The organism is Pseudomonadales bacterium (assembly GCA_041395665.1).
Classification (GTDB): Bacteria; Pseudomonadota; Gammaproteobacteria; order Pseudomonadales; family UBA7239; genus UBA7239.
Genome location: JAWLAB010000007.1, coordinates 57,672 through 110,864, shown reverse-complemented (window position 1 = coordinate 110,864; position 53,193 = coordinate 57,672). Strand labels below are relative to the sequence as shown.

The 53,193-nt window shown below is 48.7% G+C and carries 56 protein-coding genes, 1 pseudogene and 1 CRISPR repeat array (1 of these 58 cut by a window edge); of the genes and pseudogenes, 15 read left to right on the top strand and 42 right to left on the bottom strand.

What is annotated here, in order from left to right; genetic code table 11:
• Window positions 1-419 precede the first annotated feature (419 nt).
• Together R3E63_09855 and R3E63_09850 are read left to right on the top strand one after the other, a co-directional pair.
• Window positions 420-653: an addiction module protein gene (locus tag R3E63_09855; GenBank protein MEZ5540226.1), complete on the top strand. Its 234-nt coding sequence runs from the start codon at window positions 420-422 to the stop codon at window positions 651-653.
• Window positions 650-943 carry a type II toxin-antitoxin system RelE/ParE family toxin gene (locus R3E63_09850; GenBank protein ID MEZ5540225.1) on the top strand — a complete coding sequence of 98 codons (294 nt, stop codon included), beginning with the start codon at window positions 650-652 and terminating at the stop codon, window positions 941-943. Before R3E63_09855 ends, R3E63_09850 begins: the two co-directional genes overlap by 4 nt.
• A gap of 16 nt (window positions 944-959) precedes the next feature.
• On the opposite strand, the gene R3E63_09845 is transcribed toward R3E63_09850, so the two are convergent.
• Genes R3E63_09845 through R3E63_09830 form a run of 4 tightly spaced genes read right to left on the bottom strand, consistent with a single transcriptional unit; the run spans window position 960 to window position 4,186 of the window.
• Entirely contained in the window at window positions 960-1,742 is a 783-nt protein-coding gene (locus R3E63_09845; protein MEZ5540224.1) for an exodeoxyribonuclease III, read from the bottom strand.
• A 14-nt stretch (window positions 1,743-1,756) separates the two neighbouring features.
• Entirely contained in the window at window positions 1,757-2,551 is a 795-nt protein-coding gene (gene trpC, locus R3E63_09840; GenBank protein MEZ5540223.1) for an indole-3-glycerol phosphate synthase TrpC, read from the bottom strand.
• Window positions 2,552-2,564: 13 nt separating this feature from the next.
• Window positions 2,565-3,605, bottom strand: coding sequence for an anthranilate phosphoribosyltransferase (gene trpD / locus R3E63_09835; protein MEZ5540222.1), 1,041 nt, complete (start codon window positions 3,603-3,605; stop codon window positions 2,565-2,567).
• 2 nt (window positions 3,606-3,607) lie between these two features.
• Window positions 3,608-4,186, bottom strand: a complete 579-nt coding sequence (locus tag R3E63_09830; GenBank protein MEZ5540221.1) for an aminodeoxychorismate/anthranilate synthase component II — start codon at window positions 4,184-4,186, stop codon at window positions 3,608-3,610.
• A gap of 207 nt (window positions 4,187-4,393) precedes the next feature.
• Between R3E63_09830 and R3E63_09825 the strand changes: the two genes are divergently transcribed.
• Complete coding sequence (locus tag R3E63_09825; GenBank protein MEZ5540220.1) at window positions 4,394-4,636, top strand: AbrB/MazE/SpoVT family DNA-binding domain-containing protein; 243 nt, start codon at window positions 4,394-4,396, stop codon at window positions 4,634-4,636.
• Window positions 4,633-5,028 carry a type II toxin-antitoxin system VapC family toxin gene (locus R3E63_09820; GenBank protein MEZ5540219.1) on the top strand — a complete coding sequence of 132 codons (396 nt, stop codon included), beginning with the start codon at window positions 4,633-4,635 and terminating at the stop codon, window positions 5,026-5,028. Before R3E63_09825 ends, R3E63_09820 begins: the two co-directional genes overlap by 4 nt.
• 59 nt (window positions 5,029-5,087) lie before the next feature.
• Here R3E63_09820 and R3E63_09815 read toward each other — a convergent pair whose 3' ends face one another.
• Genes R3E63_09815 through R3E63_09805 form a run of 3 tightly spaced genes read right to left on the bottom strand, consistent with a single transcriptional unit; the run spans window position 5,088 to window position 7,308 of the window.
• Complete coding sequence (locus R3E63_09815) at window positions 5,088-5,651, bottom strand: uracil-DNA glycosylase family protein (protein ID MEZ5540218.1); 564 nt, start codon at window positions 5,649-5,651, stop codon at window positions 5,088-5,090.
• Window positions 5,652-6,299, bottom strand: coding sequence for a replication protein P (locus R3E63_09810; protein ID MEZ5540217.1), 648 nt, complete (start codon window positions 6,297-6,299; stop codon window positions 5,652-5,654).
• Window positions 6,247-7,308, bottom strand: a complete 1,062-nt coding sequence (locus R3E63_09805; protein MEZ5540216.1) for a DnaT-like ssDNA-binding domain-containing protein — start codon at window positions 7,306-7,308, stop codon at window positions 6,247-6,249. The genes R3E63_09810 and R3E63_09805 overlap by 53 nt, the downstream gene beginning before the upstream one ends.
• Before the next feature lie 102 nt (window positions 7,309-7,410).
• Between R3E63_09805 and R3E63_09800 the strand changes: the two genes are divergently transcribed.
• Window positions 7,411-9,204, top strand: coding sequence for an acyl-CoA dehydrogenase C-terminal domain-containing protein (locus R3E63_09800; GenBank protein MEZ5540215.1), 1,794 nt, complete (start codon window positions 7,411-7,413; stop codon window positions 9,202-9,204).
• A 3-nt stretch (window positions 9,205-9,207) separates the two neighbouring features.
• On the opposite strand, the gene rsmB is transcribed toward R3E63_09800, so the two are convergent.
• From rsmB to def, 3 genes are read right to left on the bottom strand one after another with little or no spacing between them, the layout of a single operon-like run.
• Window positions 9,208-10,524, bottom strand: coding sequence for a 16S rRNA (cytosine(967)-C(5))-methyltransferase RsmB (gene rsmB / locus R3E63_09795; GenBank protein ID MEZ5540214.1), 1,317 nt, complete (start codon window positions 10,522-10,524; stop codon window positions 9,208-9,210).
• Window positions 10,521-11,459: a methionyl-tRNA formyltransferase gene (gene fmt / locus R3E63_09790; protein MEZ5540213.1), complete on the bottom strand. Its 939-nt coding sequence runs from the start codon at window positions 11,457-11,459 to the stop codon at window positions 10,521-10,523. The genes rsmB and fmt overlap by 4 nt, the downstream gene beginning before the upstream one ends.
• A 1-nt stretch (window position 11,460) precedes the next feature.
• Window positions 11,461-11,967 carry a peptide deformylase gene (gene def / locus R3E63_09785; protein ID MEZ5540212.1) on the bottom strand — a complete coding sequence of 169 codons (507 nt, stop codon included), beginning with the start codon at window positions 11,965-11,967 and terminating at the stop codon, window positions 11,461-11,463.
• A 198-nt stretch (window positions 11,968-12,165) separates the two neighbouring features.
• Between def and R3E63_09780 the strand changes: the two genes are divergently transcribed.
• Window positions 12,166-13,239, top strand: coding sequence for a LysM peptidoglycan-binding domain-containing protein (locus R3E63_09780; protein MEZ5540211.1), 1,074 nt, complete (start codon window positions 12,166-12,168; stop codon window positions 13,237-13,239).
• 58 nt (window positions 13,240-13,297) lie between these two features.
• On the opposite strand, the gene R3E63_09775 is transcribed toward R3E63_09780, so the two are convergent.
• The 24 genes and pseudogenes from R3E63_09775 to R3E63_09660 all read right to left on the bottom strand — a co-directional run bounded on the left by R3E63_09775 (window position 13,298) and on the right by R3E63_09660 (window position 36,737).
• Window positions 13,298-14,338, bottom strand: a complete 1,041-nt coding sequence (locus R3E63_09775) for a methyltransferase (protein MEZ5540210.1) — start codon at window positions 14,336-14,338, stop codon at window positions 13,298-13,300.
• Window positions 14,335-15,036, bottom strand: a complete 702-nt coding sequence (gene rsuA, locus R3E63_09770) for a 16S rRNA pseudouridine(516) synthase RsuA (protein MEZ5540209.1) — start codon at window positions 15,034-15,036, stop codon at window positions 14,335-14,337. Before rsuA ends, R3E63_09775 begins: the two co-directional genes overlap by 4 nt.
• The gene (locus tag R3E63_09765) at window positions 15,036-15,464 is read right to left on the bottom strand and encodes a hypothetical protein (protein MEZ5540208.1); all 429 of its coding nucleotides are present in this window, start codon (window positions 15,462-15,464) and stop codon (window positions 15,036-15,038) included. Before R3E63_09765 ends, rsuA begins: the two co-directional genes overlap by 1 nt.
• Before the next feature lie 97 nt (window positions 15,465-15,561).
• The gene (gene rfaP, locus R3E63_09760) at window positions 15,562-16,389 is read right to left on the bottom strand and encodes a lipopolysaccharide core heptose(I) kinase RfaP (GenBank protein MEZ5540207.1); all 828 of its coding nucleotides are present in this window, start codon (window positions 16,387-16,389) and stop codon (window positions 15,562-15,564) included.
• Complete coding sequence (locus tag R3E63_09755) at window positions 16,386-17,252, bottom strand: glycosyltransferase (protein MEZ5540206.1); 867 nt, start codon at window positions 17,250-17,252, stop codon at window positions 16,386-16,388. The genes rfaP and R3E63_09755 overlap by 4 nt, the downstream gene beginning before the upstream one ends.
• Window positions 17,253-17,289: 37 nt before the next feature.
• A complete protein-coding gene (locus R3E63_09750; protein MEZ5540205.1) occupies window positions 17,290-17,541 on the bottom strand; it encodes a hypothetical protein in 252 nt (83 codons plus the stop codon).
• Window positions 17,538-18,551 carry a lipopolysaccharide heptosyltransferase I gene (gene waaC, locus R3E63_09745; protein MEZ5540204.1) on the bottom strand — a complete coding sequence of 338 codons (1,014 nt, stop codon included), beginning with the start codon at window positions 18,549-18,551 and terminating at the stop codon, window positions 17,538-17,540. Before waaC ends, R3E63_09750 begins: the two co-directional genes overlap by 4 nt.
• Complete coding sequence (gene waaF / locus R3E63_09740) at window positions 18,548-19,621, bottom strand: lipopolysaccharide heptosyltransferase II (GenBank protein MEZ5540203.1); 1,074 nt, start codon at window positions 19,619-19,621, stop codon at window positions 18,548-18,550. The genes waaC and waaF overlap by 4 nt, the downstream gene beginning before the upstream one ends.
• Entirely contained in the window at window positions 19,614-20,039 is a 426-nt protein-coding gene (locus R3E63_09735; GenBank protein MEZ5540202.1) for a type II toxin-antitoxin system VapC family toxin, read from the bottom strand. The genes waaF and R3E63_09735 overlap by 8 nt, the downstream gene beginning before the upstream one ends.
• Window positions 20,040-20,123: 84 nt before the next feature.
• Window positions 20,124-21,050 carry a branched-chain amino acid transaminase gene (locus tag R3E63_09730; GenBank protein MEZ5540201.1) on the bottom strand — a complete coding sequence of 309 codons (927 nt, stop codon included), beginning with the start codon at window positions 21,048-21,050 and terminating at the stop codon, window positions 20,124-20,126.
• A 48-nt stretch (window positions 21,051-21,098) separates the two neighbouring features.
• Window positions 21,099-22,508: a bifunctional [glutamate--ammonia ligase]-adenylyl-L-tyrosine phosphorylase/[glutamate--ammonia-ligase] adenylyltransferase gene (glnE, locus tag R3E63_09725; protein MEZ5540200.1), complete on the bottom strand. Its 1,410-nt coding sequence runs from the start codon at window positions 22,506-22,508 to the stop codon at window positions 21,099-21,101.
• A 254-nt stretch (window positions 22,509-22,762) separates the two neighbouring features.
• A complete protein-coding gene (locus R3E63_09720; GenBank protein MEZ5540199.1) occupies window positions 22,763-23,128 on the bottom strand; it encodes a hypothetical protein in 366 nt (121 codons plus the stop codon).
• Window positions 23,129-23,323: 195 nt separating this feature from the next.
• Window positions 23,324-23,989 (bottom strand): hypothetical protein, encoded by a 666-nt coding sequence (locus R3E63_09715; GenBank protein ID MEZ5540198.1) that lies wholly within the window; start codon window positions 23,987-23,989, stop codon window positions 23,324-23,326.
• On the bottom strand, window positions 23,986-25,779 hold the full coding sequence (locus tag R3E63_09710) for a GspE/PulE family protein (protein ID MEZ5540197.1): 1,794 nt from the start codon (window positions 25,777-25,779) through the stop codon (window positions 23,986-23,988). Before R3E63_09710 ends, R3E63_09715 begins: the two co-directional genes overlap by 4 nt.
• 141 nt (window positions 25,780-25,920) lie before the next feature.
• Window positions 25,921-26,328, bottom strand: coding sequence for a c-type cytochrome (locus tag R3E63_09705; GenBank protein MEZ5540196.1), 408 nt, complete (start codon window positions 26,326-26,328; stop codon window positions 25,921-25,923).
• 84 nt (window positions 26,329-26,412) lie between these two features.
• A complete protein-coding gene (dnaJ, locus tag R3E63_09700; GenBank protein ID MEZ5540195.1) occupies window positions 26,413-27,540 on the bottom strand; it encodes a molecular chaperone DnaJ in 1,128 nt (375 codons plus the stop codon).
• 76 nt (window positions 27,541-27,616) lie between these two features.
• On the bottom strand, window positions 27,617-29,524 hold the full coding sequence (gene dnaK, locus R3E63_09695; protein MEZ5540194.1) for a molecular chaperone DnaK: 1,908 nt from the start codon (window positions 29,522-29,524) through the stop codon (window positions 27,617-27,619).
• Window positions 29,525-29,608: 84 nt separating this feature from the next.
• On the bottom strand, window positions 29,609-30,133 hold the full coding sequence (gene grpE / locus R3E63_09690; GenBank protein MEZ5540193.1) for a nucleotide exchange factor GrpE: 525 nt from the start codon (window positions 30,131-30,133) through the stop codon (window positions 29,609-29,611).
• Window positions 30,134-30,229: 96 nt separating this feature from the next.
• Window positions 30,230-31,234: a glyceraldehyde 3-phosphate dehydrogenase NAD-binding domain-containing protein gene (locus R3E63_09685; GenBank protein ID MEZ5540192.1), complete on the bottom strand. Its 1,005-nt coding sequence runs from the start codon at window positions 31,232-31,234 to the stop codon at window positions 30,230-30,232.
• Window positions 31,235-31,237: 3 nt separating this feature from the next.
• Window positions 31,238-33,257: pseudogene (gene tkt / locus R3E63_09680) on the bottom strand (transketolase).
• Between the two features lie 83 nt (window positions 33,258-33,340).
• The gene (gene accC, locus R3E63_09675) at window positions 33,341-34,687 is read right to left on the bottom strand and encodes an acetyl-CoA carboxylase biotin carboxylase subunit (GenBank protein MEZ5540191.1); all 1,347 of its coding nucleotides are present in this window, start codon (window positions 34,685-34,687) and stop codon (window positions 33,341-33,343) included.
• A 10-nt stretch (window positions 34,688-34,697) separates the two neighbouring features.
• Complete coding sequence (gene accB, locus R3E63_09670) at window positions 34,698-35,153, bottom strand: acetyl-CoA carboxylase biotin carboxyl carrier protein (protein ID MEZ5540190.1); 456 nt, start codon at window positions 35,151-35,153, stop codon at window positions 34,698-34,700.
• 33 nt (window positions 35,154-35,186) lie between these two features.
• Window positions 35,187-35,627, bottom strand: a complete 441-nt coding sequence (aroQ, locus tag R3E63_09665; GenBank protein MEZ5540189.1) for a type II 3-dehydroquinate dehydratase — start codon at window positions 35,625-35,627, stop codon at window positions 35,187-35,189.
• A gap of 156 nt (window positions 35,628-35,783) precedes the next feature.
• A complete protein-coding gene (locus R3E63_09660; protein MEZ5540188.1) occupies window positions 35,784-36,737 on the bottom strand; it encodes an NAD(P)-dependent oxidoreductase in 954 nt (317 codons plus the stop codon).
• A 123-nt stretch (window positions 36,738-36,860) separates the two neighbouring features.
• Here R3E63_09660 and R3E63_09655 point away from each other — a divergent pair, with 123 nt between their 5' ends.
• Window positions 36,861-37,055 (top strand): DUF465 domain-containing protein, encoded by a 195-nt coding sequence (locus tag R3E63_09655; GenBank protein MEZ5540187.1) that lies wholly within the window; start codon window positions 36,861-36,863, stop codon window positions 37,053-37,055.
• Here the strand turns inward: R3E63_09655 and R3E63_09650 are convergent.
• Together R3E63_09650 and coq7 are read right to left on the bottom strand one after the other, a co-directional pair.
• Window positions 37,052-38,194 (bottom strand): GGDEF domain-containing protein, encoded by a 1,143-nt coding sequence (locus R3E63_09650; protein ID MEZ5540186.1) that lies wholly within the window; start codon window positions 38,192-38,194, stop codon window positions 37,052-37,054. The two genes, R3E63_09655 and R3E63_09650, sit on opposite strands and share 4 nt — an antisense overlap.
• Window positions 38,195-38,217: 23 nt before the next feature.
• Window positions 38,218-38,874: a 2-polyprenyl-3-methyl-6-methoxy-1,4-benzoquinone monooxygenase gene (gene coq7, locus R3E63_09645; GenBank protein MEZ5540185.1), complete on the bottom strand. Its 657-nt coding sequence runs from the start codon at window positions 38,872-38,874 to the stop codon at window positions 38,218-38,220.
• Between the two features lie 124 nt (window positions 38,875-38,998).
• Here coq7 and R3E63_09640 point away from each other — a divergent pair, with 124 nt between their 5' ends.
• Window positions 38,999-39,862, top strand: coding sequence for a DMT family transporter (locus R3E63_09640; GenBank protein ID MEZ5540184.1), 864 nt, complete (start codon window positions 38,999-39,001; stop codon window positions 39,860-39,862).
• 126 nt (window positions 39,863-39,988) lie between these two features.
• The gene (locus tag R3E63_09635) at window positions 39,989-40,123 is read left to right on the top strand and encodes a hypothetical protein (GenBank protein MEZ5540183.1); all 135 of its coding nucleotides are present in this window, start codon (window positions 39,989-39,991) and stop codon (window positions 40,121-40,123) included.
• 87 nt (window positions 40,124-40,210) lie between these two features.
• On the opposite strand, the gene htpX is transcribed toward R3E63_09635, so the two are convergent.
• The 3 genes from htpX to R3E63_09620 form a co-directional block, all read right to left on the bottom strand.
• The gene (gene htpX / locus R3E63_09630; GenBank protein MEZ5540182.1) at window positions 40,211-41,068 is read right to left on the bottom strand and encodes a protease HtpX; all 858 of its coding nucleotides are present in this window, start codon (window positions 41,066-41,068) and stop codon (window positions 40,211-40,213) included.
• A 120-nt stretch (window positions 41,069-41,188) separates the two neighbouring features.
• Window positions 41,189-42,346, bottom strand: a complete 1,158-nt coding sequence (locus tag R3E63_09625; GenBank protein ID MEZ5540181.1) for a PilT/PilU family type 4a pilus ATPase — start codon at window positions 42,344-42,346, stop codon at window positions 41,189-41,191.
• A gap of 40 nt (window positions 42,347-42,386) precedes the next feature.
• On the bottom strand, window positions 42,387-43,421 hold the full coding sequence (locus tag R3E63_09620) for a type IV pilus twitching motility protein PilT (GenBank protein ID MEZ5540180.1): 1,035 nt from the start codon (window positions 43,419-43,421) through the stop codon (window positions 42,387-42,389).
• Window positions 43,422-43,479: 58 nt separating this feature from the next.
• On the opposite strand from R3E63_09620, the gene R3E63_09615 reads away from it, so the two are divergent.
• Genes R3E63_09615 through R3E63_09590 form a run of 6 tightly spaced genes read left to right on the top strand, consistent with a single transcriptional unit; the run spans window position 43,480 to window position 46,711 of the window.
• Window positions 43,480-44,169, top strand: a complete 690-nt coding sequence (locus tag R3E63_09615; protein ID MEZ5540179.1) for a YggS family pyridoxal phosphate-dependent enzyme — start codon at window positions 43,480-43,482, stop codon at window positions 44,167-44,169.
• A 25-nt stretch (window positions 44,170-44,194) separates the two neighbouring features.
• A complete protein-coding gene (gene proC, locus R3E63_09610) occupies window positions 44,195-45,013 on the top strand; it encodes a pyrroline-5-carboxylate reductase (GenBank protein MEZ5540178.1) in 819 nt (272 codons plus the stop codon).
• Window positions 45,014-45,036: 23 nt separating this feature from the next.
• Window positions 45,037-45,630, top strand: a complete 594-nt coding sequence (locus tag R3E63_09605) for a YggT family protein (protein ID MEZ5540177.1) — start codon at window positions 45,037-45,039, stop codon at window positions 45,628-45,630.
• A 22-nt stretch (window positions 45,631-45,652) separates the two neighbouring features.
• Window positions 45,653-46,306, top strand: coding sequence for an HAD family hydrolase (locus R3E63_09600; protein ID MEZ5540176.1), 654 nt, complete (start codon window positions 45,653-45,655; stop codon window positions 46,304-46,306).
• A 31-nt stretch (window positions 46,307-46,337) separates the two neighbouring features.
• Window positions 46,338-46,436, top strand: coding sequence for a GpE family phage tail protein (locus tag R3E63_09595; GenBank protein ID MEZ5540175.1), 99 nt, complete (start codon window positions 46,338-46,340; stop codon window positions 46,434-46,436).
• 11 nt (window positions 46,437-46,447) lie between these two features.
• A complete protein-coding gene (locus R3E63_09590) occupies window positions 46,448-46,711 on the top strand; it encodes a hypothetical protein (protein MEZ5540174.1) in 264 nt (87 codons plus the stop codon).
• 128 nt (window positions 46,712-46,839) lie between these two features.
• Window positions 46,840-48,266: a CRISPR direct-repeat array (repeat unit 36 nt; unit sequence ATCTACAACAGTAGAAATTTATATGCGGTCTTAGAC).
• Between the two features lie 416 nt (window positions 48,267-48,682).
• Here the strand turns inward: R3E63_09590 and cas1 are convergent.
• The 3 genes in view from cas1 to cas12a are tightly spaced (at most 7 nt apart) and all read right to left on the bottom strand, a layout consistent with a single transcriptional unit that may run on beyond the window.
• Window positions 48,683-49,654, bottom strand: a complete 972-nt coding sequence (cas1, locus tag R3E63_09585) for a type V CRISPR-associated endonuclease Cas1 (protein ID MEZ5540173.1) — start codon at window positions 49,652-49,654, stop codon at window positions 48,683-48,685.
• The gene (gene cas4 / locus R3E63_09580) at window positions 49,648-50,205 is read right to left on the bottom strand and encodes a type V CRISPR-associated protein Cas4 (protein ID MEZ5540172.1); all 558 of its coding nucleotides are present in this window, start codon (window positions 50,203-50,205) and stop codon (window positions 49,648-49,650) included. Before cas4 ends, cas1 begins: the two co-directional genes overlap by 7 nt.
• A 7-nt stretch (window positions 50,206-50,212) precedes the next feature.
• Window positions 50,213-53,193, bottom strand: partial view of a type V CRISPR-associated protein Cas12a/Cpf1 gene (gene cas12a / locus R3E63_09575; GenBank protein MEZ5540171.1) — the 3' portion only. Its footprint extends 898 nt past the window's final position; the window shows 2,981 of its 3,879 coding nt (coding positions 899-3,879); its start codon lies beyond the right edge, outside the window; the stop codon is at window positions 50,213-50,215.

Below are 53,193 nucleotides of genomic sequence, written 5' to 3'. Positions count from 1 at the left end.
GAACGGGGTTGAGGCCGCATTCCGGCCACCAATCAGTCCGAAAAACCTGCTTGATCGTCCGGTGCCGATGGGCGTACCGGCAGGCTTTTCGATCCGGTTCGCACGGGTTCGCAGCAGCCCGCAGCGCTTCGATTCCGTACTTTCAATAGTCGTTTGGTGCGGGGTACCATCCCACCACCAATTCACTATCCATAGCACTCCAGCAACCTCCATAAGCCCTTGATTTCACGGGCTTTTTCTTTATAATCACTCCATACGAATCCATGCTGCTCCAGCAGTTTCTAACTCTTTTGGGGGCATTTCTGGGGGCATCTCAAATTTTCAGTGGGGGCATAAATGGCAGTAACTTATCTGCCACAAAACATGCTCGCTGTATGTGAATAATTGAGTCGCTTTTCTTTTCAGAGTAACCTGCGGGCATGGCTATCCCTGTTGAAAAAATCACCGAAGTAGCACTTTCTCTTCCCAGTGAAGCGAGAGCGTTGTTGGCTGATCGATTAGTTGAAAGCCTTGATCCGATAACCGATCCAGAGATTCGCGATATCTGGGCGACGGAAGCACTGCGCAGATTAGAAGAAATTCGCTCAGACAAAGTTGAAAGCATCCCTGGCGATGTTGTGCTGGCTAGAGCGCGTAACCTCATCCAACAATGAATCTTCGCTTTCACCCTGATGCTCAAACGGAATTTGAGCAAGCCATCCTATATTACGAATCACAACAAGTAGGTTTAGGTGCTCGCTTCATCGACAGTGTTGAAAGTGCAATTGACAGCATTTTGTCTGCGCCAACTATGTGGCCTGAATTAGAAGCACCGGTTCGCCGGCGTCTTACTCGCGTATTTCCGTATGCGATTTTGTATGCCACTTTTCCAGACCATATTTTGATTCTTGCTGTGATGCATTGTCATCAGAAGCCAAGTTACTGGGCTTCACGCTTAACATAACACCCCTACTCACACCCTAAAAAACATAATCCATAATCAGCGGCGCGTGATCAGAAAACCGTTCCGCTTTGTAAATCTCCACGCGTTTGACTTTATCGCGCAATGCGGGCGTGACGATTTGGTAATCAATACGCCACCCGACATTTTTATCCCACGCTGCGCCGCGATTCGACCACCAAGTGTATTGATCGGCTTCGTTGTTGATAGCGCGAAAAGCATCTACCCAACCCAGCTCATCAAACAACACATCCAACCACGCGCGCTCTTCCGGCAAGAAGCCGGAATTTTTTTGATTAGATTTCCAGTTTTTCAAATCTATCGGTTTGTGCGCAATGTTCCAATCACCGCAGAGTATGTATTGACGGCCATCGCTGATTTGTTTTTTCAGCACCGGCAAATACAAATCGAGAAACTCAAACTTTTTTTGCTGCGCCTGTTCACTGCTGGAACCAGAAGGCAGATACAAAGACACAACGGACAAATCACCAAAATCAGCTTGCAGGTAGCGACCTTCGGTATCGGCTGATTGCCAACCCAAGCCGGTAATCACTTGATCCGGTTTTTGTTTCGAATATAAAGCCGTGCCGCTGTAGCCTTTTTTCTCGGCATCAAAATACTGGCAGTGATAACCCTGCGGATGAAACAGCGCGTCCTCAAGTTGCTCGCGCTGCGCCTTGGTTTCTTGTACGCACACCACATCCGCATCTTGCGTTTGCAGCCAATCAAAAAAACCTTTTTTAGCAGCGGAACGAATGCCATTGGTGTTGGCAGTGATCACACGAAAAGTTTTACCTGCCATGTTTTGCGCTCGCTTTAATTAAACATTTCCAACAACTGCATGCCAGGGTCTTCGGCGCGCATAAATGCCTCACCCACTAAAAAGGCATTCACGCCGTGACCGCGCATAGCTTTGACATCGTCGATGCTGTGTATACCGCTTTCAGTGACAACGATGCGATCCGATGGAATTTGCGCCAGCAATTCGTAAGTGGTGTTTAACGAAGTGTTGAAGCTGTGCAGGTCGCGGTTGTTAATGCCGATCAAACGATTATTCAGTTTTAACGCTTGCATTAACTCTTCTGCGTTGTGCACTTCCACCAACACATCCAAACCCGCTTCCTGCGCGCAAGTATTCAAACTTTGTAATTGCTGCTCATCCAACGCGGCGGCGATCAACAAAATGCAATCTGCGCCCAACGCGCGCGCTTCCCAAATTTGGTAAGCATCCACCGTGAAATCTTTACGCAACACCGGCAACTTAGTGGCACTGCGCGCCTGCTGCAAGTAATCGTCTGCACCTTGAAAAAAATCGACATCAGTCAGCACCGACAAACACGCCGCGCCGCCTTTTTCATACGAGCGCGCCAATTCTTCAGGATAAAAGCGTTCGCGAATCACACCTTTGCTCGGCGAGGCTTTTTTGATTTCCGCGATCACCGCAGCGTCACCCGCTTTGAGTTTGCGCTCGATGGCAGCGACAAAGCCGCGCGCGGGCGTTTGCGCTTTGGCTTGCTGCATCACTGCTGCCAATGGTTTCTTTTGTTGCCGCTCGGCAACTTCTTCGTGCTTGCGCGCAATAATTTTTTTCAAAATCGTTGGTGTATTCATCACTATTACTTCTTCAAACCACATACTGCGTGAAATCAACAAAATCCTGCATTTTTTCCCAAGCAATCCCTGTACCTAAAATATCGCGCGCTACATCAACGCCCTGCGTCAGCGAGCTGCATAAATTTGCCGCATAAATTGCAGCACCGGCATTGAGAGCGACGATATCTGCCGCAGCCGAGTGATTGTCTTTCAAAGCGGTTTCTATCAGTTGCAAGCTCTGTTGCGCGTTATCGACATACAGCTCGTCGATCGGCCGCGCTGCCAAACCTACATCTTCTGGCGTGATGGTGTATTCACGAATCTCACCGTCTTTTAATTCCACAATATCGGTCGGCGCACACAAACTGATTTCATCCAAACCATCATGAGAATGCACCACCAACACATGATTGCTGCCCAAGTTTTTCAGCACTTCAGCCACTGGGCGCAGCAACGCTTTATCGTAAACGCCGAGCATTTGATTGGGCGCACTCGCGGGGTTAGTCAACGGACCCAGCGTATTAAAAATAGTGCGCACCGCAATTTCACGGCGTGGACCAATCGCATGTTTCATCGCGCTGTGATGTTTTACCGCAAACATAAAACCCACACCGAGTTGATCCACGCACTTCGCCACTTGTTCCGGCGTGATCTCTAAATTCACACCTGCCGCTTCCAATAAATCGGCGCTGCCAGAAGTGGAAGTGACAGAGCGATTACCGTGTTTCGCAACAAAACCACCGGCGCAGGCAACAACAAATGCACTCGCGGTTGAAACATTAAACAAAGGAATGCCGGTGCCGCCAGTGCCGCAGGTATCCACCAAATGGCGCGGATTCACATTCACGATTACTTTGCTAGAAAGTTCACGCATCACTTGCGCAGCAGCCGTTAATTCATCCACCGATTCGCCTTTCATACGCAGCGCAATCAAAAACGCGCCGACTTGCGCAGGCGTGGCTTCGCCTGTCATCACCGCCATCATCGCGGCGTGCATCACATCGCGCGATAAATTGCGTTTCTCAACCAATTGCGCGAGTGCTTGCTGCACAACATTCAGTTTTGCACTCATGCTTACATATCCAAAAAGTTTTTTAGCAATTGATGACCATGTTCACTCAAAATCGATTCAGGATGAAATTGCACGCCTTCCACCAAAAAATCTTTGTGACGCACGCCCATGATTTCATCCACGCTGCCGTCGTCCAGTTGCGTCCACGCAGTGATTTCTAAACAATCGGGCAAGCTTTCCTTTTCAATTACCAATGAGTGATAACGCGTGGCATTAAACGGCGAAGGCAAGCCCGCAAACACACCTTCGTTTGCGTGATAAATCGGTGAAATTTTTCCGTGCATCACTTGGCGCGCGCGCACCACTTTGCCGCCCATTGCCTGACCAATACTTTGATGGCCGAGACAGACACCAAGAATAGGCAAAGATCCCGCCAACCGTGTAATCACTTCCAGCGACACACCCGCCTCGGTGGGCGTGCAAGGGCCTGGAGAAATGACAATGCGCTCCGGCTTCAGCGCGACGATTTCATCCACCGTCATTTCATCGTTGCGAATCACTTTCACATCCGCATTTAATTCACCGAGGTACTGCACCACATTCCAAGTAAAGGAATCGTAGTTGTCGATCATCAACATCATTTGCGCATTAACCTCGTGAGAAAAATGTGCGTCACTATAAAGGCACTCGAAAGTGATCGGTCATTTTCGCTGGAATCGCTATCGATGTGAACAGAAGACAATCTGCTTTGTATGTCTGTGACGACAACCATTTAGTAGACCGTGGGTTGACAGGGATACTCCTTACTATAAAGTAAGGAAAAATTAAAAATGAAAGGATTGCAAGCCATGGCAACCGCCACCCTCACCTCCAAAGGCCAGATCACTATCCCTTCGCCGGTCAGGGCCGCTTTGGGCATTGCAGCTGGAGATCGGGTTGATTTTATTGAAACCGAAAAAGGGCAGTACGCCATTGTCGCGGCAACTCAACCCGTGCGAGGTCTCAAAGGCCTGATTACCAAGCCAGCCAAAGCTGTCTCTATCGAAGACATGAACGAAGTTATTGCCGCGCGAGGAGCGTCGGCACGATGATTGGGTTGGATACCAATATTCTGGTTCGGTATCTCACCCAAGATGATGCTACGCAAGCCAAAAAAGCCAATACCTTAATTGAGTCCCTTTCCTCAGACTCTCCGGGCTTTATTGCCTTGGTATCAGTGGTTGAATTGGTATGGGTACTGGAAGGTTGTTATGACAGTGACAAAAAAGACATCGTGACCGTGCTCGATACTTTGCTGCGAACCAGAGGCTTGGTCATTGAACAGGCAGACTCTGTGTGGCAAGCGTTACGACGCTTTGCAGATACCAACAGCGATTTTGCGGATTGCCTTATCGAGCGTTGCCACCACGCAGCTGGCTGCAGTCATACCGCAACATTTGATCGCAAAGCCGCCAAGTCTGCCGGCATGCAACTCTTAAGTTGATCGGCAAAACACCACCTTTTACTGTACGGCACGGTTTTCTTCGTAGAATAATTTTTCGGTTAATTTAAAGCATCCGCCACCCGCAAACGCAACGCAGGCAACACCTCAGCAACAAACCACGGATTTTTTGCCAACCACAAATTATTCAGTGGGCTGGGGTGTGGCAATGGAATCACATCGCCATAAGCATCCCACCGACGCACGCGCTCGGTGAGTGAACCTTTTACCTGCGGCAGATGCCAAGCCTGTGCGTAGTTGCCAATCGCCAAGGTCAGCTTTAATTGCGTCAGTTCATCCAGCAAACGCTGTCGCCATTGCGGTGCGCATTCTTTGCGCGGCGGCGCATCGCCTGATTTTGCTTTGCCTGGATAACAAAATCCCATCGGCAAAATTGCTATCTTTTTTTCATCGTAAAAAATATCGCGTGAAATACCCAACCATTCACGCAAACGATCACCGCTGGCATCATCAAACGGAATACCGGATTCATGTACTTTGCGCCCCGGCGCTTGGCTAGCAATCAAAATTTTTGCACGCGAATGAAATTGCAAAACAGGGCGCGCGCCTAAAGGCAAATACGGTTCACATAAGGTGCAAGCGCGAACTTCTTGCAACAAACTCACTTACAAACCCACTTTCTCGCGCAACGCACGCACTGCAGCTTGGCGTTCTTCTTTTGTCATCGGCGGCGAAGTAGGCTCTGGTAGCGCAGGCACTTCTGGCATGGTTAATTGCTCACCTGCCGCCACGCGTTCACACAACGCGCGATAGTGTCTTTCAAAAATTGGGCGCGTGGTTTTTTCTGGTTGCGTTGCCAATAAATACCACTCGGTTGCGACACCGGCGTGATATACAGCAGGATGCGACCACTGATATGCAGCTTTGGGTGTAGGTGCGAGACAGGCTTCGCGGTAAGCGTCGTAAGCATCGGGCAAACCGCTGCTGCTTTCTAAATATTTCAGCACGCCGCGTACGGTCGGCAGGTATTCCGATTCGTGCGTTGCACGCCGCGCCGCTGCAAGAATTTGCTCTGGCGAATACGCGGCGAGGTGCGACAACCACAAGCGTTTTGCCAGCGATAATTTTTCTTTATCCGAAAACGCTTTTTGATATTGATTGTGATAAACGAGCGCAAACTCTGCGAACATTTGATTCACAGCGTCAATCACCGCTTCGCGCGGCGCAGCAGTCTGCGTGGATGCATTTTTGGTAGACACATCAGAGCCCATCTGCCCAACTCCTGTCGGTGTGTGTGGCGATAAATCCATCATTTTCCCCTTGCCATTGTTGTTCGTGGCGACGCGCCCAACGGTATTTCACATGATGCAAAAACTTGCTGTTCCAACTGCTGTGCACTTGTTTGCTATCCATCCAATACAACACAAATTCATTCACTTGCTGGCGCGCGAAATCCACATCAATCGCCGCCATTTGCAAAATATCGTACACATCATTGGAGGGCTGCCACTGCGCCGTAATTGCACGCGGCGTGGGATCGTTTTCCAACTTCGCAGTAAAAATCGCCCACTGCCTGCGCACATGCTGCAAAAATTTACTATCCCAAGTGGTTGATAGTTCACCGCGATCGCGCCAATACAAAACAAACTCTGGCACGCTGTCTTGAATAAATGCAGGTGTCACTTCTGCGCGCAATAAAATTTCAACCACATCGGCACTCGGCTGCCAATCACTCGTCATCGCTGTGTTGTTGCGTAACTTGGCGGCATGCAATTCATGATCGCGCCACAATCGTTGCACTTGTTTTTGAAAACGACTGCCCCAAGCGTGATGCGCTTCGCCGCGTTCGCGCCAGTAACGCACAAACTCTGGCACTTGTTGCGCGATAAAATCTTGCGCAACACCCAATTGCATCAACTGCTGTTGCGTATCACCATCCGGTTGCCATTGCGATGAAATCAAACTGGCGCGACCTGCTTCCGCCACCGATTTCAATTTGGTTTTCGGCAATATTTTTGCAGGTGGCACTTCTTCATCGCCGAGATGAAAATCCAACACGCCACTACTGAGGTAAGGCGCAGAGCGCAATTGCAACACGCCTTTATCGCGCAGACTGCTCGCCACGCGCTGCACATCTTGCGGCTGCCAAAACGGTAAAAATTCTGACAGCACCACCTCTTCTACTTTCAGCCAACCCTGCTGCGCACGATGCAAAAACAGCTCGTGCAACACCGACAGCAACACCGCTTCCTCCAAGCCCAGCGTAGCGGCAAGCGAGGGAGAGATGACCAGTGGTTTTTCGGGGAGCAGGGAGGAGACCATGCAATCACATTCGCGGAGGAAATTTTCAGGCTCTATTGTAAAGGCTTACAGCCTCTATAATGACCCGCTCTATTCCATGAACACTTAAAGCGAGAACACGGCATGCCTGCTTATCACCCTCCTTTGCGCGATATCCAGTTCGTCCTCAATGACCTGCTCGACATCACCCACTACCAGTGCCTCGACGGTTGCTCTGCGCTGGGCGAAGACGAAGTAGCGATGATTTTGGAAAACGCCGGCAAGTTCGCCGAAGAAGTGCTGGCACCGCTGAATAAAGTGGGCGACGAAGAAGGGTGCCACTTTGAAAACGGCAAAGTCACCGTGCCGCATGGCTTCGGTGAGGCCTATCACCAGTACTGCAACGATGGCTGGCAAGGCTTTAGCCTGCCCGCCGAGTTTGGCGGCCAAGGCCTGCCCAGCTCACTCGGCACCGCTATCGGCGAAATGATGGGCGCGGCCAACTGGGCATGGACCATGTACCCCGGCCTCGCGCACGCACCCACCACTTGCTTGCTACACGGCGGCACGCCAGAACAGCAGGCACTCTACATCCCTAAAATTATTGCTGGCCAATGGGCTGGCACCATGTGTTTGACGGAAGCGCACTGCGGCTCGGATGTCGGCTTGCTGCGCACCAAAGCCGTTAAACAGGCCGACGGCACTTACAAAATTTCCGGCACGAAAATTTTTATTTCTGCCGGCGAACACGATATGACTTCCAACATCATTCACGCGGTGTTGGCACGCATTGAAGGCGCACCGAAAGGCACCAAAGGAATTTCATTATTTATCGTGCCCAAAGTTTTGACGAATGCCGATGGCTCACTCGGTGCAGCCAACAGCGTGAGCTGCGGCTCCATCGAAAAGAAAATGGGTTTGAAAGGCTCAGCAACTTGTGTGATGAATTTTGATGGTGCGACCGGCTTCATCATCGGTGAAGAAAACAAAGGTTTGGAAATCATGTTCAACATGATGAACACCGCGCGCCTCGGCACGGCACAGCAGGGCTTGGCACTCGGTGAAGCATCTTTCCAAGGCGCACTGAAATACGCGCGTGAGCGTTTGCAGATGCGCTCACTTACCGGCAAGAAAAATCCAGACGGCGAAGCGGATCCAATCATCGTGCATCCCGATGTGCGCCGTATGTTGATGACGCAAAAAGCGATTGTCGAAGGTCAGCGCGCTTTCTTGTACTGGTGTGGGCAGTTAGTCGATCGCACACATTACGGCAGCGAAGAAAGTAAAAAAGAAGCGGACGATTTGCTCGGCTTGTTAACACCGATTGCGAAAGCGTTTTGTACAGAGTCAGCGATTGAAGTGTGCAACTTGGGCGTGCAAGTGTTCGGCGGTCACGGTTACATACACGAACACGGCATGGAACAAATCGTGCGCGATGTGCGCATCTCTACCATTTACGAAGGCACGACTGGCATACAAGCGCTGGATTTAATCGGTCGCAAAGTGATGGGTTCTGGCGGCGCACTGCTGCGCAATGTCACCAAACTCATTCACAAATTCTGCGAAGCCAATAAAGACAACACGGAGCTGGCAACACTGTGCACAGCGCTCGCCGCTGTGAACACACAGTGGGGAGAGATCACCATGAAAATTGGTGAGCGCGCGATGCAAAACGCCGAAGAAGTGGGCGCGGCCTCAGTCGATTTCACTATGTTCTCTGGCTACGCCGTGTTGGGCTTTATGTGGGCGCAGATGGCAAAAGTTGCGGCAGAAAAAATTGCAGCCGGTGCAGACAGCGATGGTTTCTACGCCAGCAAATTAACTACTGCGCGCTTTTACTTTGACCGCATCTTGCCGCGCACAGGCATGCACGCTGCCGCAGCACTCGCTGGCGCAGACAGCACCATGGCGATTGCCGAAGATAAGTTTGCGTTTTAAGGCTTAGCGCGTTTTCTTTAAGCGCGCAAAGAAAAAACCATCGCGATCAGCGGCCGGCAGTAATTGTCGGCCGCTTTTCGTTTCCACACCCCAATTAACACCCCAATCCACTTCAATTTTATCGACCACCGCATCGGCGTGTTGCGTCAAAAATTGTGCAATTATTTGCTCGTTTTCTTGCGGCAAGATGGAACAGGTGGTGTAAAGCAACACACCATCTTCCGCTAACAGTGTCCACATCGCTTCCAGCAATTCACTTTGTCGCGCAGCCAACGCAGCAATATCACTCTCGCGCCGTAGATGTTTAATGTCAGGATGACGACGAATCACACCCGTGCCGGAACACGGCGCGTCCAACAAAATGCGATCAAACTTTTTTCCGTCAAACCACTGCGCGATATTTTCCGCATCGGCGCAACGAACCGTCGCCTGCAAATGCAAGCGCGCTAAATTGTCATGCACCCGTTGCAATCTTTTTTCATCGCAATCTATCGCCACCAATTCTTGCAACTGCGGTTCGCATTCAAGAATGTGACCCGTTTTTCCACCAGGCGCAGCACAAGCATCCAACACGCGCTGCCCCGCTTGCAAGCGCAGTAGTGGCGCACACAACTGCGCAGCGACATCTTGCACCGAGCATGCACCCTCAAAAAAATCCGGCAATGCAGTAACACTTACCGCCTGCTGCAACAGCAATGCATACGGCGCATACGCACAGCGCCCACTAACTATATTTTTTTCCGCTAAAACCGTTTGATAGCTTTCACAAGTATTGCGCAAACGATTCACGCGCAAACTCATACCGCCGCGCGCATTATTGGCAAAGAAAATTTCAGTCGCCTGTGCTGGCCACGCCTGCTGAATAAAATTCGCCAGCCACGCAGGATGATTGTGATGTTGCGCAATCGCTTGATCAAAAGTTTCTCGCTGGCGCAGGTAATTGCGCAGCACGCCATTCAATAATTTCCCTGCCCATTCTTTTTTTAAGACACGGCAGGCTTCCACTGCCAAATTTACCGCTGCGTGTTCTTGCGTGCGCATATAACGCAACTGATAAAAACTGACGAGCAGTAGCGCCTGCACATCAAAGTCTTTATCGCGCAGCGGCTTTTGTAACAACTGCGCCGCTAAAGCATCCAATTCCCAATAAAAACGCAGCACGCCGTAGCACAGCTCCGCTAAGAGCGGGCGCTCTTTTTCATCCAAATGATTTTGCAGTGCAGGCAGCGCTTCTGATAAAGATCGCCCATCGCGCACAACATATTCTATAACTTGCGCAGCCACCACGCGCACATTGCGCAATGCCATTTTTTTATTCACGCGAGCTGATCGCCCACTTGCAATGCCAATAAATGACCGTTGACGATATCGCGCACCGCCATGCGATTGCGGTTAGGCAATTGCAACTCCGTCAGCAACAACACACCCTCATCACAGGCAATACGCAAACCGCTGGCATCAAAAGACAACACCGTTCCCGCCGTAGCTTTTGTTGTTGCTGATTCACACTGCGCGCACCACACGCGCAGTCGTTCGTCGTTGGGCAATACGCACCAACTCACAGGAAATGAATTAAACGCTCGAATTTGTTGTGATAAAGCTTCTGCGCTGCGCGAAAAATCGAGCTGCGCTTCTTCTTTTGTCAACTTGTGTGCGTATGTGGCTTTTGTGTCATCTTGTTTTTCTGCGCGCAGTGTTTGCGCGGCAATCGCATCCAACACAGAAACTAAAGTATCCGCACCGAGCACCGCCAAACGATCGTGCAGACTGCTGCCCGTATCATCCTGCGTAATTTTGCACACCGCGCGCGCCAACACTGGCCCTGTATCCAAACCCGCTTCCATTTGCATGATGCAAACGCCGGTTTCTGCATCGCCTGCTTCAATCGCTCGCTGTATCGGTGCAGCGCCGCGCCAACGCGGCAATAAAGAAGCATGCACATTGATGCAGCCCAAACGCGGAATATCCAACACTGCTTGCGGCAACAACAAACCGTAAGCGACAACAATCATCAAATCAGGTTGTAGTGCCGCCAAATTTTCACGATCTTGCGCGTCACGAAAATTCAGTGGTTGATAAACAGAAATACCGTTTTGCTCGGCTAATTGTTTGACGGGGCTGGCAGCCAATTTTTTTCCACGCCCTGAAGGTCGATCAGGCTGCGTATACACCGCCACGATTTCATGGTTTGTTTTTAAAAGCGCCGCCAAATGCGTTGCAGCGAAATCCGGTGTACCTGCAAAAACAATGCGCAACTTATTCACCGTCGCGGTGTTTCTTTTCCAGTTTTTTGCGAATGCGATCGCGTTTCAAACTGGAAATATGATCGACAAACAATTTGCCGTTCAAATGATCAATTTCATGTTGAATACACACAGCGAGCAAACCGCTCGGTTCGATTGCAAACGCTTTGCCGTCACGATCCAGAGCATTCACACGCACATGTTGCGGGCGCACTACGGTTTCGTAAAAACCGGGGACTGACAAGCAACCTTCGTCGTATTCACACTGCGCTTCGTCCAACACGGTGATTTCAGGATTGATAAACACCAGTGGTTGCGATTGATCTTCCGAGACATCAATCACCACCACGCGGCGATGCACATTAACCTGCGTCGCCGCCAAGCCCACACCAGGGGCGAGGTACATGGTTTCGAACATATCATCGACCAAGCGACGAATACCGTCGTCCACCACCGCAACGGGCTGTGCGCGCTGCCGCAAACGGGGGTCGGGGAACTCAAGAATTTCCAGTCGTGCCATAGATATCAGGGGCGAATCGCCAATAAGCAGTAGTTTTGTGACGAACTTCTAGTAATACGACAAGTTATGCCGCTAACATGATGATCTGCAAGATAATATTGATCTTGCGATATTGAGTTGCCACAATTCACGGCGTAGTATACACGAGGCTACATCACGGACGCCGGACGCGGCGCCCTCAATCATGGGATGACAACAATGCTAAAAACCAACTCGCTGAAGTGGAATGTTCTCGGCCTAATCGGCGCCCTGCTCCTGAGTTTTACCGCGACAGCGGAAGATGTGCAGCTCGCGCCCAACCACCCTAGCAGCTATACCGTAAAAAAAGGTGACACTCTCTGGTCTATCTCCGGTGTGTTCCTGCAACAGCCTTGGGAATGGCCAAAAATCTGGCATGTGAACCCTGAAATTTGCAACCCACACCTGATTTACCCTGGCGACACCGTCAACCTCAATATCGTTGATGGCAAGCCACAACTGGATGTCACACGCGCCAACCCTTGTGGCGGCACGGTGAAAATGTCACCCAGTACCGACAACAGCTTGAAGCCTCGTATTCGCGTGGAGCAACTTGAATCACCGATCCCCGCCATTCCGCTGGATATCATCAGCCCATTTCTGACGGGCAGCCGAGTGGTATCCCCTGGCACATTAGAAGCAGCACCTTATGTATTGGCCGGCGCCGAACGCCATGTGATTACCGGCGCAGGCGACTCCATCAACGCACGCGGTGAATTCGAAGCCAAAGTGCCTACCTACGGCGTCTATCGCAAAGGTAAAACCTATGCCGATGAAACAACAGGTGAAGTGCTTGGTGTCGCCGCAATAGACATTGGTACAGCAAAAATTACACAAATAGAGGGCGATATCGCCAAGCTGAGCGTGCTGCGCAGTACGCGTGAGTTGCTCGGCCAAGACCGCTTACTCCCCAGTGAAGAGCGCGCCGTCGACGCTATTTTTTACCCCACACCGCCGAAAAGTGACATTGTCGGAAAAATTATTGATGTAGATGGCGGCGTCAGCGAATACGGTGCCATGAATGTCGTGTTGATCGACAAAGGCAAGCGCGACGGCTTAGAAGCAGGCAATGTGTTGGCCATTTTTGCTCAAGGTGAAACGATGAAGGATCCTGTGACTGGCGAAACCGTCAAATTGATCAACGAGCGCGCTGGCTTACTCATGGTATTCAATGTGTTCGATAAAACCAGCTACGCATTAGTGCTTGAAACAAACCGCCCACTGACACTCGGCGCGGAAGTTAAAAATCCTTAATTTGGATTGCTAGCTCCACAAAAAGCCTCGCACTGCGGGGCTTTTTTATTTCTACCATTTATTTCTGTAATTTGAATACTTTGTAGGATCGATTGCTGGTCTGCAACTCAATTGACTTAAACCACTGCAATGCTTTTTGTTCCAATGGAATAAATGCATTCACCACAAACAGCGCTACACCTTTTGGCTGCAACAAACGCGCAGTCTGCTGCAAAAACAAATCGGTTAAATCTTGTGATACAGCAGTGCCGCGATGAAACGGTGGATTGCACAAGATCAAATCAAATGTGCCGCTCTGTAACGCATCACCTGCATTGCTCGCTACTACATCAACAGCCAGTGCGTAATGTTCTGCGTTGGCACGCATCCCCAATAGTGCAGCTGCACCATTATCCGTGGCTGTGCGTTTTTGCATAGGCCAATGGCGCGTCATCAGTGTGAGATAACCATAACCACAACCGAGATCCAACAGTGATCGCGGCGGGACCGGCAATGAAGAATACACAGCATCTGCTACGGAAATGAGCAGCACACTGCCCTCATCGATTTTGTTCCAACCAAATGCGCCTTGCTTGCTAAAAAATGCCAGCGAGTCTGTCTCCAGCCATTGCAGTGCATGGTATTCATCCATGCCTAATACTTTGGCGTTGTTTTTTGTGTGCGAGAAACAGCCCAAATATGCCAAGCCCATTTTCTTACTGCTACTCTCGACAAACACATCACCACACTGATCAAGAAAAGTTTTAATACCCTCTTGCTTTAAACCCGCTACAAAAAACTCACCCTCTGGCGCTAGCAAATGCGCAGCGCTGTTGATCACATGTTGCACCACCGCTTTTTCTTTGGAGATGCGATAAACAATGCGGGCGTAATGTTTATCTTGCAGATGAGTAAAATCAAAATCAGAGAACACGGCTTGGTGCCCCGCAGCATTCGCCGCCTGCACTACATCAAACCGATTGCTATAAATTGATAGCTGCGGCGATGCAGGCACAACACTGATCCAATCCAACGCTGTTTCATCTGCAATCCACAACATCTCTCCCTGCACAGCATGCAAAAAAGGTAACAGCACCTCAAATGCAATATCCTGTTTCACACGAAAACACTCGCAATTTCTTCTGAGGTTAATGCGCGATACTCACCTAATACCAACTTGGCATCCAAAACAATATCACCGATGGACTCACGATGTAGTGTGTGCACATGGTTACCCACCGCAGCAAACATGCGTTTGACTTGGTGGTATTTTCCTTCATGTATCGCCAAGCGAACTTGTGTTTTCTGTTCATTCAAAAAAGAAACCTGCGCAGGTTTTGTGCGTTTTTTTTCACCATCCAACTGTATGCCGTTACGCAATAAATCGGCGGCGGCGCCTGACAACGGTTGATCTAAAGTCGCGACATATATTTTCTGACAGTGCAACGAAGGCGAAGTAACGCGATGATTCCACTGCCCGTCATCCGTAATCAACACTAAGCCTGTGGTATCCACATCCAAACGCCCCGCAATTTGCAATCTTTCACACTGTGGTTCACGCAGCAAATCTAACACCACAGGATGATGACCATCGCTATTAGCACATACATAGCCTTGTGGTTTATGCAGCATAAAATAACGCAGCGGTAAAATTTTCAGCAATCCACCACACAGAGTTACAGTATTTTCTGCTTGGATATGTTGCTCTGGTTTTTTTATTACAACACCATCAACACAGACATCACCTGCACGCACCGCTTTCTGTGCCTGCCGGCGTGTGAGATCAGCGGCTTGCGCCACAAATTTATCGAGCCGCATCAGCACGCATACCAAAGGTTGAGCTGACGCACGATGTCTGCGTCATCACCGCGATTGTGCAGCACTTTTTCTCCAGCATGCGGCGACTCAAAATCAGCCAACAGCGCAGCAGCACTGGCACTGGAAATACCGCGCGCGCGTTGTTGTAACTGCGCTTGCATCATCTCCTTCTCACACACCACACAAATCATGTCGATATCTGTAACGGCAGCTTGCAAAAAATCGCGATGCCGCTGTTTGTAAGTACCTTGCGCCACCACCAGTGAAGTATATTTTTTTTGTAGCGCGGCAATATTGCAGGCTACACGAGGAAAATACTCATTGCGCATGGCTTCTGTAAAAGGTTGGTGTGTATCCAAAGCCTGCTGCATCGCCGGAGAAATATCGTGATCGGCATCGTAAAAAAATCGTCCTGACAACTGGCTCACCAACTGACCAACATATGTTTTCCTGCGCCGGACAGGCCGTAAAAAAACAACACTGAAGGCGCTTGTGATAAATCAAGCAACGGCAATGCAGGGCGCATCACTTCGCCCTCATATTCAATATCTCAGCGATCGGCTCCGGCGGCTGTTTACCAAAATCTTTTTGATATAAAGCAACAGCTTTATCCGCAATCTCTCGCAATACAGCAGGAGATTCACGCAACCACGATCGGCGATAAACCGATAGGAAACACAAGATATCGCGCGGCGTCAGCGGCAAATCAAATGCCGAATAAAACAAGCCCGCCAAATCTTTTATCAACCAACGCTGCGGCGTGGATTTTCGCAACTGTGCGCGATGCAAATCGATCACATACAAAGCGTCTTGCTGGCGAAACAACTTTCCGTCATCGGCGCGTAAAAAATGGCACAAATAATAATCGCGATGATTGATACCGTTCTCGTGCAACGATTTGCTGATCTGCGCCAATTTTCTAATGACGGTGCGTTTCTCGAGCAAGGATGGCGGCGTGCTGGACCAAGGTTTGCAGTAATCCTCCAAACTGATGGTATTAGCCAATTCTTCTGTGATCAGGAAAGATTCTTGTTGTGCAGGATTGCTGCCGCGCGCACCAAAAGCTACCGGCGTCATGGTGTCGACATTGAGTTTCTTTAGTGCGTTACAGGCATTGAATTCATTTTCTGCGCCCAACACCGGCAAACGCAACTGCACAAGATTTTTAATAATTTCTTTCCAGCCCACACCTGCGTGATACTTGAGAAAGAAACCTCGACCATCCTGCTCAAAACGCAGCGTGCGACGACCTTCTTTGCTGCGATAAACCTGCCCCTGCAGCGCGCGCGCTTCGGCAAAAGGATCTTTCCCTTGCCACAAGTTTTGCCACTCAGTATTGAGAAACAGTTTCACGACACTTTTTCCCTTGCTGCCGACACAATAAAATCAGCCGCGCGTTCAAACAGCGAATAAATATCGGCCGTCTCTGCCATACGCAGTGCATTGCTTTGCCACTCAGCACGCCGCTTGTCATCTTGCAGCATAGTAGTCAACGCATTGTTTAACGCCGTCTGTGAATAAGGCTCGTCGATCACTATGCCGCATTCGTGCGCGCGAATGTAATGACTGTAACCGCACACTGCCGTCGTCAACACCGGTAAACCTGCAACTGCCGCTTCCAACAAAACCGTGCCGGTATTTTCACGATACGCTGGGTGCAGCAATACATCAGCGCCCAATAAAAATTGCGGAACATCATCACGCCCTGATAAAAACTGTATGCGTTTCTCAACACTCAATTGCGCCGCCAAACGCAAAAAAGCATCAGGGCGATCTTGCCCAATCACCATCATGCGCGTGCGCTGCAACAAATTTTCAGGTAGTGCCGCTAACGCACGAATCGCGCGATCGACACCTTTAGTGCGGAATCCTGAACCTATCAACAACACTAATTTTTCTTCGTCTGACAATGACCACGCTTGTCGAAATTTTTTGCGCAGTTCATATGCATCAGATCCAGCGCGACGATCGGGATTGATGCCAGGCGGCAACACCGTGCAACGCTGCGCCGCACCTGCGTAATACTGTTCATATTCATCGACACTGCGCTGTGCGATAGCAAGAATTTTTGTTTGACTCGCTGCATCAAATACCGCCTTTTCATCATGCAAATATTGACGATAGCGCGGCAAAAATCGCAGCTGCGGTATGCGCTCTTGCATCAGCTTCGCTTTAAAACAAGTATCCGCCGCGTAATACACATCCAGATGAGGCATTTTGTTAAACCCACCACCAAATCCGCCTGCTCATTTTTTAATTTTTTTGCAACGCCATAGAAAAAGCACGATTGCGGCTGTGATTGGTAAAACCTGAAACCGCTAAACGCTCCACGGCAATATCTTCTGGCAGTTCGCCATCCCATTCTGCACAAAAAACTTTTACGCTGGCGCCACACTCAACACAGGCCTTGGCAATACGCAACATATCGCGCTGCAAACCGCCAAACGGAAAATAGCGATACAGCGCAAACACCAAATGCACAGTATTTTGTTTTTCAATCATCATGACAGCTCATAACCTTGACGATTGAGTAATTCATTTAAACGACCAAAAACAATCGCTGGCGTGAGCGCAGCAAACACAGCCGGTTGCACATATTTGTTATGGCTGCGCGTGCATTCCTGCGCGCACAAGTGGAATTGATTGGGACCGTATGCGCCAATCAATGCAGGCGAAGTGCTGCCGTACAAAGATAAGCTCGGCACTGCCAATGCCGCAGCCAAATGCCCTAAACCTGTATCCACCGCCACCACAGCGCGCGCACGCGCAATGATGCTCGCCATGCCCGCCAAATTCGTGCGCGACAACACTTCTGCACGCGGATGCATTTCTGCAATTTGTCGCGCACGACGATGTTCAGCATCAGACCACCACGGCAATTTAACATTCATGCCTGAATCGCACACCAAGCGGCACAGTGCTTGCCAATATTCATCCGGCCAATGTTTATCACTGCGCGTCGTCCCGTGCAAAAACAACACATAAGGCGGATCTGTTTGCTCACCAAAACGACGGCGATCAATGCCGTAATTCGGCGCCGTGGTCGGTTTTTGATAATTCAAGACTTGCGCAAACAATTCTCGCGTTCTCTCAACGGCATGCTGATCTTTTTCTACTGTAAAAGTTTTCTGATACGCCAAACTTGCCAGCGGTTCGCGCACCGTTTTTCTGTCATAACCGTACACTGTACCGTGCGCAAATTTTGTCAGCAGCGCACTTTTTACCAAACCCTGCGCGTCGATAACAGCATCGTATTGCTCTGCAGCAATCGCATGACGAAACACCGTCCACTCATCACTGCCGATAAAACGAAATAGGTTTTTTCGCCAACGGCGAATTGCCACAGGAATCACTTTGCTAACAGATGGATGCCATGCTGGGATTTCGGCAAACGCTTCTTCCACCACCCAATCAAATTGAATATCGGGTATTGCTGCGCACGCATCACTCACCGCGGGCAGTGTATGAATCACATCACCCATCGACGATGTTTTAACGATCAATACGCGCTTCATTGCACTAATGCCTTTTGCACTTGCACCTTTTGTGGCAGCAATTTATTCAAGGCATCCAAAATGCGTTGCGGCGGCAATTCCTTCAAACATTTCAAATGTCCCAACGGACACTCACGCTGAAAACACGGGCTACATTCAATACCCAAACGCACAATTTCAACTGCATCCGACAACGGCGGCGTAAATTGCGGTGACGATGAGCCGTATACAGCCACCAGCGGCCTCTGTAAAGCAGCAGCAATATGCATCAAACCGGAATCGTTACTCACCACCGCTTGCGCGTAAGACAATAAATCTATTGCTTCCGCTAATGCAGTTTTTCCTGCCAAATTGAAGCAATATTCTCTCTGCGCTTCAGGCAACGCAGCGCGAATACTTTCTGCCACAACAACATCATTTTGTGAACCAAAAATCCACACTTGCTCGCCTTGTGCAATTCGCACGCGCGCGACTTCCGCGTAATGCTGTTCAGGCCAGCGTTTGGCTGGACCAAACTCTGCGCCCGGGCACAACGCCAACACCGGCTTCTGCAAATCCAATGTGTATCTTTGCAGAGCCTGTTGTCGTTCGTTGTCATCAATCAATAATTGCGGATACGGCAATTGTTCTGGTAACTTTTCATTTTTTGCAAATGCCAGTGCCGCGAAGCGTTCAATCATCAGCGGATATTTTTCTTTATCCAATACACGCACATCATTTAACACGCCGTAACGCATTTCACCGCGCCAACCGGTGCGCAGCGGAATGTTGGCAAAAAACGGAACCAATGCTGACTTCCAAGAATTGGGCAGTAAAATCGCTTGCTGATATTTTCCGCGCAAGGCATGACCAATTTCTCGTCGCGCAGCAAAACCAAACTCGCCGTGTTTCAGTGGCAGATCAAAACTGCTGCGCACTTCTGGCATACGCGCCAACAGCGGCGCACTCCACGCGGGCGCCAACACATCAATTTCGCAAGTGGGATGGTTTTGTTTCAGCAGGCGAAACAGCACTTGCGCCATCACCATATCGCCGACCCAAGCAGGACCGATGACGAGAATGTTTTTTGAATCGTTGTGCGCACTAGACATGAAACACCTGCAAGCCCATTTGTTTCGCAGCATTTAATTGCCGCACATCCGCCGTCACAAACCGATCAACTTGCAATGCCAGTGCGGAACCAACATGAATAGCATCCATGGCGCGCAAATTATTTTCTTCAAGACTCAATAAAGTGTGCCGCATCACTGTCGGTGTTAAATCACAAACAGCGGCATCAGCAATATCTAGCAATAAATTTTTCTTGAGTGCTTGATATTGCACCATGGTGATATGCCCTTCTCGTTGCAAACGACAAAACGCTGATACCAATTCAGGAATAGCGATAGCAGACAGGCACAACTCCGTCGCTTGCTGACACAAGGACAACACATCGTCTGTTCCCGCCTCACTCACATAGCGTTTGGCGAAAGCGGAGGAATCAAAAAATATCCTCACAATGTCAGCCATCCCTCTCATTGAGCACGAGCTGACTGATAGACAGCCCGCCCAACACCAGCGGCTGACTTTTTCGCTGCTTCCAAGAATTGCCACTCACTTCACCGGCGATAGCCATTGCGAGAACTGACTGCGGCGACCTTTCACTTGATCGAAATACAAGCTCTGTAATTTTTCTGTGATCGGTCCGCGTTTGCCTGTGCCAATGCTGCGCCCATCCAATTCACGAATCGGTGTCACTTCTGCAGCAGTGCCAGTGAAGAACGCTTCATCGGCGATATACACTTCATCGCGTGTGATGCGTTTTTCTACCACTTCACAACCGATTTCTTTGGCGAGATGGAAAATAGTGTCACGCGTGATGCCGTTCAAACACGCGGTCAATTCCGGCGTGTAAATCACACCATTGCGCACGATAAAAATATTCTCGCCAGAGCCTTCGGCGACATAACCTTCAGGATCCAACAGCAACGCTTCTTCCGCACCGCCAGACAGCGCTTCATTCAACGCCAACATGGAATTGATGTAGTGACCGTTGGCTTTGGCGCGCGTCATCGAAATATTGACATGGTGACGCGTGTAGGAACTGGTGCGCACTTTAATGCCGTTTTGCAGCGCTTCATCACCCATGTACGCGCCCCACGACCACGCGGCGACGATGACATGCACGGTCAAACCTTTGGCGCGCAGACCCATCGCTTCCGATCCGTAAAACACCATCGGGCGAATGTAAGCAGAAGGCAGATTGTTTTCTCGCACTGCCGCGCGTTGCGCTTCATTGATTTCGTCTTTGGTAAACGGAATCTGCATGTTCATGATTTTGGCGGAATCAAATAGGCGATCGGTGTGTTCCTGCAAGCGGAAAATACAAGTGCCTTTCGACTCGGTTTCGTAAGCACGCACACCCTCGAACACGCCCATGCCGTAGTGCAAGGTGTGGGTGAGGACATGGACTTTGGCGTCGCGCCAAGGAACCAGTTTGCCATCGAACCAGATCAGGCCATCGCGATCTGACATGCTCATATCAGGAACTCCGAGAGTGTTTACAGCGGGCGCACATTATAGGAGTTTTTACGCTCCCAGAATGCTGTGCCACGCCTCCCTCACGGTTTCTCGCTCAGGCAGCAGCTCATCAACACCAATCAAAGTCGGCTCACCGAGCAGGGTGCGACGATGCCCTCGCGCGCGCAGGCGGCGGTAGGCTTCCATTAACGCCTCGGCCTGCTCGTTAGTCATCAGCGCACTAATCGCCATCTGTTCGAGGATGCGGATATTATCCGGCCAGATCAGTAAATTGGGATGCTTATATCCACTCGCCAACACACTGAACTGCACGATAAATTCCAGATCGACGATGCCGCCCACGCCGTGCTTCAAATCAAAATGCTGCGCGTCACTTTTATCCAATTGCGCGCGCATTTTTTCGCGCATCTCGACCACATCGCGGCGCAATTGTTCGATGTCGCGCTCCCGCCCTAACACTTTTCCACGCACATCGGAAAAATGTTTTGCCAGCAACGCATCACCGGCGACAACGCGTGTGCGTGTCAAGGCTTGATGTTCCCAAGTCCATGCATCTTTTTCTTGATAGCGTTCAAAACTGTTTAAGCTCGCTACCAACAAACCCGAATTGCCGGATGGGCGCAAACGCATATCCACTTCGTACAAAATACCATTCATCATACGCGTGCCGAGTATATGAATAATGCGCTGGCCGAGACGCGTAAAAAATATACCGTTCTCGATAGCTGTTTGACCAATACTCGTATCCGCTTGCGTTTCACCGCTGCTGCCCGCGTGAATAAAAACCAAATCCAAATCGGAACCGTGACCCAATTCCAATCCACCCATTTTTCCATAGCCGATAACAATAAAACCAAGATCGCTGGCGATGTTTACATCCAAATAGGGTACACCGTGCTTCTCTACCAACAAGCGCCAAGCCAAACGCAAAACAAAATCTAAAATTGTTTCTGCCATGAAAGTTAAGTAATCGCTGACTTTCATCAACTGTAAACGCCCTGTTACTTCACACGCCGCTGCGCGCAAACTGTGTGCGAGCTTGAATTGGCGCAGCGCTTCCATTTGCGCTTCCAAATCATCTTCTGGGATGCGCAACATGTGTTGACGCAATAAACTCGACAAATCTTCACGCGATGGCGCAATATCACGATACAAATTGCGGATATCAATCAGTTCATCGAGTAATACAGGCCATTCTGCTAATTGCTCTGCAATCCATGTGCTTGAACGCACCAAAAGAACTAATTGTTTTAATGCTTGTGGATTTTCTAGTAACAGTACCAAGTATGATGAGCGGCGTAAAACTGCTTTTAATAAGGGTAACAAGCGATCAAAAACTACCGCAGGATTTTCGACTGATAGTGCTTTCGTGCAGGCAATAATAAAACGGTTTAGTCTTGCTCGACTTTCACATAATCCAGCAATACTTGTCGTTCTTCCATAAACTTTTTTCTGCAATACCAAATTAGAAAAGCCCGCTTAACCACTCTTCTTACATTAAGATCATCCTGCAGCATCCCCTTGTTGCCAATGTCCATGCGTCATTTTCCGCTACTGCCTTCAGCTGGTGGCGCACCACGCTTTTTAAAATACGCTGTACATGTGTACGGTGTATTTGTAGAGCAGCATAAAACTCTTCATAACTGCTAAAACTAACAGCTGCTGCCATGTATTTGTTGCTGCAATTCTTCGGTAAACTTTGCGTCTGCTCATCACGCCACGCTTGCAATAAGGCTCAACATTGGCGCAAACAAGTACGCCTCTCGCAACACAGCTACTTCTTCTACCGATAGAAATCCTTTGCTGCCCAATTGCTCCAACATATTGATCACTGGAGACGGTTGCAAATCACTATCACGACCACCGTGAATCAACTGGAACATCTGTACGATAAATTCAACTTCTCGAATGCCACCAGCACCTAATTTGACATTGTCGGCCATACCTTTTTTAGCTACTTCGCGCTCAATTTGTCGTTTAAGATCACGCAGCGCATCAATCGAAGAAAAATCCAAATAGCGACGGAAAGTAAAGCGGCGCAACATCTGATCACTGCGTTGTTTATTTGGCATCGCCATGCCACCAACTGAACCTCTTAATCATGGCGTAGCGTTCCCGACTGCGTCCCCGCCGTAATACCGTTCATTGCATCGTAATTCAACGCCAACGCCATGCCGTCACTGATAAGGACGCAGACGCATATCAACACGAAATACAAAATGTAAAACCGTCCGTGGTTTTTTTATCCGTTAATTCCAGTCACTTTTTGACCTCTAATTTGCAAAAACGCATTGAGTACTGCGCGGCTTACCTTGTGTTTCACCGCTTTCATCGTAGGCAAAAATCAAATCAATATCGGATGAAAGATTTAGCTCAAACGCACCGAGCTTTCCCATACCGAGAACGAGCAATGACTGCGACTCTCCACTTTGTGCGCCGATGGGCGTTCCCCATTCCACACACGCTCGCTGATAGAGAAAATCCACCGCTGTTTGAATACAGACATCCGCCAGCACCGTCAGCGCTGCCGTGGTTGCCAGTGTTTCTGCGCGGCGCGTGATATCGCGCCAAATAATACGCATCATCTGCCGCTGACGAAAAACGCGCAGCACATGCATCAGTTCATCTTCGCTCTGCGCTTGCAACAAAAACTCAGCCATTGATTGGGCGAGAGACGCATAGTCAGGCTGCTGATCGACTAGCCTCCCTGCGCCATCATCGAAAAACAATGCAAAAAATCTATCTGGATGACGCAAGCTGCTCTCAAAAAAGAACTCGCTACCCAAGAAAACCGCTGTTAACTCTTGCACAAAAACAACATCAGACTGCAATGCAGAAAATTGCGCGCACTGTTCATCATTTAGAACATTAACAAATTGTTCCTGTTTTCTTTCAAACTCCGTTTGCAACCATTCCGGTATATTTTTTCCTAGCTTCATCCGTTAAATCGATCCAATGCAGGCGCAACACGCATTACCTCTTCAACCGTTGTGAGTCCTGAAGCTACTTTCTGCGCGCCAGATAAGCGCAGCGTACGCATACCTTCACGCATTGCCTGCTGTCGAATTTGATTGATATCTACTTTGTCACCAATCATCATTTTTATTTCATCGGTAAACAGCATGATTTCGTAAATACCTTCGCGCCCTTTGTAGCCCGTATTTCTGCACTCCAAACAACCAACCGGTTTAAAGCAACGCGCAGGTACAGACACCTTCCACGGCGCAGTTAACGACTTCCACGCCTCCTCACTGACTTCTGTTTCTTCTTTGCAATGCACACATAAACGACGCACCAAACGCTGCGCCATTACACCGAGCATAACTGAGCGCAATAAATAAGACGGCACACCTAAATCCAGCAAACGCGAAACCGAGCTCGGTGCATCATTGGTATGCAGTGTCGACAACACTAAATGCCCTGTCATCGCCGCTTGCACTGCCATATCCGCTGTTTCTTGATCACGAATCTCACCAATCATGATGATGTCTGGATCTTGTCGCATCAGCGTGCGTACACCCACAGCAAAATCTAAATCAACCGCGCGATTCACTTGCATTTGGTTAAATGCTTCTTCCACCATTTCGATGGGATCTTCGATCGTCGACACATTCACTTCTGGTGTTGCAATTTGCTTTAACGAGGAATAGAGCGTGGTGGTTTTACCGGAACCAGTTGGTCCTGTAACCAACAAAATCCCATTGGGCTGATTGATCAATTGTGTCCAGCGTTTTAAATCCTCGTTGATCAGCCCTAATTCTGGAAAAGTTTTTACCAAAATTTCTGGATCAAAAATTCGCATTACCAATTTTTCGCCGAATGCAGTTGGCAAGACCGACATACGCAACTCGACTTCACTACCGTCTGGTTTTTGTGTTTTGATACGGCCATCTTGCGGTTTGCGCTTTTCAGCAATATTCATGCGGCCGAGAATTTTTAAGCGACTGGTGACAGCAATCATCACGCGCGCTGGCAATTCATACACTTGATGCAAAACACCATCAATACGAAAACGCACTTTACCCACTTCACGCCGTGGTTCGATATGAATATCACTGGCGCGTTGTGCATAAGCGTATTGCAGCATCCAATCCACAATATTGATGATGTGTTGATCGTTTGCCTCCGGATCTTTTAATTCCGACAATTTGAGCAGCTGTTCAAAATTGCCAATACCAAATTTATTGCCGTAATCCGTATCGGTAGCATCCGAAACAGACTTTGCCAAGGAATAAAATTCCACGGTGTAACGCGACAGCTCGCTTGGCTTCACCACCACACGGCGAATTTCTCGACGCGCAATATGTTTAAGGTCATCCTCCCACGCATAAATCCAAGGTTGCGAACTCGCTACAACCATCTCCTCTTTGCTAATACCCACGCACAAAATTTGATGGCGTTTAGCGAAGGCAAAAGACATCAACTCTGTGACTTTACTGGCATCAATTTTGAGAGGATCAATATGAAAATAGGTTTGATCCGATTTTTCTGCCATCCAACGCGCCAGACGCTCTTCATCCAACAACTTGCCTGCTCGCTGCTGATCTTGCAAATTCATTTTGGCAATAAAAGTAATCGGATGCAGCAGTGCATTTTCACGAGAACGCGGCGTGCCAGATAAAAAATTGGCATCGCGTTTATCCATCAAACCATCGGCGACTAAATCGTCCAGCGTGTTGCGTAAATCCAACAAACGCTCCGGCGCTCGAACTTTCGCGGCGTTACTCATGCATACTCCTTGATTTTTCAGCACCCATATTTGGAAGGTTGCTGCCGTCTACTGTACCAGCGCAAGACAAAGAAATGCGACGCGGATACAAACAAAAACGCCCCGATAAACGGGGCGCTTTAGAACCGATTCAGCAAGATTTTACTTGCCTAGCATGAAGTCCACAGCCGCTTTCAGCTCATCGCTAGAGCAATCCATGCACAAGCCTTTTGGTGGCATAGCGTTAAAGCCCACTTCAGCATGCTTGTACAGCGTATCCTTACCTTTCGCTACGCGTGGCGCCCAAGCTGCGTCGTCATGTGCTTTAGGCGCACCAGCAACACCGGCACCGTGACAAGTTATGCAAGATTTTTTGTAAACCTCTTCTCCCGATCTCGGTGCACCGCCAGCGCTGGCGGTGGCCGCTGCTGCACAAGCTTGGCCTTGCAAGCAAGTTTGTCCAACGGGCGCGGTATTGGCTGCGCTCTTGTCTTCCGCCTGTACGGAAGCGACGGCAACTACAGTGGCTAACACAGCAGAAAGAGAAAAGGCTTTGATCAATAATTTCACAGAACACCTCCAGAGGGTGGGAAACAGGCGCGCGAATTATAGCCCCAGATCCACTGCCGAGACAGCCAAACCGCGCACTGCGGATTAAGGTTTATGATCGTCAAAGAATGATTTCACACCATCGAACCAAGAGCTTTTACGCGGCGAGTGCTGTGCACCTTCGGTAGATGCTTGGAACTGACGCAGAATATCTTTCTGCTGCTTGCTCAGTTTGACTGGCGTTTCCACTACCACTTTGCAAATCAAATCGCCAACGCCGCCACCGCGCACTGGCGCAACACCTTTGCCACGCAAACGGAACAGCTTGCCGGTCTGTGTTTCTTCCGGCACTTTCAGCATCACTTTTCCATCTAGCGTAGGCACCTCGATCTCGCCGCCGAGCGCGGCATCGACAAAACTGATCGGCACTTCGCAGTACAAGTTTTTGCCTTCGCGCTCGAAAATCTTGTGCGGACGCACATTCACCTGCACATACAAATCGCCATTCGGCCCACCCAAAGTACCCGCCTCGCCTTCGCCCGTCAGACGAATGCGATCGCCGTTATCGACACCAGGCGGGATTTTGACCGACAGCGTTTTTTCTTCTTCGATGCGCCCCTGACCGTGGCAAGTACCACAAGGGTCACTGATGGTGGTGCCGCGACCGCCGCAAGCGCGGCAGGTTTGCTGCACGGTAAAAAAGCCTTGCTGAATGCGCACTTGCCCTGCGCCACCGCAAGTGCCGCAAGTGACCGGCTTGCTACCGGCTTTTGCGCCAGAGCCGTCGCAAGTTTTGCAGGATGCCAAAGTAGGAATGCGGATCTTGGTGGTCGTGCCGTGTACCGCTTCTTCCAAGCTGACATCCAAGTTGTAGCGCAAATCCGAACCGCGCTGTGGGCCGCCGCGTGAACGACCGCGACCGCCGCCACCAAAAATATCGCCAAATACATCGCCGAAAATATCGCCAAAGCCGCCCGCACCTGCTCCACCGCCGCCCATGCCACCCTGTTCAAAGGCTGCATGACCCATGCGATCGTAAGCGGCGCGCTTTTGTTCATCGCTGAGAATTTCGTTAGCTTCTGCCGCTTCCTTAAATTTCTCTTCAGCTTCTTTGTTATCGGGATTGCGATCAGGATGAAACTTCATCGCGATGCGACGATAAGCTTTTTTAATTTCATCAGCGCTTGCGTCGCGTTTCACGCCTAGCACTTCGTAGTAATCGCGTTTAGCCATGATTTTTCTCTCTGCATCTATGAACACAAAAGCGCGGACATGCCGCGCTCTGTGTTTTTTATCTCAACAATCGGTATTACTTGTCTTTGACTTCTTCGAACTCAGCGTCAACCACATCGTCACCGCCACCTTGCTGCCCTGCATCACCGTCCTGCTGTTGCGCTGCGGCATCTGCATACATTTTTTGTGCAAGACCAGAAGAAGCTTCCGACAATTTTTGCACCGCTGCATCGATGCGATCTTTGTCATCCGTCTTCACCGCTTCATCCACTTCTTTCAAAGCAGACTCGATGGCTTCTTTTTCATCAGCAGTCGCCTTGTCGCCTGCTTCTGTCAAAGTTTTACGCGTAGCGTGTGCCAAGCCTTCAGCCATATTGCGTGCAGACACGATCTCTTCAAACTTTTTGTCCGCTTCAGCATTCGCTTCTGCATCGCGCACCATTTGTTGAATCTCGTCATCACTCAAACCAGAAGATGCTTTGATGACGATAGATTGCTGCTTGCCTGTCGCTTTGTCTTTCGCACTGACATTCAAAATACCGTTGGCATCGATATCAAATGTCACTTCGATTTGTGGCATACCGCGAGGTGCAGGCGGAATATCGGCCAAATCAAAACGACCGAGCGATTTATTTTGCGAAGCCTGTTTACGCTCACCCTGCACGACATGAATTGTCACTGCTGTCTGATTGTCATCTGCCGTTGAGAATACTTGTGATTTCTTGGTAGGAATCGTGGTGTTTTTCTCAATCAATGGCGTGGCAACACCACCCATGGTTTCTATACCCAGCGTCAACGGTGTGACATCCAACAACAACACATCTTTAACATCACCCGACAACACCGCGCCTTGAATCGCAGCACCCATTGCCACCGCTTCATCAGGGTTCACATCTTTACGCGGCTCTTTACCGAAGAAATCGGCCACTTTTTTCTGCACCAGCGGCATACGCGTTTGACCGCCCACCAAGATCACATCTTCAATATCAGAGGCTTTCAAACCAGCGTCTTGCAGCGCAGTTTTTAATGGCCCCATGGAGCGATCAACCAAACCTTCTACCAAGGCTTCCAATTTGGCGCGCGATAATTTCACCACCAAGTGTTTAGGGCCTGTGGCATCCGCCGTGATGTAAGGTAAGTTCACTTCGGTTTGTTGCGCAGAAGACAATTCAATTTTTGCTTTCTCTGCCGCTTCTTTTAAGCGCTGCATCGCCAACGGATCACCTTTCAAATTAATGCTGTTCGTTTTCTTGAACTCTTCTGCCAAGTAGTCAATCAGCGCGAGGTCAAAATCTTCACCACCGAGGAAAGTGTCACCGTTGGTAGACAATACTTCAAACTGATGCTCGCCATCGACTTCCGCAATTTCGATGATGGAGATATCAAAAGTACCGCCGCCCAAATCGTACACAGCAATTTTGCGGTCACCTTCTTTTTTATCCATACCAAAAGCCAGCGCAGCCGCAGTCGGCTCGTTGATAATTCTTTTCACTTCCAAACCCGCAATACGGCCAGCATCTTTGGTAGCTTGTCGTTGCGAATCATTGAAGTAAGCAGGCACGGTAATAACCGCTTCTGTTACTTTTTCACCGAGATAATCTTCGGCAGTTTTTTTCATTTTTTTCAAAACTTCGGCAGAAATTTGTGGCGGCGCTTTTTTGTCGTCTTTCACTTCTACCCACGCATCACCATTGTCTGCTGCAACAATTTTGTACGGCACCATGCTGATATCTTTTTGCACAACATCGTCTTTAAAACGACGACCAATCAAGCGTTTTACTGCAAATAAAGTGTTAGATGGATTAGTGACTGCTTGGCGTTTTGCGCTTTGACCGACCAATACTTCACTGTCATCCGTGAACGCGACAATCGACGGTGTGGTGCGATCACCTTCTGCGTTTTCGATCACTTTGACTTTGTCGCCTTCCAACACGGCCACACAAGAGTTAGTAGTGCCGAGGTCAATACCGATAATTTTACCCATGTCGTTTTCTCCACTCGCGCCGCTGTGCGGCTTTCAATTCGATGATTCGTTTATTGGGTTTACTGTTGCAGTTTTCAAGTCTGTTCAAGTCGCGGGCTTCGCCACCACCACCATCGCGGGGCGCAGCAAACGACCGTTGATGCTGTAGCCTTTCTGCATCACTTCCGCCACGGTGTTCGGCGCTGCACCCGGAATATCCAACATCGTGATCGCTTGATGATGCTCAGGATTGAAGGCTTCGCCGTGTGGGTTGATCAAATTCACGCCGTGCTTTTCCAGCGCGGCAAGTAGCGATTTCAGTGTTAACTCCACACCTTCGCGGTGCGTCGCATCATCATCAGCAATCGCCGCCAACGCACGCTCTAAATTGTCCACCACTGTCAGCAGCTCACCCGCAAACCGCTCCAGCGCAAACTTGTGCGCCTTCTCTACATCCTGCTCGGCACGGCGGCGCACATTCTGCATCTCCGCATTGGCACGCAGCACTTGGTCGCGCGCGGCTGCTAGCTCGGCTTGCAGTGTGTCCGTCGCTGGTGACGCACTGGCTTCCGCTTGCGCGCTTTCATTCTCGGTAGGCTCAGGCGTTACGGGATTTTCTGATTCAGTCACTTTAATCTCCTGCGAATACACTCCACGGCGCAGACATCGCCGTGCGACAGGCTGTCTATATGGGGGGTAGGCACTGAGGATTCAAGGGATGTGCGATCAAACCCAACGCTGCACGATATCCAACATACGGTTGGCGTAGGCCCACTCGTTATCGAACCACACCAAGACTTTGACCAATTGGCCGCTGACGCGGGTTTGGCTGGCATCGACGATGCCGGAGCGCGCATCGTGATTGAAATCACAGGAGGCGAGTGGCTCCTCGGTGTAGCCAAGAATATTTTGCAGTGCACCATTCGCTGCACCACGCAGCGCATTATTGACGGCAGAAATATCCACCGGCTTTTTCAACAATACCGATAAATCCATCGCCGAAACATTCTGCGTCGGTACGCGCAGTGCTTGCGCGGCAAAGCAACCTTGCAAATGCGGAAGAATGCGTTCGATGCCACGCGCTAACTGTGTATCAATCGGAATAATCGACTGCAATGCTGCGCGTGTTTTTCGTAAATCGGTGTGGTGATAGCCATCCAATACAGGTTGATCATTCATCGCAGAGTGAATAGTGGTCAACACGCCATTCACTACGCCAAATTGATCATCCAAGACTTTTATAACAGGAACGATGGCGTTGGTGGTACAAGACGCGGCTGACACAATCGTGTGTTCTGCTTGCAGTACAGCCTCATTGACACCGCACACAACAGCAGCATCAATATCATGATCGGCCGGCTGCGAAAATAAAACTCGCTTCGCGCCAGCTTTGATATGCGCCTGCGCTTTTTTGCGCGAAGAAAATACACCGCTGCATTCCAACACAATATCAACATTGTGCGAACTCCAATCCAATGCTTCTAAGGATTTATGTGCAGAGAGCGCGATTACATCACCGTTAACGATTAGCGTATTTTTTTCTTGTTCAACAACACCAGAAAAATGACCGTGCGTAGAATCATAGCGCGTGAGATAGGCAATTGTTGCCGGCTCGGCAGGCTCGTTGATCGCCACAATTTTGTATCGACCCTGCAAATTGCGCTCATACAGCGCGCGCAACACACAGCGACCGATGCGGCCGTAGCCGTTGATGGCGAGCCGCAAGGCCATTGCTTAACCCAGTGTGGCTTTTGCAGCAGCCACCACATGCTCAACGGTAAAACCAAACTCTTTGAACAATTGATTGGCAGGCGCTGATTCACCAAAGCGATTTATACCGATCACGCGACCATCCAAGCCGACAAACTTGTGCCAGTAATCCGCATGCCCCGCCTCAATCGCCACGCGAGCGCGCACCGCTTTTGGCAACACCGCTTCGCGATAATCTTCATGCTGCGCACAAAACACTTCTGCACACGGCATAGACACTACGCGCGCACCATCACCCAATTGCGCAGCGGCTTGCATGGCCAAATCCACTTCGGAACCGGTGGCAATCAAAATGACTTTGGGTGCGCCGACAGAATCTTTCAAGATATAGCCGCCGCGCGCAATATCCGCCACTTGCTGCGCGCTGCGCGCTTGGTGCGGTAAGTTTTGGCGTGAAAAAATGAGTGCTGATGGTCCGTGTTGATATTCGATGGCAGCCTTCCAACTCACAGCCGATTCCACGGTGTCGCACGGGCGCCAAGTGTGCAAATGCGGTGTGCTGCGCAAGGCAGTGAGTTGCTCAACGGGTTGATGCGTAGGACCGTCCTCACCAAGACCGATGGAATCGTGCGTGTACACAAACAATACACGCTGCTTCATCAACGCTGCCATACGCACAGCATTGCGTGCGTATTCCATGAACATTAAAAAAGTAGCGCCGTAAGGAATAAAACCACCGTGCAGAGCGATGCCATTCATCATTGCGCTCATGCCAAATTCGCGCACGCCGTAGTGAAGATAATTTCCGCTCGCATCCTCGGAAGAAATACTTTTACACACTGCGCCATTGCTGCCTTTCCAAATCGTGAGGTTGGAACCGGCAAGATCCGCCGAGCCACCGAGAAATTCTGGTAACAGCGAACCGTATGCGCCCAGCGTGTTTTGGCTCGCTTTGCGACTGGCAATGGTTTCACCTTTTTCTTGGCAAGCAGCGATATAAGCATCAGCTTGTTGAGAAAAATCCGCCGGTAATTCACCTTTCATGCGGCGCTCAAATTCAGCCGCTTCTTGTGGATACGCTTTCGCGTAAGCAGCAAATTTTTCTTGCCATAATTTTTCGGCAACGGCACCCTTTTCACGCGCATTCCACGCAGCACTAATATCAGCAGGAATTTCAAAAGGCGCGTACGGCCAATTCAATTCTTTTCTCGCCAACGCGATTTCATCGGCACCCAACGGCGCACCGTGGCATTCTTCTTTACCTTGTTTATTGGGCGAACCAAAACCGATAATAGTTTTGCAAATAATTAAAGATGGCTTTGCTGTTTCTGCTTTGGCTTTTTCAATCGCCGATTGAATCGCCGCGCTGTCGTGACCATCAATTGGGCCAATCACTTGCCAGTGGTACGATTCAAAACGCTTTGCGGTGTCATCCGTAAACCAACCAGGGACGCCATGACCACCCGCGACTTCGCCATCAATCGAAATGCCGTTGTCATCGTAAAACGCAATCAACTTGCCCAAACCCAGCGTGCCCGCCAAGGAGCAGGCTTCGTGCGAGATACCTTCCATCAAACAGCCGTCACCGAGGAAGGTGTAAGTGTGGTGATCGACGATGGCGTGGCCGTCTCGATTGAACTGCGCCGCCAACACTTTTTCAGCCACTGCCATGCCCACGGCATTGGTGATGCCCTGACCCAAGGGGCCGGTCAGTTTCGATACCTGGTGCGTAACCGTACTCAGGGTGCCCCGGCGTTTTGCTATGCAGTTGGCGAAAGTTTTTCAGCTCGTCGAGCGGCAACGCGTAGCCTGTAAGGTGCAGCAAGCTGTAGATCAGCATAGAGCCGTGTCCATTCGACAGCACGAAGCGGTCGCGGTCAGCCCAATGCGGGTTAGCGGGATTGTGTTTTAGGTGGCTGTTCCACAGCACTTCGGCGATATCAGCCATGCCCATCGGCGCACCCGGGTGACCTGAGTTGGCTTTCTGCACCGCGTCCATGGACAGCGCACGAATGGCATTGGCAAGATCACGGCGGGACGGCATGGCGACACCTCAAAATGGGGAAAACAGAGGGGCGCTATTGTCGCCGACACACCCCTCACTGTCACCCGCCGCGCGCTAGCACCTCAGTGCTTCATGCCCAATTTTTTCTCAAGATAGTGAATATTCACACCACCGCGCGCAAAAGCATCGTCGCGCAATAAATCCTGTTGCAAAGGGATATTGGAGCGAATACCGTCAATAACGGTTTCATCCAGCGCTGTGCGCATACGCGCAAACGCCGTAGCACGATCATCACCGTAGCTGATAATTTTTGCGATCAGCGAATCGTAAAACGGTGGAATGGAATAGCCGCTATACAAATGCGAATCCACGCGAATGCCGGGGCCACCCGGCGCATGCCAATAATTCACTTTACCCGGACAAGGCGTAAAAATTTTTGGATCTTCCGCATTGATACGGCACTCAAAAGCGTGACCGCGTATCACCACATCTTTCTGTTTGATCGACAACGGCAAGCCACTGGCGATTTTTAATTGCTCTTTCACAATGTCGATACCAGTCACCATTTCTGTCACTGGATGTTCAACCTGTACGCGCGTATTCATTTCGATGAAATAGAAGCGTTCGTTCTCGTACAAAAACTCAAAAGTTCCGGCGCCGCTGTAGCCAATATCAATACAAGCTTTGACGCAAGCATCCGCCACTTCTTTGCGCACTTTGTCGGGAATACCTGGCGCTGGCGCTTCTTCTAACACTTTTTGATGGCGGCGCTGCAAAGAACAATCGCGATCACCTAAATGAATCGCATGACCTTGACCATCCGCCAACACTTGAATTTCCACATGACGCGGATTTTCTAAAAACTTTTCCATGTACACCGTGCTGTCGCCAAACGCCGCCAGCGCTTCACTGCGTGTCACTTGCACTGCATTCACCAGTGACGCCTCGGTATTCACGACGCGCATACCGCGACCACCACCACCGGCTGCTGCTTTAATAATGACGGGATAACCAACTTGGCGACCAATTTTCAGAATTTCTTCTGCATCATCTGGCAATGCACCATCCGAACCAGGAACAGTCGGCACACCGGCTTTTTTCATCGCGTCTTTGGCGGAAACTTTATCGCCCATCAAACGAATCACATCTGCAGAAGGACCGATAAAAATAAAACCACTTTTTGCTACTTGTTCAGCAAAATTAGCGTTTTCTGCCAAAAAACCGTAGCCGGGGTGCACCGCTTGCGCGTCGGTAATTTCCATCGCGCTAATTAAAGCAGGCACACTCAAATAACTGTCCGCAGATTTATTCGGTCCGATGCAAACGGACTCATCGGCCAAACGCACATGCATCAAATCGCGATCAATTTTGGAATGCACGGCAACTGTTTTGATGCCCAATTCTTTGCACGCGCGCAAAATCCGTAGAGCAATTTCTCCACGGTTAGCAATAACAACTTTATTTAGCATGGTGATCGCTTCAGGCAATAGTGAACATGGGTTGATCAAATTCAACCGGTGCGCCGTCGTCCACCAAAATGGCTTTGATAACGCCGGCTTTATCCGCTTCAATTTGATTCATCATTTTCATCGCTTCGACGATGCACAATACATCGCCCACTTTCACACTCTGCCCCACTTCAGCAAACGCTGGTGATTCCGGCGAAGGCGAACGATAAAAAGTGCCAACCATCGGCGATTTCACCACATGTCCAGACAACACCGGCGCAGCAGCAGGTGCTTCCGCTACAGGCGCAGCAGTAGGTGCGGGCGCAGCTGCAACCGGCGGCGCGGCGTAAGCCATGGGCGCAGCCATCATTGGCATCACACCATTGCGCGAAATGCGCACCGTTTCTTCGCCTTCACGAATTTCCAATTCACCGATATTGGATTCTTCTAACAACTCAATCAGTTTTTTAATTTTGCGAATATCCATTACTACCTTCCCCCAGAAAATTTTAAATAATCATTATGGATTCAATTTTTTAACGGCAGCTTGCAGCGCCAAGGCATAGCCCTGTGCACCTAAACCACAGATCACGCCTTCCGCAATATCCGAAAAATAAGACTGATGACGAAACGCTTCGCGTTTATGCACATTCGATAAATGCACTTCAATAAATGGAATACCCACCGACAACAACGCATCGCGCAATGCCACGCTGGTGTGCGTGAATGCGGCGGGATTAAACACAATGAAATCGACACCTTCGCGCTTGGCATCCTGAATACGGTTGATCAATTCATATTCCGCGTTGCTTTGTAGGGTTTGCAGGTGATGCCCTGCCGCACGCGCTTGGGCAGCTAGCGCAGTGTTAATATCGTCCAAAGTCTCAGCGCCGTACACCGCCGGTTCGCGCGTGCCAAGCATGTTGAGGTTAGGGCCGTGCAACACCAAGATGGTGGCCATGGTGCAGTCCTTTATAATGTGTGAAGATGTCTGCAGTCTGGGGCAAGATACCGTGGCTGTCTATGCAGTTGACAGATTTTTGTGGGAATTAAGCGAAATTAGAGACAAATTAGCGCAAACACCCACAAGCTTTCTACGGCAATATTACCAGTGCATCTATTTCAACGCCCTGCTCATCCCCCACAAGATCAACGGTGCGAACGGTTTTGCAAAGCAGCGCACCCAGCGCAAACGCTGGCGCAAGTCGGCTTGGTAATCCGTAAAGCTGTGCTGTTGGAATTGCAGGATTTCCTGCGCCTCGGTGGTATCCATCCAGCTGGTGTAATAGCGATTCGTACCGAGCATCTCGCGCGGCAAGTTAATTCCCATGGCGTTGAGTGCCGCGCTGAGAAATTGATGCTGTGTAACACGGCAATCTTCCCCGCCGCCGAGCAGCAACACCTTGCCCTGCGCGCGTGGGTTGTTGATGGCATTCACCATCGCCACGGCGACATCGCTAGGGTGAACATAGTGCAGTGGATTATCTGGCGATACCGCGAACAGCTTGCGCATCATGGAACGATCGGCACCCAGTGTGCGTGAATCCACCGACACCCCCACACGCAGTACGCTCCACGGAATGCTGCTCGCCGCCAACACCTGTTCTACTTCAACTTTGTGGTGAGTGTAGTTGTCGCTAGCCGCAACAGAATCTTCGACGCGCATCAAACGCGTAGCCGGCTCGGGATAACCGAAAACAGTGACCGACGAGGGATAGATCAGCAGTGGTTTCTTCACGCGGCTTTCAATATCAGCGATTAAACGCAGCGTGGCTTTGACATTGATGTCATGTGCCAGCTCAGGTGCGCTATCCGTCACCGGCGGCAGTACAGCCGCCAAGTGAATCACAGCCACGCAGCCCTGCAGCAGTGGTTTGAAATCCAAGGTGCGCAAATCGCCCCAAGCCACCTCATCGCAAAGGGCTGTCATTTTTGCTGCCACTTGGCGGTTGCGCGGGTTGTCGAGATCCATGGCTAGCACGCGATAGTCGCGCTGCTTGAGCTCTGCCACCACCATCTGCCCCAAATTGCCGAAAGCACCCGTTACTAACACTGTGCGCGATTGCGTCATCTCTCTTTCACTGCCTGAATTTTATTTGTGTCGAAGGATGCGTGACTTCGCCATGCTTTGCAAGATTTTAGGGGACGGGCTTATCATGAGCCACCCTCAACACTGCCAACGCCAAGGTGTGCTATGGAAGATGATCTCTCTATTACACTCACGCGTTTGCGCGAAGAACACCGTCAGCTCGATGGCGAAATTACACAGCTGCAAGAGAATATTTATTGCGACCAGCTACTGTTGCAGCGCATGAAAAAACGCAAATTGTGTTTGAAAGATTCCATCGCGCGCATTGAAAGCCGGCTTATTCCTGACCTTGACGCCTAAGCCATAGGGACGGAGTAAATCTTGTAGCAATCGTGCTGTTTTTTTGCCTCGTACATCGCGTGATCCGCTAACACACGCAATGTGTTTTCATCACGCGTATGCAGCGGATACATCGCCACGCCCACACTAGCAGTAACACGCATACCCGCCGGTAGAATGTCGTAAGGCTTTCCTATCTCATCAACAATACGCTGCGCCACAATATCAATCCCTGGTGGCGCTGCAACATTTTCTAAAATCACTGCAAACTCATCGCCGCCGATCCGTGCAATCGTATCGGCTTTGCGCAATAAATTGGTCAGTCGATCACCGATTGCACGCAAAATGTTATCGCCCATATCGTGACCCAGCTGATCGTTAACCGGCTTAAAACCATCTAAATCCAATATCACCAAGCCAACAATATTTTTGTTGCGATCACTACTCGCCAATGCGCGCGTCAATTGGCTATCGAACATTAATCGATTAGCTAGGCCTGTCAGCGAATCATGTGCTGCTAAAAAAGCGTAGCGGTCACGCTCGGCATCGCGCTCTTGCTTTAAACGACGCGTAATGGATTCAAACACCAGCATCAATAAAATAATGGCAAAATAATTCACACCCCAATGCATTAAATGGTGCATCAAAGGCTGTGACATATCCAGCATTTGAGGGAACTTAAAAATCCAACGATCAATAGCAACCATTGCAATATGTGTCGCCATGACAACGAATGACCAGATCAAACCACTGTATTTACTCCCCAGCGTAAACGCCAAAATAACAGGGATAACCATGATAGGCGTAGCGGGTGATGCCAATGGGCCACCCGAGGTTGCAACACCCATCACCACACCGGCATAGGTACAAAAAACCGTAATTTCTGCGCAGCGACGATACTTTTCACCGTGGCGTAGCCAATACAACACCATGCTATAGCCCATGATCATCATCGTCATAAACGACAGCGACACGAACACATTATCAGGAGATAGTGGTGCTAAAAATAACGCATAAATACTTGTCACTACCAGCAAAAAGATATACATCGACGCAATACCCGCAAGGATGCGCGCTTTGTATAGCGTTTCATGGTTATTCAGATAAGTAGGGCTAATTAACTTATCAAATACGCCGGCAAACCCTCTGCCACTCGACATAAAAAATTCCTTGTAACCGACAACTACAAATAGCGACTAGTTTTTGTCATCAAACGAGACACCAATGTCATGCCTTTTTTTACGGGCGATGGAAACTGTGTGCCGCCTGCCGCCAAAGCAGCATGACTGTGTTGCGCTTCATCTTCCAACATAGCTTCAACAATGGCGCGACTTTTTTCATCCAACGGCGGCAATGTTTGCAAATGCTCTTCTAAGTGTTCACACACTTGATCTTCAATCGCTGACACAAAACCTAAACTCACTTTGTCGCTCACCAAACCAGCCGCAGCGCCCAAGCCGAATGACATGGCATACCACAGCGGATTCAACACAGAGAGATGGCCACCCAGTTGTCGCACGCGTTCTTCACACCATGCGAGATGATCAATTTCTTCGTCGGCAGCACGCTCCATTTCTGCGCGCACACTGGGTAATTTTGCTGTGAGTGCTTGGCCTTGATACAGCGCTTGTGCACACACTTCGCCTGTGTGGTTGACGCGCATCAATCCAATCGATAACGCTTTCTCATCTTTCGTCAATGAACATTCAGCCGCTTGCAGCGCGGGGGAAGCGCGCAATGCGGGGCGCGTGTCGCTAGTTAAAGTACGCAGTGCGCGGTCCGCTGAGACTAACAGATGATCCAAACCAGAGAGCTGGCGCTCCGTCGTATGCTGTGACATGGGCATGGGATGTATTCCGTTGCGTGTTTGCATCCAAGTTTAGGCTTTTTTACAAAAGAAAATCAGTGCGCGCGTATAATTCGCGCCCCTTTCGCCCTGCTCAGGGCGCGCACCTAGGTTTTCTATGTCCAATACCGCCATACAAAAAGGCTACATCTACGGCTTTATTACGGTATCGCTATGGGCTGGCTTTGTGTTGTTGTCGCGCATAGCGCAGAGCAGCGGGCTAAACAGCTTCGACTTAACAGCACTGCGCTTTGGCCCCGCTTCACTGCTGCTACTGCCCGCTTGGTTGTTTTGGCAGCGCGTACCTATTTTTACAGTGCAGACATTGGTGCTCACTGCTGTTGGCGGTGTTGGCTATGCGCTCTGCGCCTACTCAGCTTTTCGTTTTGCACCGGCATCACACGGCGCAGTGCTGCTCTCTGGCACGCTGCCTTTTTTCGTCACGCTCGTGGCATGGTTCATTCTGGGTGAAAAGCCGAGTATCCAACGCATGGTGGCGCTCTGCGTCATCGGCGGTGGCGTGTTATGTTTAGCCATTTATAGCTTGGGCAATTTGCGACAAAGCTGGCCCGGCGATTTGTTACTGCTCGTCTCTTCTTGTTTGTGGGCGATTTACAGCGTACTGGCAAAACGCTGGGGCAAAACACCCAAAGACATCACCATCGGTGTCGGTTTGTTATCCGCTTTAATTTATTTACCCTGCTATTGGTTCCTTTTACCCAAAGGGATACACGCCGCATCGTGGAACGCAATTCTGGTGCAAGCTTTCTTTCAGGGCGTACTGGTAGTTGTAGTGGCTATGCTTACTTTTATGAAAGCCATGGAACAACTCGGTCCTACGCGCTTAGGCGCCGTGATGGCGACTGTCCCCGCTTTTGCCGGTATCGGCGCTGTTGCATTGCTCGGCGAACCCTTTTCTTGGTTGTTAGTGCTGGGCTTATTGCTGACCTGTGGCGGTGCGTGGTTGGGATCCAGAAGCTAAGTCAAAAAATCTCTGTATTTACCGCAGTTTCCAACTATTTCTGAAAATTAGTTACCCAATTCCAATTTTATTTTTGATGATGCGTTCGGTAGTAATTGACGCAGTAATCAGAAAGAGGATTGTCGAATGAAAGCCATTATCCCCGCATTATTTTTTGCCACACTGGCAGCGCCTTCCGGTATTGTTCTTGCCACACTGTTAGCGGTACTGGTCTTTTGGGTGGCACATGAGTCTGCAAAAGACGCGCAGCTCACCTGCTAATACAGTAGCAATCCGCACACATAAAAAAAGCGGGTATTTCTACCCGCTTTTTTTGTTGCTGCAAGAGCAGCTTCACAACATCAACCATTAAAAACTTGCGCTACTACGCAATGCTTCAATGCGTTTTTCTAACGGCGGGTGGCTCATAAACAACTCACCTAAAGTTTTGCTTTTACCGTTAATACCAAAGGCGACTAACTGGCCGTCCAATGTACTCTCATGCGAAGCCTTCAAGCGCTCTAATGCAGCAATCATCTTTTCTTTGCCGGCCAAGCTAGCACCGCCAGCATCAGCACGGTATTCGCGCTGACGCGAGAACCACGCCACAATCGTACTCGCCACGATGCCAAACACCATCTCTAAAACAAACACAGTGATCATGTAGGCAAAGGCGCCACGATCGCGATCGCCAATCAATCCCGCCACGACGCGCGCTAAGAAAATAACAAAAGTGTTCACCACGCCTTGTACTAAGGTCAGTGTCACCATGTCGCCGTTGGCAATGTGCGTGACTTCATGCGCCAACACGGCCTCTGCTTCGTCGCGGCTCATGTTGTACAACAGGCCGCTAGAAACGGCTACCAGTGCGCTATCACGCTTCATGCCTGTGGCAAACGCGTTGATATCGGGCGAGTCATAGATCGCCACATCCGGCATGCCGATACCCGCCGCCTGCGCTTGGCGTTTCACCGTATTCACCAGCCAAGTTTCCACCTCTGTGCGCGGCTGCTCAATCACTTGTGCGCCTGTGGTACGCAATGCCATCCACTTGGATATCATCAAGGAAATAAAAGAGCCGCCCATACCAAAAACAAATGCCAGCAGCAGCAAGCCACCCATGCTGTTGCGCGATAAACCCAGATACGACTGCAACACGCTCAGCACGATGCCGAGCACCAGCATGATGGCCAAGTTGGTTGCCAAAAATAAAACAATACGCTTCATGAAAACCTCGTGATGGTTGATTCACCCAAGATGGGTGCTGTGGGCAGCATTACAAGCCACCCGCTTCAGCTAAGACAATAGGAAAATCGAGAGTTCCCTATTTAGCTATTTTTTGGTGGGTCAACGACGACGAACAACGCCGCTATTTTTCTTATCGTCGTCCGTCTGCTCCAAGCTGAGACCGCCGAGACCGCTGAAGCCGCCGCTGCCTGAATTTTCTTGCGCCAACTTGATCATCAAACGCAAATCGTTAGGCGAGTCAGCATGCAACAATGCGTCTTCGTAAGTAATTTCGCCCGCGTCATACAGATTGAACAACGCTTGGTCGAAAGTTTGCATACCCAATTCGCCGGACTTTTTCATCAACTCTTTCAAGCCGTGCACTTCACCTTTGCGAATCATGTCGGAAGCCAACGGCGTGTTCAGCATAACTTCGATAACTGCACGACGACCATTGCCGTCCGGCGTTGGCACCAATTGCTGTGCAACAATTGCTTTTAAGTTCAACGACAAATCCATCCACAACTGCGAGTGACGATCAGCAGGGAAAAAGTGAATGATGCGATCGAGTGCTTGGTTGGCATTGTTAGCGTGCAACGTGCAGAGGCACAAGTGGCCGGTTTCCGCAAACGCAATCGCGTGATCCATGGTTTCGCGTGTACGCACCTCGCCGATCAAAATTACATCGGGCGCTTGTCGCAAAGTGTTTTTTAGTGCCACTTCAAATGAATCGGTATCAATACCCACTTCGCGCTGCGTCACAATGCAGCCTTGGTGTTGGTGAATAAATTCAATCGGATCTTCCACCGTGATGATGTGACCTTTGGAGTTGCGATTACGGTGACCGATCATCGCCGCCAAAGAAGTGGATTTACCCGTGCCGGTCGCGCCTACGAAAATAATCAAACCACGCTTGGTCATGGACAATTCTTTGATGACTTCCGGTAATTGCAAATCATCAATTTGCGGAATTTTAGTTTCGATACGACGCAACACCGCACCGGCTAAATTGCGCTGATAAAACGCATTGGCACGAAAACGACCGATACCGCGCGCCGACACCGCAAAGTTCAACTCTAAATTCTGCGCAAATTCCTCACGCTGCTTTTCATTCATCAAACCTAGCACCACTTCACGCGTCAACTCTGGCGTGAGCGGTGTATTCGTCACAGGAACCACTTTACCGTTCAGCTTGATAGACGGCGGCACACCTGCCGTTAAAAAAAGATCGGATGCGCCTTTTTCTACCATCAATGACAATAATTTACTGATATCCATAAAGTGACTCGCTGCAATAAAACAGTGGTTGAAAAGTTTTTTAGAAGTTTTCAGGTGTTTTTGCTTTCTCTCTTGCCGCGTCGCGCGAGATCAAACCTTTAGCAACCAAGTTGGTTAAGCATTGGTCCAGTGTCTGCATACCCAACGCGCCACCGGTTTGAATCGCAGAATACATTTGTGCAATTTTGTCTTCGCGAATCAAGTTACGAATTGCCGCTGTGCCGCGCATAATTTCGTGCGCCGCGACACGACCGCCGCCATTTTTCTTCAACAGCGTTTGCGAAATTACACCTTGTAACGATTCCGACAACATTGAACGCACCATGGATTTTTCTTCCGCAGGGAATACATCCACCACACGGTCAATGGTTTTAGCAGCAGATGTGGTGTGCAGTGTGCCGAACACCAAGTGTCCTGTTTCTGCAGCGGTTAACGCCAAACGAATGGTTTCCAAGTCACGCATCTCACCAACGAGGATGATGTCTGGATCTTCCCGCAACGCAGAACGCAAGGCCTCCGCAAAGCCTAAAGTGTCGCGATGCACTTCCCGCTGGTTCACCAAACATTTTTTACTTTGGTGTACGAATTCGATCGGATCTTCGATCGTCAAAATGTGTTCGTATTTGTTGTCGTTGATGTAATCAATCATCGCCGCCAGCGTGGTTGATTTACCGGAACCCGTTGGCCCTGTTACCAAAATCAATCCGCGCGGAATGTGACACAACTCTTTGAACACTTGCCCCATACCCAATTCTTCCATCGTCAATACTTTGGAAGGAATGGTTCTGAATACCGCACCCGCACCGCGATTTTGGTTGAAGGCGTTAACACGGAAACGCGCAACCCCTGGCACTTCAAACGAGAAATCGGTTTCCCAAAACTCTTCGTAATCTTTACGCTGTTTATCGTTCATGATGTCGTAAATCAGCGCGTGCACTTGCTTGTGTTCCAGTGCGGGCAGGTTGATACGACGCACATCGCCGTCCACACGAATCATGGGCGGCAACCCAGCCGACAAGTGAAGATCCGACGCACCTTGTTTTGCGCTGAAAGCCAGCAGTTCAGTAATATCCATAATGAAAACAACCTTTGATGATGTTTAATTCACTGACCACCGACACACCGCTGCATCCATGACCACACTCCTCGCCAATATAGCCAAGGTACGCGACCGTATACAACACGCAACCGAACATTGCGGGCGCGATGTGAAAGACATCACATTGTTGGCGGTGAGCAAAACGCGCCCAGCTACGGCAATAGAAGAAGCGCACCATGCTGGATTGCTACACTTTGGCGAAAACTATGCGCAGGAAGCTGAGGCAAAAGTGGCGACCCTGCAACATCTACCGCTGGTCTGGCATTTCATCGGCCCGCTGCAATCCAACAAAACGCGCTTGGTGGCGGAACGGTTTCACTGGCTGCACAGCCTCGACCGCTTGAAAATTGCCGAACGGCTGCAAGCACAGCGCCCTGTGCATTTGCCACCACTGAATGTGTGCATAGAAGTGAACATAGATGATGAAGCCAGCAAATCCGGTCTGCACCCTGGGCAGCTAGACGATTTCGTTCGCGCCCTGCTTTCTCTGGATCGCCTCGCTGTGCGCGGTTTGATGGTCATTCCCGCCGCAAATCAAACAGCAGCAACCACCCACGCTAGTTTCGAGCGCACCTCCGCGTGCCTGCATCAACTGCAACAGCAGTTCCCGCAACTGCCACTGGATACGCTGTCGATGGGGATGTCAGCCGATCTTGAACTTGCCATTGCCGCTGGCAGCACCCTAGTGCGCGTGGGAACCGATATTTTCGGTGCGCGTCTATAATGCCGCGCTCTTTGGGAGGCACAGCATGAATCACCCCACGATAGGTTTTATCGGCGCAGGCAATATGGCAGCCAGTTTGATCGGCGGTCTAATCGCGCGCGGCTACGCACCCGCACAGCTCTGCGCATCCGACCCCAATGCCGACGCACTGCAAGCACTGGCGCAGCAACTCGGCATCCGCGCTTGCCTCAACAACGCAGAAGTCGCACAAACTGCTGATGTGTTAGTGCTGGCGGTCAAACCACAAGTGATGAAAGCCGTGCTGACCGAACTTGCGCCCGCCGTACCCGCGCACAGCCTCATTCTTTCCATCGCCGCCGGCATCAGCATGGCGAGCATCGAGCAATGGCTAGGCGGTCAGCCTGCTGTGGTGCGCTGCATGCCCAACACGCCTGCGCTGGTACAACAAGGCGCGAGCGGTTTGATTGCCAATGCGCGCGTCAGCCAAGCGCAGCGCGAACAAGCGGAAGCAATTTTGAAAGCGGTCGGCACTGCGCTGTGGTTGGAAAACGAGGCGCAAATTGACGCAGTGACAGCAGTCTCTGGCAGCGGTCCCGCTTACTTTTTTCTGTTGATGGAATCGATGATCGCCGCTGGCGAAAAACTAGGGCTCAGCACAGAAACCGCGCGCGCGCTCACGCTGCAAACCGCACTCGGCGCCGCGCAAATGGCGAACACGAGCGAGTTTGATCCCGCTGAATTGCGTCGCCGTGTCACTTCACCCAACGGCACAACAGAAAAAGCGATTGCACATTTCGAACAAAAACATTTGCGCGACATTGTTGATGGCGCATTGCAAGCCGCCAGCTCGCGTTCACAAGAATTATCACAACAACTCGCTTAATTTTTTATCGGATTCCATAACACATGAACGCATTGTCACAAATTGGCATACTCACGATACAAACGATAGGTGGCCTCTATCTCTTGATAGTGGTTTTGCGTTTTTTATTGCAGCTTTCACGCGCCGATTTTTACAACCCAATCTCACAAGCCATCGCCAAAGCCACCGCACCCGTTTTGACGCCGCTGCGTCGCATCATCCCCGGTTTATTCGGTTTGGATATGGCATGCCTTGCACTGGCAATCGCGGTGCAATATGTCACGATTACACTGAGCTGTTTACTGGTCAGTATTTTTAACCCAATGGTTGTGCTGCTGTGGAGTTTGATCGGCATCGCCTCGATGGTGGTTTACATTTATTTATTCGCCATGATTGTGATGATCATCCTCAGTTGGGTTGCACCTTTCACACGCCATCCCGCCGCAATTTTGTGCGTGCAAATTGTTCGCCCACTGTGCGCGCCGATACAAAAATTTATTCCCTCGTTAGGTGGTTTGGATATTTCACCCATTTTCGTTTTTCTATTATTGAATGCCGCGCGCGTGTTGATTAACAGCGCAGCAGCAGCCACAGGCTTAACCGGCGGCGCCAGCATGCTAGTGCCGGGAATGTTTTAAGAAATTATTTTGAAAAACTGCTATGACACTCGCTATTTTTGATCTCGACAACACCCTACTCAACGGCGACTCCGATCACGCTTGGGGTGAATTTATTGCTGATCTTGGCGTGGTAGACGCTAAAACCTATCGCGCAAAAAACGATGCGTTTTATGACGATTACTGTCGCGGCGAATTGGACATTTTCGCCTACCAACGATTTGTGCTGTCGCCACTTGCCAATCGCCCTATGCAAGAACTCGCGCAATGGCATGCGCAGTTTATGCGTAAAAAAATTGCCGGCATGATTTTACCCAAAGCCGAAGCTTTGATTGCGCAGCATCGCGCACAAGGCCACACCCTGATGATCATCACCGCGACCAACGCATTCATCACCGCACCCATTGCCAAACGCTTGGGCATTGAACTGTTAATCGCCACCGAACCCGAACTGCGCGATGGTTTTTACACCGGTGACATCACCGGCACACCCTGCTACCGCGAAGGGAAAGTCGAGCGGCTCAACACTTGGCTAAAAAATAATAACGAAAATCTGCATGGCAGTTTTTTCTACAGCGACTCGCACAACGATTTGCCGCTGTTGCAAAAAGTGGACAATCCGGTAGCGGTGGATCCCGATGAAAAACTCAAAGCGTTTGCCGAAGAAAATGGTTGGCCGGTGATGAGTTTGCGATGAAACGACTCGTCCCCACTCGTGCGGGGAACATGTGTTCCACTGGAGCCTGAGCGACATGCAAGACTTAGGCTTGGCAGAATTGATGCAGTGGCGTGAGAGGGCGAGTGAGCGTAGCGAAGCCGCGCATTGAGAGGTATGATCGTGACAGCAGCGCAAAAAACGGAGGCGCGAAATGCTGGCAACAATTATGCAATGGTTCTGGTGGGCGATAGCCGGTATTTTCGTGTTCGTCGTGTTGTATGGCGCATGGTCAACAATTATGCTGATGTTTTACGATCCAAACAGCCGAGAGGCACGGGCGCAACTGGCAGAACACCAAAAACTTGTGAAAGAAACAGAAGATTTTTTGGCAAAGTCAAAACAAAACAATTAACTTTTTATATTGGAGGGCGCAATATCCTCTGATATGCAGTTGCGTGTTAATCATCTTCTTAAGCAATTCAGGGGCGAAAAATGGCCTCTGAGTTGTAATTGCATGTATTGCTCGAGCTTAGAGATAAAATTGGGTTCATCCTAAGAATGGTGCAGCGAATATCTACAACAGTAGAAATTTATATGCGGTCTTAGACATACGCACGGACGATTGCCATTCTTGCCTAAACCTAAAATCTACAACAGTAGAAATTTATATGCGGTCTTAGACCTGAGCGCGTTATGCACTGACCTTCCATCTACAACAGTAGAAATTTATATGCGGTCTTAGACCTCGCGCAAGGACGCGCAACTACCAAAATCTACAACAGTAGAAATTTATATGCGGTCTTAGACTTATCGTCACGCGCGAAGGTGAGAAATATCTACAACAGTAGAAATTTATATGCGGTCTTAGACACATACAGAAGCCTAGGGTGCTGGATATCTACAACAGTAGAAATTTATATGCGGTCTTAGACGCTTGTTATGCACCTACACACTATGGAATCTACAACAGTAGAAATTTATATGCGGTCTTAGACTGCACAAGCAGTTTGTTCGTGTCGAAATCTACAACAGTAGAAATTTATATGCGGTCTTAGACAGCGGGCGCGCTAGAAACGATCTGCTATCTACAACAGTAGAAATTTATATGCGGTCTTAGACAGACAGCACAACAACAACCTACGTTATATCTACAACAGTAGAAATTTATATGCGGTCTTGACAAATTGCAAAGCGTGACGCGATGGCTATCTACAACAGTAGAAATTTATATGCGGTCTTAGACACCTCCTTCATCCTGATCCACGATGCATCTACAACAGTAGAAATTTATATGCGGTCTTAGACATATGCGACAAAGTTATCTAGCTACAATCTACAACAGTAGAAATTATATGCGGTCTTAGAAGCGCATCTAAATCAAGTCATCATCATCTACAACAGTAGAAATTTATATGCGGTCTTAGACGTGAAACCGAATCGGTAGAGTGGGTAGAATCTACAACAGTAGAAATTTATATGCGGTCTTAGACACAGCACAACAACAACCTACAGTTACATCTACAACAGTAGAAATTTATATGCGGTCTTAGACCTATCCTCGCAATGGCTTGCATTCCGATCTACAACAGTAGAAATTTATATGCGGTCTTAGACAGCTGATTATCTCGCGTCGACTTTACCATATCTACAACAGTAGAAATTTATATGCGGTCTTAGACCTACCTGCATCCAGCAACGCGCCAGTATCTACAACAGTAGAAATTTATATGCGGTCTTAGACGTTTATAACGCTGGGTCGCTTGCAGACATATCTACAACAGTAGAAATTTATATGCGGTCTTAGACACTTTAGCTGAAAGGCAAGGGTATGAATTAATCTACAACAGTAGAAATTTATATGCGGTCTTAGACGTCACTGATGATCGGGAGCAAGCCGCTAATCTACAACAGTAGAAATTTATATGCGGTCTTAGACACGAAGGAAGAATGTTATGCGGCACTAATCTACAACAGTAGAAATTTATATGCGGTCTTAGACAGATAGCACAGTGAAAATGACAAATTATCAATGAGTTACATGACAAAGCCATCATATTTCCTTGTTAAATAACTCTCTCAAGTGATTTTCTTCACATTAAGACCGAGGTTTGCAGGCTGAGCTGAACCTGATGGGAATTATATCAAATGATGATTAAACTTTCATCATCATTCTTCCCGTAACCATATTTGGTAATGGTGCAATTTTTACTCATATTGAAGATTAACACACTATCTGTTTCTTCAAAAAACCTCTCAAAAATCAGATTGTATTTCTGATTCTATAAGGCTAAGAATACGCTTGCTGTTTTTAATTTCAAAAATTGAGTATTGAAGTCTATAGCCAAATTTTGAAAGAAATTTAGCAAAGCGCGTACGAATTTTGTCATTACTTATATCATAAGAAACAATCAACATTTATCTACCGCCCATTCTGAATACAGGATACTGCTCAATAGGCTTATCTTGCATAAACGCGCGATAGTAAGATTGTACATAAAGAAATATCTCTTGCTTGTGCTCAAGTAATGCTTTCAACAAGAAAGCAATATAAGGCTGTGCCTGTTTGCCAAAAATTCGATATTGGCCATTGATGAATTGAAAATCTTTCGAGTGAACCTGTCCCAAGTTATAGGCTTTGCGTACTTGCAAATCTATCAATGGTCTGAAAGGCTCCACCAGATCACATACTAATGATTTACGCTGATAAAACTCTTGGTGATAAACCCCGCGATAAAGATCAAACCCATACAGACCCAATAGCGACTCGATCAAGTGAAAAAGTTGGGTGTAGCCAATATCCAGTAGTAGATTGGTAATATCGCGCTTGGCTCTTGGCTGCCGACCGTTCCACTCAATTTCATCAAACATCTGAGGGAAATAAACACGCGAGGCGATACCTTCCAGTCCAAGAATTTCCTGTAATCCAAGACTCTCTGTACCCAGCCTGTCCCGATACCCTCCCAGCATAGTGATAGCACTCTTTAATTCATCACTCTTGCCTCTGCGTAATTGCAGCGACTGTATTTGCTGGTCGATCTTGTTCTTGACCAAATGCCGCGCAATGTCCAGCCTTTCGTATTCATACTGTTTGCGTCTGAGTATCACATTGCCATCAGCTGTTGTTAGCCAACTGCCATAGGGGCTAAGCCCATGCGTCATCAGCACAATGCTGAAACCAAATCTTTTAGCTCGCTGTAACAAGCCGGATGTCACCGTGATATGGCCAACAATGAACAATGAGAACAGTCGATAGCAACTAGATTGGTGGATAATTTCACCATCTTCGTTTTTCACAATCACATTATCATTCTTGAAACTAACGGATTGCCCATGACTTAACAACGCCACAATAATTTTCTTTTGCTCAAAGTCAGGCGCACTCAGCATAAGGAAGCATCACATAAATTGTTATAAATGCACCGTTCGCATTTTTTGATATTTGGCGTAAATTCATTTTTTAAATTGAAGCTGCGAACCGCCAGAACAATCTTCTCAAATTTCTTTTGCCAATCTTCATCCTCTGTTGGCAGTGGCACGGTATAATTTTTATTATCATCCATACTGTAAAACTTCATACTTTTTACTTCATAGCCCATCTCCGTCAAACAGTGGTATTGGGCATATAACTGAAACACATATCCATCATAAATTGTCTTTACTTTCTTTTTCCTCTCCACCAAAGATCCTTTTTTAATATCGAAGGTATCTATCTTGCCGCCGATTCTATATTTATCGCTATACACCTCTGCGCCCTGCAAAATATGGCGCGAGGTACTATAGGTTTTTTCATCAACTGCCTTATGTGCTGCCTTTCCTTCAGTTTGATCTGTCGTCTGATAAAGTCGCTGCTCCACTTTGCCATACAGTTGATGGAAGTAGATGGAGCGCGGACAAAACACAAAGTCATTTAGATAGGAGATGGGTAAATAGATCTCCATAAATTACTCAAATATCACTCGCTCTCTGCACAAACTGAAACCAGTCATTGGTTTTCATCAGCAAATCTAATTTACTTCCCCCGTCCCACTCTTGAATTTTCTCCAAATACCATAAACCCTTGCAGGCAATATGGTACGCGCCGTTGGCATCGGCATCTTTAGGCTGCATTGCTGTCGCTTTTCTGCTATCAAAAAAATTACCGTCAGCATCAGCAATAGGTGACAACACAAAATCATCATCCGTTCCTGTTTTGCTATGGCGCAAAGATAGCGTTAATTTAAGCAGCCAACTCAATGTGCTGTAAAAATTCTTATCATCAGCTTTGCAAATATCATCCTTGATGTTATCTCCAACATCCCACTTGATGGACGCAGAATCAAAAAGTTTTTTGAGTCCCTCTGTAACATTGACACTCTTTGTTTCCCACTTCCCATGATTGTTCTTCTGGTTTGCATAGCGCACATCGCCATAGGTGCACGCCGTCCAAGCTGTGCGGCATCCCGTAAAATCCACCCGAGCAGGGAAATTTTTGTAGTCGAAGTAAAACTCAAAATAATCCTTCGTCTTGTTATATGAAATAGAATTAAATCTGCCAAAGAAATCTTTGGATTTTTCTTGGCTTTCGTAACGAGTATCCAACAAATTTACAAAGCCTGTCATTGGATCAATTTTTGATGTGTAAGCGGCAGGCACATAAAACAAAATACCTGTTTGCTTGCCAAGTTTTTCAAAACTCTCAAAAGGCGCAGTCAACTGATATGCGTTGGCGTAATGACCTGGTTCGCCGTGTTTTCTATCTTTCAACACCAAATAGTTCAGCTTTTGAATCAGCGCTCTTTCAAATTTCTGGTAGACCTGCCTTTCAACAGCAAAGCGACCGCGCTTAAAGCCAAAATTCAAGTCCTCTAAACACACAACGGCATTGTGCTCAACAATCAGCTTGGAGAGCTTGTGCACTACTTGCGACAAATATCCTTCCTTTAATTCCTTGATATTCTCAACAGTTGACCAAGATTTTCTGGCTGCATCACGCTGTTCTTCCTTTTCTTTCAGCTTTTTCTGGTAATCAACGGTATAACCTTGATCTGTTTCGATATCATTCAAGGAACCCTGCTTGATAATTTCGCCTTTCTGGTTGATAACCGTGTAATAAAGCAAATGCCTTTCACCACGGTCTATGCCGATGATGTGGATATCTTTTTCTGATTTTATGGCTTTGTTTATTTTGTCATTAAACCAACTAGGCGATGATGTTCCAAAGTTTAGAGTAACTGGGACATGAAAGAAAAATTTATCTTTTGTGTATCGCCTATCTTTTATCAGATCATATTCAAATAGACTTTCTTTCTTCTGATTATTGGCATTTTTATTTGCAATATTCTCTCCTGATCTATGAATAGTTCTTTCAGATTTTTGTATCGAATGTTCCCTATAGAACATTTCTGCCTCGCCATTCAACTTAATGACTGGGTTTGCCATATTTTCCTGGTCAAAAATACCTCTCCAGTACAGCGTATGGAGATTAGGGCTTCCACTACTATGCTCAGAAAAATCTTTGTTATAAATCTGAAATATGGCAATTTTCCCTGTTCTCACACAATCATCAAGATAACTCTTAGGCACCTTAGAGAACCATGTTTTATAGCCGCACCTTTCAACCTCTTTATAAAACTCACTAATATCCCTGTAGTCGCTCGTTTTTGAGAATTTGAAATCAAACACTTCATAGCCATATTTATCACCATCATTTACTTTATATGATGGCAGTTTTTCCTTGAAAAAATCGATCAACTTATGACATCTACGAATATCAAATGACACTTCACTTTTCTTGAAACTTCCAGACTTATATATTTCTATGATTTCAAGCGATGGCTTAAACCTTTCAATGCCTTTTTTTGAAAAAAACAGCTTTGGCAGCATTTTATTTGCGCCTGACAAGAGCTTGTAGTTCAATTTTTCAAAAAACTCACCCGTAAAATCCTCATCAAACTCAAAAGATAAGTCTCGCCCATCCTTACAAACAACAGCCAAATAATAATTACTGCCACCCTTAAGAAGGAATGCCTTATTATCTATTTCTTTATTTAGATCCCAACCATCCATAAAGGTTGGAGCATCAAAGTTTATTTTTATCTTATCCGTAGAAAACGGTTTTTTAGTCAGATAATTTCTTGTTTGGTTATATAAATCAACCAGTTCAATAGAATATTTTTCATACACCTCGATGAATTCACCATAAAAATCACTATCAATATCAAAAATCTCGATTGGTTTTTTGTTATTCACCAGATGCAGCGGCTTGGCAACATGCAAGATAACCATCATTGCATCAAGCAATGCGTGGATTTTTTGAATCTGTTGATACCCCTCTCCGCCGAAATCGCCTTCGTTTTTCGGCATATTCCTCTGCTTGCTTAAGGCATCTAGCGCAAACAAGGATTTAGCGGTCTCCAAGTGCGTATTGAAAGTTGTGCCGCTCTCATCTTTTTCTTCAATTGCTTTCTTGATAGCTGACACAAAATACATGGATATCGGCTTTTGCTTGTCTACTCCATTCAGTGGAGTATCTTCTTCCAGCCCAGACAAATAACTTGAAACCGCCTGATCCAACTCTGCAAGGCTATACACATCTTGATCCAGATAATCATCGCGCTGTTTTTGTAGTTTACTGGTGATCTTCACACTCGGCGCGCTTGGCACATAAACTGACTCGGCATGTTGAGTCAGTGCCGCTTTGATCAAACCATGACTCTTAAACACCCTGCTTGAAATATCTGAAAGGCTGGCATTTTTTGTATAAACTCTAGGCAAATCAGCATTCGCTATCTTTTCAAGCACAACACCCAGTTTTTTGATAATTCCATCATCACTACATGCTGAATCAACAAAAGTTGACAACGCATTCAACAGTTCTTTGTCATCCTTAAATCCCTCTAAAGAAAATGACCGAGTTTCACGGTCACTCAATATCTGCTTATACAGTG

Bases quoted from the DNA above. Each gene is read 5' to 3' on its own strand.
- def (MEZ5540212.1), bottom strand. From the start codon at position 11,967: ATGGCACGACTGGAAATTCTTGAGTTCCCCGACCCCCGTTTGCGGCAG.
- R3E63_09710 (MEZ5540197.1), bottom strand. From the start codon at position 25,779: ATGAGTAACGCCGCGAAAGTTCGAGCGCCGGAGCGTTTGTTGGATTTA.
- accB (MEZ5540190.1), bottom strand. From the start codon at position 35,153: ATGGATATTCGCAAAATTAAAAAACTGATTGAGTTGTTAGAAGAATCC.
- R3E63_09660 (MEZ5540188.1), bottom strand. From the start codon at position 36,737: ATGACGCAATCGCGCACAGTGTTAGTAACGGGTGCTTTCGGCAATTTG.
- R3E63_09655 (MEZ5540187.1), top strand. From the start codon at position 36,861: ATGGAAGATGATCTCTCTATTACACTCACGCGTTTGCGCGAAGAACAC.
- R3E63_09735 (MEZ5540202.1), bottom strand. From the start codon at position 20,039: ATGGCTGACATTGTGAGGATATTTTTTGATTCCTCCGCTTTCGCCAAA.
- R3E63_09715 (MEZ5540198.1), bottom strand. From the start codon at position 23,989: ATGAAGCTAGGAAAAAATATACCGGAATGGTTGCAAACGGAGTTTGAA.
- R3E63_09730 (MEZ5540201.1), bottom strand. From the start codon at position 21,050: ATGAGCATGTCAGATCGCGATGGCCTGATCTGGTTCGATGGCAAACTG.
- aroQ (MEZ5540189.1), bottom strand. From the start codon at position 35,627: ATGGCCACCATCTTGGTGTTGCACGGCCCTAACCTCAACATGCTTGGC.
- coq7 (MEZ5540185.1), bottom strand. From the start codon at position 38,874: ATGTCACAGCATACGACGGAGCGCCAGCTCTCTGGTTTGGATCATCTG.
- rsuA (MEZ5540209.1), bottom strand. From the start codon at position 15,036: ATGCGGCTCGATAAATTTGTGGCGCAAGCCGCTGATCTCACACGCCGG.
- R3E63_09845 (MEZ5540224.1), bottom strand. From the start codon at position 1,742: ATGGCAGGTAAAACTTTTCGTGTGATCACTGCCAACACCAATGGCATT.
- R3E63_09825 (MEZ5540220.1), top strand. From the start codon at position 4,394: ATGGCAACCGCCACCCTCACCTCCAAAGGCCAGATCACTATCCCTTCG.
- R3E63_09635 (MEZ5540183.1), top strand. From the start codon at position 39,989: ATGAAAGCCATTATCCCCGCATTATTTTTTGCCACACTGGCAGCGCCT.
- R3E63_09615 (MEZ5540179.1), top strand. From the start codon at position 43,480: ATGACCACACTCCTCGCCAATATAGCCAAGGTACGCGACCGTATACAA.
- dnaK (MEZ5540194.1), bottom strand. From the start codon at position 29,524: ATGGGTAAAATTATCGGTATTGACCTCGGCACTACTAACTCTTGTGTG.
- R3E63_09620 (MEZ5540180.1), bottom strand. From the start codon at position 43,421: ATGGATATTACTGAACTGCTGGCTTTCAGCGCAAAACAAGGTGCGTCG.
- trpD (MEZ5540222.1), bottom strand. From the start codon at position 3,605: ATGAGTGCAAAACTGAATGTTGTGCAGCAAGCACTCGCGCAATTGGTT.
- R3E63_09600 (MEZ5540176.1), top strand. From the start codon at position 45,653: ATGACACTCGCTATTTTTGATCTCGACAACACCCTACTCAACGGCGAC.
- dnaJ (MEZ5540195.1), bottom strand. From the start codon at position 27,540: ATGGCTAAACGCGATTACTACGAAGTGCTAGGCGTGAAACGCGACGCA.
- waaC (MEZ5540204.1), bottom strand. From the start codon at position 18,551: ATGAAGCGCGTATTGATCGTTAAAACATCGTCGATGGGTGATGTGATT.
- R3E63_09750 (MEZ5540205.1), bottom strand. From the start codon at position 17,541: ATGATGATTGAAAAACAAAATACTGTGCATTTGGTGTTTGCGCTGTAT.
- R3E63_09640 (MEZ5540184.1), top strand. From the start codon at position 38,999: ATGTCCAATACCGCCATACAAAAAGGCTACATCTACGGCTTTATTACG.
- R3E63_09720 (MEZ5540199.1), bottom strand. From the start codon at position 23,128: ATGGCGATGCCAAATAAACAACGCAGTGATCAGATGTTGCGCCGCTTT.
- R3E63_09830 (MEZ5540221.1), bottom strand. From the start codon at position 4,186: ATGATGTTGATGATCGACAACTACGATTCCTTTACTTGGAATGTGGTG.
- htpX (MEZ5540182.1), bottom strand. From the start codon at position 41,068: ATGAAGCGTATTGTTTTATTTTTGGCAACCAACTTGGCCATCATGCTG.
- cas4 (MEZ5540172.1), bottom strand. From the start codon at position 50,205: ATGGAGATCTATTTACCCATCTCCTATCTAAATGACTTTGTGTTTTGT.
- R3E63_09800 (MEZ5540215.1), top strand. From the start codon at position 7,411: ATGCCTGCTTATCACCCTCCTTTGCGCGATATCCAGTTCGTCCTCAAT.
- R3E63_09685 (MEZ5540192.1), bottom strand. From the start codon at position 31,234: ATGGCCTTGCGGCTCGCCATCAACGGCTACGGCCGCATCGGTCGCTGT.
- R3E63_09605 (MEZ5540177.1), top strand. From the start codon at position 45,037: ATGAACGCATTGTCACAAATTGGCATACTCACGATACAAACGATAGGT.
- R3E63_09810 (MEZ5540217.1), bottom strand. From the start codon at position 6,299: ATGATGGATTTATCGCCACACACACCGACAGGAGTTGGGCAGATGGGC.
- R3E63_09855 (MEZ5540226.1), top strand. From the start codon at position 420: ATGGCTATCCCTGTTGAAAAAATCACCGAAGTAGCACTTTCTCTTCCC.
- R3E63_09650 (MEZ5540186.1), bottom strand. From the start codon at position 38,194: ATGTCGAGTGGCAGAGGGTTTGCCGGCGTATTTGATAAGTTAATTAGC.
- R3E63_09625 (MEZ5540181.1), bottom strand. From the start codon at position 42,346: ATGGATATCAGTAAATTATTGTCATTGATGGTAGAAAAAGGCGCATCC.
- R3E63_09780 (MEZ5540211.1), top strand. From the start codon at position 12,166: ATGCTAAAAACCAACTCGCTGAAGTGGAATGTTCTCGGCCTAATCGGC.
- R3E63_09820 (MEZ5540219.1), top strand. From the start codon at position 4,633: ATGATTGGGTTGGATACCAATATTCTGGTTCGGTATCTCACCCAAGAT.
- cas1 (MEZ5540173.1), bottom strand. From the start codon at position 49,654: ATGCTGAGTGCGCCTGACTTTGAGCAAAAGAAAATTATTGTGGCGTTG.
- R3E63_09755 (MEZ5540206.1), bottom strand. From the start codon at position 17,252: ATGCCTCATCTGGATGTGTATTACGCGGCGGATACTTGTTTTAAAGCG.
- proC (MEZ5540178.1), top strand. From the start codon at position 44,195: ATGAATCACCCCACGATAGGTTTTATCGGCGCAGGCAATATGGCAGCC.
- trpC (MEZ5540223.1), bottom strand. From the start codon at position 2,551: ATGAATACACCAACGATTTTGAAAAAAATTATTGCGCGCAAGCACGAA.
- accC (MEZ5540191.1), bottom strand. From the start codon at position 34,687: ATGCTAAATAAAGTTGTTATTGCTAACCGTGGAGAAATTGCTCTACGG.
- R3E63_09850 (MEZ5540225.1), top strand. From the start codon at position 650: ATGAATCTTCGCTTTCACCCTGATGCTCAAACGGAATTTGAGCAAGCC.
- waaF (MEZ5540203.1), bottom strand. From the start codon at position 19,621: ATGTCTAGTGCGCACAACGATTCAAAAAACATTCTCGTCATCGGTCCT.
- R3E63_09805 (MEZ5540216.1), bottom strand. From the start codon at position 7,308: ATGGTCTCCTCCCTGCTCCCCGAAAAACCACTGGTCATCTCTCCCTCG.